Source organism: bacterium (genome assembly GCA_024742285.1).
In the GTDB taxonomy this organism is placed as follows: Bacteria; Myxococcota_A; UBA9160; order UBA9160; family UBA4427; genus UBA4427.
Map to the genome: position 1 here is coordinate 173015 of JANSYR010000011.1, position 57671 is coordinate 230685.

A 57671-nucleotide genomic window follows, 5' to 3' on the forward strand; every position below is an offset into this window, starting at 1 on the left:
GCGCGCACCCCGTCGCCTCGGCGTCGGCGAGTCGTCTAGGCCGAGACCCCCGACGACCGGATCAGCGCCTGGAGGCCGTTCTTGTCGACCTTTCCGGTGGCCATCATCGGGACCTCGTCGAGCGACGTGAGCTGGACCCAGCGCTTCGGGACCTTGAAGGCGCTCAGCCGTTCGCGGGCCAATCGGTCGAGCGCCGCCGCGTCGGACACTTCGCGGCACAGGATCGCAGCGCCGACGACGTCACGATCGGTCTCGGGATCGCGGACGTTGGTGACGAAGACCTGGGCGACGGACGGGTGGCTGCGCAGCGCGGCTTCCACCTCCGAGGGATACACCGTCGCGCCGCTCACCTTGAACATGTCGTCCGCGCGCCCCTTGAAGAAGAGGTAGCCGTCCTCGTCGAGGAGGCCGAGGTCGCCCGTCCGGTAGTAGCCGTCGGGGGTGAACGTGTCCTCCCGCAGCCGACCGACGATTCCCTTCATGAGGTTCGGCCCCCGCACGGCGATCTCGCCCTGCTCGCCCGGGGCGGCGAGCGCTCCGGTCTCGAGGTCGAGGATCCCGACCTCGATTCCGTCGAAGGGGCGACCGCAGCTGCCCCGTGCGTGTTCCGGGAGGTCACGGTCCGCGGCGGCGCCGCAGTAGGGGCCGAAGGTCTCGGTCATACCGAAGAGATTGGCGCGGGCGCCGGGTCGCGGGCGGCGCGCTTCGGGGAGGATCGCGGGGAGGCTGCCGCCTCCGAGGCTCGACAGGTCGGTCTCGGCGAAGGCCGGGTCGGCCGCGATCCGGGTGGCCTGGTCCGGCCAGCCCCGGAAGAGGGTCACGCGTTCGCGCGCGATCAAGGCGAGGGTGCTCGCCGGCGTCGGGTCGGACTCGCCGAGCAGCGTCGCCTCCGCCACGAGCGCGGTCAGGAGTCCGCCCGCGAGGCCGCCCGTCCAGAAGAAGGGCATGGGGATGTAGAGGCGCTCGCCGCGACCGATGCAGCGGGCTTCCAGGCCGCTGGCGACGGCGCGGATCGCGTTGCCGTGCGTGTGGAGCACGCCCTTGGGCGCGCCGCGGCTGCCCGACGTGAAGAGGATGAGGAAGTCGTGGGAAGGGCGGACCGCCGCCTCGAGGGCCTCGACGATCTCCGGAGGAGCCGTTCGGGTCGGGAGCGCATCGGCCTTCCACACCCGTTGCAGCGCGGGCAGCTCCGGGACGCGCCCCCCGTCCGCCGTCGTCGTCACGACCCCCGGCACGACCGACTCGAGCTCGTCGACGTAGTCGCGTCCGCGGTACGCCGGGGTGGCGATCAGGTGGGTCACGGAGGCCTGCTTCAGCTGGGCGACCAGCTCCGGGGGGCGGAGCAGCGTCGAGAGCGGGACGAGGACGGCCCCGAGCCGTGCCACGCCGTAGGCCGCAACCGCCCAGTCGATCCCGTTCTCGAGGAGCAGGGCGACCCGCGCGTGGGGGCCGACGCCGTCCGCGACGAGCCGCCCGGCGATCTCCCGACTTCGCGCGTCGAGCTCGCGATACGAAATCGACGCGTCGTCGTGGACGATCGCGATCGCGTCGCCCGCCGTGGCGCTCCGCACGGCCAGCAGGGCCGGAAGGGTCGGGCTCTCAATGTCCATCGAAGCACTTCTCCAGCGCCCGCAGGTCGAGCTTTCCGCTCGACATCAGCGGTACGTCGTCCTCGCCGAGTCGCAGGAAGCTGCGGGGCACCTTGTAGGCGGAGAGCCGATCACGGAGCGCCGTCGCGAGCGCGGCGAAGTCGATCTCCTCGTCCGAGACGAGGGCGGCGGCTACGCGCTGGCCCCGTTCGGGGTCGGGCAGGCCGATCACGTGCGCCGTGCAGCCGGTGAGGTCGGCGATCTCCGCCGCGACCTCGAGGGGCGAGACGTTGGCGCCGGCGGTCTTGATCATCGCCCCCGCCCGTCCATGGAAGTAGTGGAGACCGTCGGCGTCGACGTGGAAGAGGTCTCCCGTGCGGAACCACTGGTCGGGCTCGAAGGTCTCGTGGCGCTCACGACCGAGGTAGCCCTGCATCAGGAAGGGACTGCGGAACTGGAGCTCGCCGACGGCGCCCGTGGCGCAGGGTTCCCTCGATTCCGGATCGATGATGCGCGCTTCGAAGCCGACGGCCGGTCGGCCGAAGGAGCCGCGTCGGCTCTCCGGAAGGTCGTTTTCGTCGGGCGCGTCGAGGCAGACGCTGCCCGCCTCGGTCATGCCGAGCATGCCGTGGCGCAGTCCCGGATCCTTCGGCTGGAGGGCCGCGGGCAGGATCGGATAGAGGTTGCCGCGCCGGATGGACGAGAGGTCGCGGGTCGGGAACGTGGGATCCCGGGGCAGGTGGGCGACGGACTGGGCGAAGCCGTTCACCATGGTCGGCCGCTCCTGCTCGAGCAGGTCGAGCACGCGGGCCGGCTCCTCGGCGTTCGAGCAGACGAGTCGCGCGCCCGCGAGGAGCGTTCCGAGGAGGGTGTAGGCGAAGCCGCCGATCCAGAAGAAGGGTGAGTTCGAGAAGAGGATTTCGTCGCGCCCGTAGCGTCGGTTCTCGTTGAGGTTGTCGACGTGACGAATCAGGGCACCGTGCGCGTGGAGCACACCCTTGGGCGTGCTGGTCGAGCCGGAGGTGTGGATCACGACCATCGGATCCGACGGGGCGACGTCGTGCTCGGCGGCGGCGAGGACCTCGTCGGAGACGGACGCCGCGGCGGCGAGCAGGGCGCCACCGGTCCAGTCGGGGTGGGTGTCGGAGGGCGCCGGGTCGAAGTAGATGCGGCGCAGACAAGGGGCGACGGTCGACCAGAGCTCGCCGGCGTGCGCGAGGTCGAGCTCGGGAAACGCCTCGCGAAGCGCCCCGACGAAGTCGTTGCGTCGATAGCCGTCGGCGGCGAGCAGGACGTCGACCGACGCGTTCCGGACGAGCTCGGCGATTTCGCGGGGGCGCGAGAAGGTGCTGAGCGGCACGGCGATCGCGCCGATCCGCAGGACCGCGAGGCACGCCACGACGAAGTCCGCGCCGTTCGGGTAGAGCAGCCCGACGAACGAGCCCTTTCCGACGCCCTTCGCGAGCAGGCCGCGTGCGAGGGGACGGGAGCGTGCCTCCGCCTCCCGATAGCCGAGCCGTTCGTCGTCGACGACGACGAAGTCCCCGGGCTCGTTCGCCCGCGCGGCGAGCAGCGCGGGGAGCGTGAGCGGCAGGTCGTCGCCTGCATCGACGATCGGATGACTCATACCGGTCTCCGGGGATCGACGGCGGGGAGGTCGTCCTGGTTGCTCGCGACCGCGCGCATCGTCGCCGTCGCGCAGAGCGTGTCGCCGTCGAAGAGCCGCGCTTCCGATTGGATGCGGCGGTCCGACTCGACCCGTTCGATCTCGATCCGCAGGTCCGTGAGCAGGGGAGTCGGGGCCTTGTAGCCGACCTCGAGCCGGGTGGTCTTGCCGGTGGCTCCGACGTCGCAGTTGTGTTGCTGGATCGCGAGGTCGAAGAGCACCGCGAGAAAGCCGCCGTGGACGAGGCCCGGGGGCCCCTCGAACGCGACCGGGAAGCGGACGCAGCCTTCGGCCCGGTCGCCGTCGACCTCGAGCGCGAAGACCGGGAAGCACGGGTTGTAGTCCCCGACGTTCCGCGAATGATCGAGGTAGACGCGGCCGTCCTCCTCGAGGTGGGCGCCCACGCGGGGATGGGGGTGGGGCGGGAGCGCGGCCTCGAGCGTCTCCGCGGTCCGCTCGAGCGCGTCCGTCAGATCGGCGAGGGCGTGGGACGGACCCTCCTGCTGGAGCGCGGCGGAGATCACGCGACGCGCCACGGCGGCGAAGCGACCCGTCTCCTCGAGTGCGCCGTTGCCGAAGACCCATTTCGCGCGCGGCGACGTCATCGGCCGCGGGGGAGCCCGAGGATGCGCTCGGCGATCAGGTTCCGCTGGATCTGCGACGTGCCCGCGGCGATCGTGTACTGGAGCGACCAGAGAAACTCGCGCACGACGTCGGAGACGGGCAGGCCCGCGACGTCCTTGCGCGTGAGGATGGGCCGGCCGACCAGACGCAGGGCGAGCGACGCGATCTCCTGGCTGAGCTCGCTGTATCGGAGCTTCACCGCGGAGCCGAACTGTGCGGGTGCGCCGGTCCGTTCGGCCTCCGAGATGCACATCTGTGTCATCCGCCAGAGCGCCTCGATCTGCGCCTCGAGGCGCCCGATCCGCCCGCGGATCTCGTCCGAGCTCCAGCCGGACTCCGCGCTCGCGAGGTCGGACCGTGCGAGCTCGACGAGCCGGCGGACCTGGGTCCGCAGCGTGATGATGTGCTGGGCGAAGGCCGTCCCCCGCTCGAAGCGGAGGGTCACGTTCGTCACGCGCCAGCCGTCGTCTTCGTCTCCCACGCGGTTGGACACCGGGATCCGGACGCGATCGAGGAAGAGCTCGCAGAAGTGGCTCTCCCCGTCGAGGGTCTTCATCGGCCGGACCTCGAGCCCCGGACTCTTCATGTCGAGGATCAGCCAGGTGATACCCTTGTGTTTGGGACCGTCGGGGTTGGTCCGAACGAGCAGCTCGCAGTAGTCGGCGACGTGCGCGCGGGTGCTCCAGATCTTCTGTCCGCTCACGACGTACGCGTCGCCGTCGCGTTCCGCCCGGGTGCGCAGGGAGGCGAGGTCCGAGCCCGCGCCCGGCTCCGAGAATCCCTGGCACCAGACATCGTCGCCGCGCAGGATCCGCGGGAGGTGGGTGCGTCGCTGCTCGTCCGTGCCCTCCGCGATCAGGGTCGGGCCCGCGTGCATCAGACCGACGAAGTTGACGCTGATGTAGGGCGCATCGGCGCGCGCGTACTCCTCGAGATAGACGAGCTGCTGCGTGACCGGGAGACCACGGCCGCCGAAGTCGGCGGGCCAGTGGAGGCCGGCGAGTCCGCCGTCGAAGAGCTTGCGCTGCCAGGCGGTGTCGTAGCGACGTCGCGCCGGCCAGTCGTCCGGCGGCGGAGGCGGACCGTGGGCGGGGACCTCCTTCTCGAGCCAGGCGCGGACGTCCTGGCGAAACGCTTCGTCCGCTTGCGAGTAGCGCAGGTCCATCAGGCGGAGGCTCCGTTCGTTCGGGAAGGCGTCCCGGCCCCGGCGTCGCCTTGCGCGGACGCGTCGAAGAGAGCGGCGACCGCTTGGAGGTCGACCTTGCCGGAGGCGGTTCGCGGCAGGCTCGGCTCGATGCAGATCTCGGACGGCACTTCGTAGGGGGCGAGCTGGGACCCCAGGAAGCCGAGGAGGTCCGCTTCGCGGACGGCGCCCGTCGTGCGGAGCTCGACCGCAGCGACCGGAACCGCGCCGAGGCGGGAGTCGGGACGCCCGACGACGGACGCGCCGCGGACGTCGGGATGACGCTCCAGTGCAGCCTGCACGGTCTCGGGCAGGACCTTGAAGCCCCCGCGGATGATCGCCTGATCCGCTCGGCCGAGGATCCACAGGAAGCCGTCTTCGTCGATTCGCGCGAGGTCCGTGGTGCGTGTCCAGTCGGTGCCGCCGAGCTGCGCGGCCTTCACCTCGAGCAGGCCCGGCTCGTCGGCCCCCTGGATCCGGCCGTCGCTCTCGGAGACGATCCGGAGCTCGCAGCCGGGGTGGGCGCGGCCCACGCTGCCACGCTTCTCCTTCCAGTACGCCGCATGGTCCTTCACGTTCCAGCCGGCGACGCCGCCGCCGAATTCGGTCGCGCCGTAGGAGACGAGCACCGGGATTCCGAAGCGCTCGAAGAAGGCGTCCGCATCTTCGGGGTCGAGGGGCGCCGTGCCGCAGACGATCGACTTGAGGCTCGAGAGGTCGGCGGAATCGATGTCGGCGGCGAGCACCATGCGCAGCGCCGTGGGGACGAGGCTCGACGTACGGGGCCGATGGCGGCGCACGGCGTCCAGCCAGGCGTCGACCCGGAAGCGATCGAGCAGGCAGAACGATCGCCCGTCGAGGACGCACTGGAGCGTCCGGAAGATGCCGCTCACGTGCACGAGAGGCGCGTTGATGATCGCGACGCCCTTGCGTAGCCGCAGGTCGTCGGCCTTGTTGCTTTCGTAGTGTTTGGCGCCCTGGAAGACCCGCTCGAAGAGGGCGTAGTCGAGATCGATCCGCTTCGGCGTGCCGGTCGTTCCGCTCGTCAGCATGCGCACCGCGGTCGCCGGGCGGGGCGTGGCCGGCGGATCGACCGATCGTTCGACACGCACGATCGTCTCGTCGCCGAGGTCGGGGAGCTCGATCCGGGTGCGCGTGTCGGAGCCGGCCTCGACGAGCGCCTCCACGTCCGATTCGAGGCCGAGCAGGACGTCGACGTCCAGGTCGGCGACGTCCGCGCGGGTTCGCTCGACGCCGCGTTCGGGATTGATGGTGACGACGCAGCCGCCGGCGGCGACGACGCCGAGGAGGGCGCCGACGAGGCTCGGGCGATTGCGGAGGAAGACGCCGACCTGGCGGCCGGGCTCCGTCACGACCGGGCCGACCTGGTCGATCGCGTCGGCGACGGCGCCCCAGTCGTGCCAGCGCCCTTCGTACTCGATCGCCGGCGCGTTCGCGTCGATCCGGGGCACGGCGCGGATCCGCTCCGCGAGGGGGTGGGCGCCGAGCGTCATCGACGCTCCCAGGCGCGCCGCGCGGGCGGGTTCTCGGCCACCTCGGCCATCCCGGTCGGATTGCCGAGACGCGTGTAGATCAGTCCCTGCTCCATCGCCGCCCGGTAGGGCCGGTCGAGGGATTCCCAGATGGCGCGAACCGTGCCCTGGGTCGCGACCGAGGGCTTCGCGGCGATCTCGCGCGCGATCTGGTGGGCGCGCTCCCAGAGCGCCTCGCGCTCGACGACCTCGGTGACGAGTCCGATGCGGAGCGCGGTCTCCGCGACCACGCGCTCGTCGTTTCCGCGCAGCGCGATCCGAAGCGTCTCGCCGAGCCCGATCTTGCGCATCAGGCCGATGGGCTCCAGCGCGCAGACGAGGCCGGCCGAGACGTGCGAATCGAAGAAAGTGGCATCGCTCGAGCAGATCACGATGTCGGCTTCGTTCACGAAGTAGAAGGCCCCGGCGGTGCAGATCCCCTGGACCGCGCAGACGACCGGCTTCCAGACCTGCTGCCACTTGGGGCTCAAGAGCTCGCCCGGGTCCTCGTGGTTCCAGATGTCGTCCGGCTGGCCGTAGCTCGACTTGACGTCGAGCCCCGCGCAGAACGCGCGATCCCCGGCCGCCCGGAGCACGACGGCGTTCACCTCGGGGTCGTCCTTGATCCGCTTCCAGGCGACGCGCATCTCCTCGCACATCTGCCGGTTGAAGGCGTTCATGACCTCCGGGCGGTCGAGCGTGATCGTCGCGACGCGATCGTCGGAGACTTCGTAGAGGATCGTCTCGAAATCCTGACTCATGAGCACTTCCAGTTCGGCTCGCGCTTCTCGACGAACGCGGCCGGTCCCTCCTTGGCGTCGTCGGTGCGCACGACGCGCTCGCGGAACGCTTCGGCGAGGATCTCGCCCTCGTGGAGCGGCACGTCGAGGCTCTTGCGGATCGCGAGTCGCGTGCCGCGAACGGCGAGGGGCGCGTTCCGGTTGACCGTCGCGCAGATCTCGACCGCGCGGTCGAAGAGGTCGTCGTGCGGCACGACCTCGGAGACGAGTCCGAGCGCGTAGGCGCGCTCGGCGCTCATGCGCTCGTGCTTGCCCATCAACGCCATGCGCATCGCGACGCCGACCGGCAGCACCCGCGCGAGGCGGACGGACTCGCGGCCGGAGACGAGACCGATGCTCACGTGGGGGTCGAAGAACTCCGCGCGCTCGGAGGCGATCGAGATGTCGCCGGTCGTCAGCAGGTCGAGCCCGGCCCCGCAACAGATCCCGTTCACCGCCGTCACGACCGGCTTCGTCATCGAGCGGAAGGGCGGGGTCGCCTCCTGGGGCGCCTCCCATTGCGGGTAGGTCGAGAGGTAGGGGTCAGGATAGATGACCCGTCCGTCCTCCGGGATCTCCGTCGCGTCGGCGCCCGCGCAGAAGGCGCGTCCGTTGGCCGTGATCAGGAGCGTCCAGACGTCCGCGTCGGCTTCGGCCGCGGCGTAGGCCTGACGGAGCTCCTCGACCATGTGCGGGCTCAGCGCGTTCAGCTGCTTCGGGCGGTTGAAGGTGATGATCGCCGTGCGATCCCGCACCTCGTAGAGGATGTTCTCGTAGTCCATGATCAGCGGCCCTTGAAATCGGGTTCTCGACGCTCGCGGAAGGACGCGAGGCCCTCCCGGAAATCTTCGGTTCGGGAGGAGAGCTCGAGCGCGAAGGCTTCGTCCGCCATCGCTTCGACGAGGGTGCGGTCGAGGGCGCCGTGGATCGACCTCTTCGTGAGTCCGACCGCGACGGTGGCGCTCTCGGCGAGTCGACGGAGGAGCGCTTCGGCTTCGCGCTCGAGGGCGTCGGCGGGAACGCTTCGGAGGATCATGCCCCACTCGGCGGCGCGGGCTCCGTCGATCTTCTCTCCGAGCATCAGCAGGGACCTGGCGCGGGCGACGCCGATCAGGCGGGGGAGCAACCAGGACGCGCCGCTGTCGGGCGTGAAGCCGCGCGGAACGAAGGGCTCCCAGAAGACCGCGTCGTCCGCCGCGATCGTGAAGTCGGCGGCGAGGGCGAGCTGGCAGCCAAGTCCCGCGGCCCAGCCGCGGACGGTGCAGACGACCGGGCGCTGGATCGTCGTGATCATGTCGATCAGGCGGTGGGCCTGCAGCGCGGTGCGGCGCTGGAGGCTGCCGACGGGCGGCCGTTCGCGCTTCTCGGACCCCGCGTTGGCGGCGACCACGTCCGCGCCGGTGCAGAAGTCCGGTCCGCTCGACTCGATCGAGACCACACGGACGGCGTCGTCGGTGGCCGCTTCCTCGAGCGCTTCGACGAGAGTCCGGACGGCGTCGGGCGTGAGGGAGTTCTTCCGCTCGGGGCGGTCGAGGACGAGACGCAGGATCCCTTCGTCGCGGGCGACGCGAACGGGTTCCGCGCTCAAGAGGCTTCCCCTGCGAGGCTCTCGCTGATCGCGAGCGCGTGTCGCTTCGGGCTTCCGAAGTCGTGATCGAGCGCGATCGCGCGTTTCAGGAAGAAGTGAGGTGCCATCTCCCAGGTGAACCCCATGCCGCCCAGGATCTGCACGGCCGCCTTGCCGTTCTCGACGGCCGCCTCGCCCGCCAGCAGCTTCGCGCCGGCGAGGCTGCGGTCGAGATGACCCACCGAGGGATCGTCGAGCACCGCCGCGGCGGCGTAGGCCGCGCTCCGCGCGAGTCCGATGCGGACGTACATGTCCGCCATGATGTGTTTGAGCGCCTGGAAGGAGCCGATCGGCACGCCGAACTGCTCGCGCTCGAGCGAGTACGCGACGGCGACGTCGAGCGCCGACTGGGCGACTCCGAGCTGCAGGGAGGCCGCCAGCATGGTGCCGGTCCGCGCGAGTCGAAGGGCGTCGTCCGCGCCTGCGACGATCTCGCCGTCGGGCAGCGCCGCCAGCAGGGCGGTGGGCGTCAGCGGATCGAGGGGCTCGTCGGCCACGTCCACGTCGATCACTTCGCGTGCGACCCGCACGACCGCGTCGTCGCGCAGCACGAGCACGACGTCCGACGCATGCACGTGTTCGACGCTCCAGGGACCGGCTCCGCGTGCATCGACCCCGGTGGCGATGGACGCCCCGCTGGCCACGTCCGGATCGACGAGACCCGCGAGGACCGACCAGAGCAGGGGGCCCGGGACGAGGTGCCGACCGAGCTGTTCGAAGGCGATGCTGGCCTCGACGCAGCCGAGCCCGAGGCCGCCGTGGGACGGGTCGGCGAGCAGGCCGGGGAGTCCGAGGTCGACGAATTCGTTCCAGGCGTTCCGATCGAAGGCGTCGTGCGGGCGTTCGGCGAGTCCGTCGATCGGCCATCGACTCTCGCAGAACTGGGACACGGTCTCCTGGAGCGCGCTCTGGTCCTCGTCGAGATGGAAGTCCATGGTGGGGGTGCCTGGGCGGTGAAGAGGGAGGGGAGGGCGGTCCGCGATCGGGTCGACTCAGCTCTCGTCGCCCGAGAAGTGGGCGTCTCGCTGCATGAAGGTCGAGGTCGCGTCGGAGCGGCTGCGCTCGCGGACGAAATTGAACTCGTCCTTCTCGAATCGGAGATTCGTCGCGAAGGCGTGGAAGAGCACGCTGGCGGACTCCTCGCCCTGGTAGGCCTGGGTCTGCTCGACGAGCCGGAAGGCCTCCTTCGCGATCACGAGTCCATCCGCTGGCATGCGCGCGATCAAGTGAGCGAGCTCCTCGGCTCGCTCGGCGACGCGATCCGCGGGGACGACGTCGGAGAAGACGTCGGGCTTCGGAAGGTCGGCGACGTGCATGACCTCGCCCGTGAGCAGGAGACGCTTGGCGAGGACGGGACCCAGGCGATGGAAGAAGAGATGGAGATTGCCGATGGCGGGACCGAGGAAGCGCGCGCCCGGCATGCCGATCTTCGTCTCCGGACTCGCGACCGAGACGTCGGAGGCGAGGGCGAGCTCGAAGCCGCCGCCGAGCGCGTAGCTCTCGACCTGCGCGACGGTCGCCTTCGGGAAGCCGATGTAGTCGTGGTAGAAGGAGAAGCTCTCGCGGTCGACGGCGATCTTGCGACGTTGGCTCGGTCGCCGGTCGTCTCCCTTGCTCTCGTACCAGGTGTACGCGTTGCGCATGTCCGCGCCGGTACAGAAGATGCCTTCGGCTCCGCGCAGGAGCAGCACCTTCATGTCGTCGTCCTCGGCCACGTCGCGCATCGCTTCCGCGATCGCGCGCCGCATCGGAGGGTCGTAGCAGTTCTTCTTCTCGGGTTGGTTCAGCGTCAGACGGGCGACGTGCGTCGCCTCGTCCTTGTCGAGAAGCACGCGAGGGTCGGACATGGGGCCCCGGCTGGTGGTGGGCGGCGCCTCGGCGCCGACGTTTGATTCGAATATGATATTTGATATTGTGATCGTAGCAAGCGGCCCGGTCGTGCCGAGGCGCGTGATCCCTCGTCGTGCGACCGCTGGCCGGAGCCACCTCCAGTCCCGGCAAACCCCGAAGCAGAGGGCGCCCCTTGGCCAATCGCGCGATCGACTGTCTGATCAACGTCAACCTGGGCGACCAGAAACCGCCCGATTGGATGGTCCGGGTAAAAGAGGACTATTTCAAGGGCGGCGACTCCTTCTTCAAGAGTCCCGAGCTCGACGAGCTGCTCGACGAGATGGACGAGCACGGCATCGAGCGCGCGATCATGACATCGAAGCTCGGCGTCGAGGACGATCGTGCGATGCGTTATGCGGAGAAGGCGCCGGATCGCCTGTCGCTCGCGGTCGGAGGCCTCGACCTCCTTCGGCCGATGCCTTCCCTCCGCGCGCTCGAGGACGTGGTCCGGAACCACCCGGTCTCGACCGTCGCGGTCGGACCCAGCTTCTGGGGCGATGGCAATTATCCGGCGAGCGACGCGGTCTACTACCCCCTCTATACGAAGTGCTGCGAGCTGGACCTGCCGCTCTGCATGAACACGGGTATCCCCGGGCCACCGCTTCCGGCGGAGGCGCAGAATCCGATCCACCTCGACCGGGTCTGCCAGCGCTTCCCGGAGCTGAAGCTGTGCATGATCCATGGGGCCGAGCCCTGGTGGGATCTCGCGATCCGCTTCATGGGCAAGTACAAGAACCTTCGCCTGATGACCTCGGCGTGGTCGCCGAAGTACCTGCCGGAGTCGCTGCTCCACTTCATGCGGACCCGCGGACGGAATCGGATCATCTACGCGTCCGACTACCCCGTGCTCGGCTGGGAGCGGACGCTCGGCGAAGCCGAGAAGCTCGATCTGCCCGACGACGTTCGGGAGAACTGGTTGCGCGGCAACGCGCGTTCGTTCTTCTTCGGAGAGGACGAAGACTGAAGCGATCCGTCGCGGACGCGCCGGACGCGCGCCGCGCGACGACGGCGGCGCTCCTCGAGGAGCCCCGCCGAGAAGGAGGGTTCCGATGTCGGATTCGGTGGTTTCGCCGGACCTGGACGAGACCGTTCGCGGCTGGCTCGACGAGAACTGGGACCCGGGTCTCAGCGTCGAGGACTGGTGGCAGAAGGTGGGCCGCGCGGGCTGGGCCGCGCCGCACTTCAGCCCGGAGGAGGGCGGGCGCGGAATGCCGCGCAACGCCGACGCACGGGTCCGCTCGATCTTCGCCGAACACGGCGCGCTCCGACCGCCCGGCGGCCTCGGCTTGCTCATGGCGGCGCCGACGATCCTGCGGCACGGGACGGAAGACCAGATCGATCGTCACGTCACGCCGATCCTCGAAGGGCGGACGAACTGGTGCCAGCTCTTCAGCGAGCCCGGCGCCGGCTCCGATCTCGCCGGCCTCTCGACGCGCGCCGAGCGGGACGGGGATCGCTGGATCATCACGGGGCAGAAGGTCTGGAGCAGCATGGCCCACGAGTCCGACTACGGGATGCTCCTCGCTCGGACCGACCCGGATCAGCCGAAGCACGGCGGGATCTCGTGGTTCGCCTTCGCCCTCGACCAGCCCGGGGTGACCGTGCGGCCGCTGCGAGAAATGACGGGCGAGATCATGTTCAACGAGGTCTTCTTCGACGGCGCGATCTGCGAGGACCGGGACCTGATCGGCGGCATGAACAACGGCTGGGCGGTGACCCAGTCGACGCTCTTCTTCGAGCGGACCGGGATCGGTGCGGGCGGCGGGCACGCCGGCTTCCCCAAGCCCGGACCGAAGGGCGGGGCGCTCGGTCGGCTTGCGGGGGATGCGGCCGGGGACGAGCCGGAGGATCGCTACCGGATCGTGGCCTTCCCGCACCTGATCGAGCTCGCGCGACGAACGGGGCGGCACGAGGACCCGATCGTGCGGGACAAGCTCGCGCGACTCTGGAGCTTCATCCAGACCGGCGCCTGGAACGCCCGGCGCGCCAAGGCCGAGGCGCGGCACGGCGGGGGCGGGGCGATCGGCAGCATCAGCAAGATCGCGCAGACGCGGATCGTGAAGCTGTCGGTCGAGATCGCGATGGACCTGATCGGAGCGGAGGGCCTCGTCGCCGAGGGTGAGGAGGCGCGCTTCGTGGATGCGTTCCTGTTCGCCCCGGCCAGCTCGATCTACGGCGGGACCGACGAGATCCAGCGCAACATCTGCGCGGAGCGGATCCTGGGACTGCCGAGGGAGGAGCGCGCGGACAAGGGGCTCACCTTCGCGGAATCGACGCGGCGACAACAGAGCATGCGGGGGGCACGGGCATGAGCGCCGTCTTCGAGTTCAGCGACGAGCAGCGCGAGTTCCGCGACATGGTCCGGCGCTTCCTGGAAACCCACTCGACCGAGACGTCGGTCCGCGAATGGATGGACGACGACGGCGGGTACGACCCCGCCGTCTGGAAGGACATGGCGGGGCAGCTCGGGCTGCAGGGCCTGATCGTCCCCGAGGCGCACGGAGGCCAGGGCTTCGGCCCCGTCGAGCTCGCGATCGTGCTCGAGGAGATGGGGCACTTCCTGTTCGGCTCGCCCTTCCTGGCGAGCGCCGTGCTGGCGGTGAATGCGCTGGTCGAGGCCGGCGACGAGAAGGCCGCTTCGGACGTCCTGCCCGCCATCGCGTCGGGTGAACAGATCGCGACTCTCGCGCTCTGTGAAGCCGAGGGAAGCTGGGACCCGACGTCCGTCACCCTCTCGGCGAAGGGCGGGAACGGCGCGTTCCGGCTGTCCGGCGAGAAGCGCTACGTGCTCTCCGGCCACGTCGCCGACGTCGTCCTGGTCGCGGGGCGTTCGGAGGCCGGCGTGAGTCTCTTCCTCGTGCGAGGGGACGCCCCGGGCCTCGAGCGAAGTCCGGTCCCGGCGCTCGACATGACGCGCAAGCTGGCCACGCTTCGCTTCGACGACGTCGAGGCGACGCTGGTCGGCGAGGAGGGCGGCGCGGCGGCGAGCCTCTCTCGCGCGCTCGATCGGACGACGATCGCGCTAGCGGCGGAGCAGGTCGGGGCGACCCAGCGCTGCCTCGACATGGCGGTCGAGTATGCGAAGGACCGCTTCCAGTTCGGTCGCCCCATCGGCGCGTTCCAGGCGATCAAGCACAAGTGTGCCGACATGCTGCTCGAGCTCGAGTCGGCCCGATCGGCCGCCTACTACGCGAGCTTCGCTGCGGCCGATGCCGCCTCCGGCGACGACCTCGAGGAGATCACGGCGCTCACGAAGGGCTACTGCTCGGAGGCGTTCCTGCAGGTCGCGGCGGAGAACATCCAGATCCACGGCGGGATCGGGTTCACCTGGGAGCACGCGGCCCACCTCTACTACCGCCGGGCGAAGTCGACGGACCTCCTCTTCGGCGACGCCGCGCACCAGCGCGGGCGATTGGCCGGGCGGATCGGCCTCTGATTCCGGCGGTTCGGGAGGCCCGAGCATGATCGACTACGACCCCTTCTCCGACGAAGTCGTCCTGGGGGACCCGCACCCGCTCTACGCGCGACTGCGGGACGAACAGCCGGTCTATCGGGTCGAGAAGTGGGACGCCTACGCGCTCTCGCGATTCGAGGACGTGTGGAACGCCTGCGCCGACCGGAACTTCTCGGTCGCGCGGGGGACGTCGGCGGGACAGCTGCTGACCGGGCTCCAGCCCGTCACGCCGTCCCTGAACCACATGGATCCGCCCGAACACGGACGCCTCCGGTCGCAGCTGCGGACGCTCTTCCTGCCGGGCAGGATGCGGGCCTTCGAGCCCGAGCTCCGCGACTTCGTGGTCGACACCCTCGAGTCGCTCGCGGACCGCGAGGAAGTGGATCTGGTCAGCGAGATCGCCCAGCCCCTCGCCGCGTTCGCGGTGTGTCGGATCGCGGGCTTCCCCGTCGAGGACGCGGATCTGCTCCGGGGGCTGGTGGCGCGGTTCTTCTACCGCGAGCCGGGGCACGCGAGCACGACCGGGGACGGGATCGAGGCGATGAACGAGATCATCGCCTACTTCCGCGACCTGTCGGCCCGGCGACGCGCGAATCCGTCCGCGGAGCCCGATGCGATCGGCGTCTTCCAGGCCTTCGAGGATCGCGAGGGGCGGTCCCCCGACGACGCGGACGTGGCGTCCCACTGTCTGCTCCTGATCCTGGGAGGAACCGACACGCTCCCGAAGGTCCTGGCGAACACGCTGCTCCGGCTCCACGACCATCCCGACCAGCGGGCGCGGGTCGTCGCGGATCCCGACCTCGTCGAAGACGCGTTTCTCGAGGCGCTGCGCGTCGACATGCCGACGCAGTACATGATGCGCACGACGCAGGAGGCGCAGCGCCTGCACGAGGTCGAGATCCCGGCGGGCGCGCCCATCTTCCTGCTCTACGCCTCCGCGAATCGCGATCCGCGCGAGTTCGCCGACCCCGCGGACTACCGGATCGATCGTCGACCCCCGCGTTCCCTGGGCTTCAGCCACGGCACGCACGCGTGTCTCGGGATCCACGCCGCGAAGCGGGAAGCGAGGGTCGCGCTCCGCGAGATCCTTCGACTTCATCCGGAGTACGGGATCGAGTCGGAGCGGATCGAGCACTACGTGACCGATCTCGTCAAGGGATTCGCTTCGATGCCGCTCCGCTGGCGGGCTTGAGCCGCGGCGGAGCCGCTAGGCGGGCGCGAGCAGGGTCTGCAGATTGGTGCTCATGATCCGCTCGCGGTCGGCGTCATCGAAGGGCTCCACCTCCCTCAGATAGTCGAGGGGGGCGGGCAGGCCTTCCGGATGCGGGTAGTCCGAACCGAAGAGGATGCGTTCGACACCGATCAGCTCGGCGAGCGCTTCGAGGGGCTCTTCGTAGAAGGGCGAGACCCAGACGTGCTCCCGGAAGATCTCGATCGGGTGCCGCTGGAACTCTCCGGGCTGCTGGCCCCAGGCCTGCTCGAGGCACTCGAAGAGGTGCTTGACGAAGCGGCCACCGTTCTCGATGCATGCGACGCGCACACCGGGGAACCGGTCGAACACGCCGTGGCAGATCAACGAGGCCATCGCGTCCGAGATCGCGCGATCGAGGAGCGCGAGGCAGGTCTTGAAGGGGGTGTGGACGAAGCTGAGCTGCTCGTTCCGTCCGCCCTCCCACATGCGGACGATCCGGTCGTACCCGGAGTCGGAGGCGTGGAAGGAGACGAAGATGCCCGCCTCTTCGACGCGCGCCCAGAACGGATCGAACTCCGGGGAGCCCGGCGAGCGCCCGCCTCGGTAGCCCGGGACCGGCGCCGGGCGGAGCCCGACGGTTCGCGCGCCGCGTTCGAGGACCCACTCGAGCTCCGCGACCGCCATGTCGACGTCCATCAGGGTGAGGAAGGGAACCGCGAAGATCCGCTCCTCGCGGTGGAAGCCCCACTCGGCATGGAGCCATTCGTTGAGGGAGTGGAGCACCGCGTTCATCAGCTCGTGGTCGTAGCTCATGCGCTCCTCGACCGCCGAAGCCAGGGTCGGGAACATGAGCGTCGCGTGGATCCCCTGCTCGTCGAGCAACGCCAGTCGATCCTGCCCGTTCTGGTAGGCGGGCAGGCACGGGACGGGCTCGCCTGTCAGCTCCCGGAAAGAGAGCCCCTCCGTATTCGCGTTCCGGTACCACTTCTCGTGCGCGCCCGGCGCGGCGAGGACCTCGAACGTCGGATTGGGAATGAAATCGGAGAGCTGGCCGCCGATGGCCAGCTTGGTCCGCCCCTTTACCTGGACGTATTGGAACTCCTTGCGCCATCGCTTCGGGAGGTGCGCCGTCATCGCCTCCTCCGTCTCGTAGAGGTGGTTGTCGGCGTCGTAGATCGGGTAGGGCAGGGGAGAGTCCATCGCGTGTCCTTTCAGGTCGTTCCCGGCGCGGAGCCCGGAGGAGTCTGCTCGTGGCCGGGCGCCGCGCGTCCCGACCGGGGCCTCAGCGTCCGGTGAACTCGGGATCCCGTCGCTCCATGAAGGCACGCATGCCTTCGTGCATGTCTTCGGTCGTGAAGGAGATGTGCTGGCAGCGCGCCTCTTCCTCCGTCGCCTGCTCGAAGGTGTGCGACGTGCTCGAGTCGAGGAGCCGCTTGATCATGCCGATCGCCGTCGTCGGGGCCTTTGCGAGCCGCTGGCCCCACTGGTCGGCCAGCGCGTCGAGCTCCCCGGGCGCGACCACTTCGTTGACGAGGCCGAAGTCGAGGGCCTCCTGTGCGGAGAGCATGTCGCCGAAGAAGGCCATCTGCTTGGCCCTTCGCAATCCGATCACGCGCGGGAGCGACCACGAAGTCCCGCCGTCGAGCGCGAGCCCCCGCTTCACGAAGATCTCGCAGAAGCGCGCGCGATCGGTGGCGATCGCGAGGTCGCACGCCAGCACCAGCCCGAGGGCGACCCCCGCCGCGACGCCGTCGACGACGGCGAGGGTGGGCTTGGGGAGATGGTGCAGGCGGTTGATGAGATCGCCGACGATCCGCATCTCGTGAAGGATCGCCTGGGGCGGGCCCCCGGTCAGGCCCTTCGGCTCGCCGTCGGTCCGGAGGCCTCCGCCGAGGTCGGCGCCCGAGGAGAAGTTGTCGCCAGCGCCCCGGATCAGGAGGGCACGATCCTCCGGGTTCCGCGTGACCTCGGCGAGGACCCGGTCCAGGTCGCTCCAGATCTCCGCGTTGATTGCGTTCTTCCGTTCCGCGCGGTCGAACGTCAACGTGACGAGTCCATCCTTGCGTTCGATGATCGTATCAGCCAATTCCATTCTCCTTGTTTGCGTGGGGCGAGCGGGAGGGGGTCACGTGACCGCGCCCTTCATGCGGAGTGCGATGATCGCCTCCATGTCGAGACCGATCTCTTCGAGGATCTCGTCTCCGTGCTCGTTGAAGTCGGGCGAGCGTCGCGTCGCTGTCGGCTGCTCGTCGAACTGGACGGGGCTCGCGGGGAGCTCGAAGGGCGTTCCGTCGGCGGTCGCCGAGGCCGCGAGGTAGCCCATCGCGCGCGCCTGGGGATCGCTTCCCACCTCGAGCGAATTCTGTACGGGCGCCCACTGGCCGCGGAGCGTCTGGAATCGTTCCGTCCATTCGGCCAGGGTCTTGCCGGCGAGCGCTTCGCGGAAGATCTCGACCGCATGGCCGGCGTTCTCCGCGAGCTTCTCGGCCGTCCCGAAGCGGGGATCGTCGACCAGGTCGGGGCGCTCGATATGCGCGCAGAAGTCCGCGAAGTAGGCGAAGGCCTGCAGCATGACGAGCTGGAGCCAGCGATCGTCCTTCGTGCGGAACGTGCCGACCAGCGGATTCGTGACGGCGGCGTGGTGGCCCAGCGGCGGCGCTGCGAGCGGTTGGCCCGATTGCAGCGACATGGCCATCGCCGGGCCCGCAGCCCAGATGCCCGCGGAGAAGAGCGAGACGTCGACCACGGACGCCTCTCCGGTTCGCTCGCGCTTCAGGAGCGCAGCCGCGATCCCCCCGGCGATGGTCATGCCCCCGATCGAGTCGCCATAGGCGGGGCCGGGCTGGCCGATCACGCCCTCCGCGCCGCTCGGCGTGCAGTTGGCGGCGCTACCCGCGCGCGACCAGAAGGCGGTCGAGTCGTAGCCGCCCTTGCTGGCGTCCGGCCCGCGCGGACCGAAGGCGGTCCCGCGCGTGTAGATGATCCGCGGATTCCGTTCGCGGATGTCGTCGACGCCGATCCGGAGCTTCTCGAGGACCGGGACCGTCTTGTTGGTCAGGAACACGTCCGCCGTCTTCGCGAGGGCATAGAGGACGTCGCGTCCCTCCGGTGTCGAGAGGTCGATCCCGATGCTGCGCTTCCCCCGGTTGCTGTGTTCGTTCAGGACGTGGACGTTCGATCCGAAGGAGACGACTCCGGTCTGGGCGAGGCCGCGCATCGCGTCGCCACGCTCGGCGTGTTCCACCTTGATCACGTCGGCCCCCCAGTCGGCGAGGACGCCGGACGCGGCGGGGACGAACGTGTGCTCCGCGACCTCGAGGACGCGGATTCCCTTCATGATGTCGAGCATGCGCTCCTCCTGCCTCTCGTGCCGAGGCCTCGGGCCGAACGGGCAATCGCCCTCGACCCGCGATTCATTCCGCGCGTCCCGCGCGATTGCGCTCGCCCCAGCCGCCCGGCACGGCGCCTTCGAGCGTGGCCGCCCGCCGGGCGAAGAGCCAGCGGTCGTCGACCCGGCGGTACTCGTCGACGTAGCGGCCCCAATGGTCGAGTCCCGCGTCGGTGAGAACCAGATAGTAGGCGCGGCCTCGAGCACGGTCGGGGTCGAGAAGGTCGATCTGATGCGTCGACGTGAAGTGACGGACGAAGCGCGCCTGTCCGCCGCCCTCCGCGTCGGTGTTCGCGGCGACGCCTTCGAAGAAGGCGCGGATCTCGCCCCGCCCCGTGCATACGCCGGTCGGAATCTCCATCACGGCGTCCTCCGCGAAGAGGGCCAGCATCTCGTCGAAACGACCGCTGTCTCCGCTCGCGTTGTATCGCGCCACGAGATCGCGAATCTGCTCCCGCGCGTCGAGTTGCCATCGCTCCAACCTGGATCTCCTGCTCTTCGGGGACGGACGGCTCCGTCGGGGAGCGTCTACTGCGGGCCGTAGGTGGCGCCGAATGCTTCGATGAAGTCGAGGATCTTCGCCGGGTCGTCCGGCGAATGCGACACGACGGTCCACGTGACGCCCGCTTCGGCGAGGCGGCCGAACGCCTCCCGGTGCCGCTCGACGTCGCGCGTGGGCTGCTGGATCGAAGGGTCGGCGTAGGAGAGGACGAAGTCGAGCTTCACGTCGCGGTCCGCCGCGTCGCGCTCGAGACGGGCGATCGTGGTGCCGATCTCACTCTCGGTCCCTGGATTCGGCGTGCGGGTGGTCGCGTACATCGCGTCCGGACCCACGAGCGGCATCCATCCCTGGCAGCGACGCGCGACGCGGTCGAGGGTGATCTTCGCGTTGCCGCCGAGCCAGATCGGGATCGGATCCTGATGGGGGCGGGGGCGCCCGATGACGTCGCGGGCGCTCCACGTCGCGCCCTCGTAGCTGAAGGGCTCCCCGCTCCAGTGCAACGGGAGGACGTCGAGGGCCTCGTCGAAAAGCGCGTTTCGCGCGTCGATGTCGACGCCGAGTGCGCGGAACTCTCCCTTCAGGTAGCCCGTGCCGGCGCCCAGGATGAAACGTCCCTTGGACAGACGGTCGACGGTGGCGGCGGTCTTCGCGAGCAGGAGCGGATTCCGGTAGGGAAGTACCGCCAGGTAGGTGAGCAGCTTGATCCGCGTGGTGACCGTGGCGGCGCCGGCGAGGGCCACGAAGGGGTCGAGGGTCTGGTGTCCGCCGGCCTCGAGCCATCGCGCACTCGGCGCCGGGTGCTCCGTGAAGGCGAATCCGTCCCAGCCCGCCCGTTCGAGCGCGACCGCCACCTCCGCGACGCCGCCGGAGGACAGCATGTCGTCGTCGACGCCGTGCATCTCGGGATAGGGAAACATGAAGTTCATGGAGCGTCTCTTCTCGTGTTCCGTCGGCGCTCGTCGTGGGCGCCGCCCGATCCTCGGGCCGGTTCCGGGGGAGGGGGCGGACTCATGATTCTCGCAGCGCCTCGAAGTCCAGCTGCGGCTGCGCCTGATGGCAGAGCGCGCCGCCGTCGATGGTCAGCATCGTGCCGGTCACGTTCTTCGACTCGTCCGAGGCGAGGTAGATCGCGCCGTGCGCCACGTCCTCGGACTCGCCGAGTCGGGGAAGCAGCACCAGCCGCTCGAAGGCGGCGCGCCGGGCCGGGTCCGAGAGGATCCGCTCGAAGGTTTCGCTCCCCGTGTTCGTGAAGCCGACGACGATCGTGTTCGCGCGGATGTTCTGCTTGCCGTAGTCGACGGCCAGCTGGCGCGTCAGGGCGTTGATCGCGCCCTTCGACGCCTGATAGGCGGGGCGTCCCGGGATCGCCCCGACGCTCGAGGAGGCGGAGACGTTGATGATCGAGCCGCCGCCTGCTTCGCGCATGGAAGGGATCGCGTACTTGGTGGCCCAGATCGTGCCGTAGAGAGCGGCGCGGACGATCGAGTCGAGGACCTCGAACTCGATCGAGTCCACGTGGTCGTCGCCTCCGCCGCTCACCTCGTCGGTCGCGATCGCGTTGTTCATCAGGGTCGTGATCGGGCCGAAGGCGTCTACGGCCGACGCGATGGCGTTCTCGATCTCGTCCTCGCGTCGGTTGTCGGCGCGGACGAACATCCCGGTCCCGCCGGCCTCGCGAATCCGGTCCTCGACCTCCCGTCCCGCTTCGACCGTGCGGCCCGTGAAGGCGACCTTCGCGCCCTGTGCGGCCATCATGATGGCGGTCGTCCGGCCGATGCCCTTCGTGCCGCCGGTGATCACGGCGACCTTGTTCGCGAGTCTCACGAGGCTTCCCTCCACGCTTGCTGGGACGCTGGGCCGTCGCCTACGCTGGCGCGCCGCGGCGCGAAGCGCGCCGGCTCGGAACCGACGGAGGCGTGCGCTTGCAGATTCTCGAGAAGGTCAGCGAAGTTCGTGCGCTGATGGAGGAGGCCCGCTCGCAGGGTCGCACCATCGGCGTGATGGGGACCAGCGGGCGCATGCACGAGGGACATCTCTCGCTCGTGCGACAGGCGATCGCGGAGAACGACGTCGCCGTGATGTTCTGGCTGGGCGACCTGCGTTTCTCGTGGGCGGGTGGAGAGAAGGTTCCGGGTCTCTACGACCGGGACTGGGAGACGGATCGAGCGCTCTGCGAGTCGACCGGGATCGAGTACGTCTACCTGCCCGACAGCGACGACTACATGCCGCAGCGGCCGGTGACGCTGACCCTCGTCCCGAGCCTCGCGACGGGCTGCCCGCGCATGGAGGAGCCCGCCCACCTCGACGAGGTGACGACGGCGACGGCCAAGCTCTGGGGCATCTTCGGACGCATGCGGTACTACTCCGGTGAGAAGGACTGGCAGCAGCTCGCCATGTTCAAGCGGATGGCCGTCGATCTCTCGACCGAGGTCGAGGTGATCGGCTGCCCCGTCGCTCGGGAGAGCGATGGTCTCGCCATGTCGAGTCGGAACGTCAAGCTCACGCCCGAGGAACGCGAGCGGGCGAGCGGCCTCTATCTGGCGCTTCAGGAGGGCGCGGCCGCGATCGAAGCGGGCGAGCGTTCCCCCGGCGCCGTGGAGGCCTTGATGCAGGATCGGCTCGCGGGGATCGGCGACCCCCTCTACGTCCACTGCGTCGATGCGGAGACACTCCAGCCGATGGAGACGCTCCGGGGGGCGATCCGCTTGATCGCGTCCGTCCAGATCGGCGTCGTGCCGCTCGTCGACAACATCGGCGTCGACGTCGGCGTCGACGTCTGAGGCACGCGCCGGGCCCGGCCGGCCGGCGGCGCGCTTCCCGTTGCGTCGCGGGTCACTCGGCATGGGGAGCCGCCAGCCCGTCGCTCGCCGCGGGCGCCGCGAAGTCGAGGAGCGAGAGGGCGCCCGGGGGCGCCGCGGCCAGACGAGGGACGACGTTGAGCGCGCGCGCCGCGTTCAGCAGATGGCAGGCCTCGCCCGGGTTCGTGCCTTCCGGCCAACCGAAGGTCGAGACGATCGGCGGATCGCCGTCGATCTCGACCCGCCACGCGGGCTCGTCGTACGACTGCCGCCAGTCGGGGCCGAGGTCGAGCATCGTCGACTGCTCGTTCACGATCCGGAAGAACTCGCGCCCGCCCGCGCGGGCGGCGAGGGTCCAGCGGATGCCCGCAGAGGTGCCTTGTTCGATTCGAAGACCACTCGGCTCGAGGGTGATCGTCCGCGGCGCGGGGGCGTACTCCACGCGCTCGAGCGCGATGTTCTCCCACGAGACCCCGAGGCCGCGAGCGATCATCCGGCTCGACTGCTCCATCGCCCGCGTCCAGCCCTGGTCGATCAGCGCCGCGTGCGGGCCGCCGCCGGGCGGGAGACCGATGCCGAGCGACTGGATCTGCACGGCGGACGGTCCCGTGGACATGTCGTTCTTCTGCCAGGCCCGGATCTGCCGGATGCGCCCCGTGTAGCCGGACAGGAAGAGCGGGAGCACGTCACTGATCAGGCCGGGGATGTTGCCCCCGGCGCAGAGCGAGGCGCCTCCACGCGCGGCGGCGCCTCGGAGGCGGGCCTCTTCCGGCTGACCTTCGAGGAAGTAGGCGCCGATCCCGTTGTAGAGGTCGATGCCCGCCTCGAGGATGCGCTCGAACGCGTCGACGTCGTACGTCGCGCCGCTCCAGATCAGCGCGTCGGGCCGGAGCGCGAGGATCTCGTCCAGGGAATCGGTCGTGACGATTCCGTTCGGCGGCCCGCCGACGAGCTCGCCCGCGTCGCGACCGACCTTCTCCGGGTAGTGCACGAGCACGCCGACCAGCTCCATCACGGGATGGTCGTGGAGGCGCCGGACGATCTCGGCGCCGACGGGACCCGTATAACACTGCGCTACGCGGAGCCTGGACACGCTGGGGGCTTCCTTCGAGCGGGCTTCATCGGGTGCCCGCCTCATCCGCGCGTGCTCGCGTCCGCTGGAACCGGCGATCGTCGGTCGGGCCGAGGAGGGGCGCGCCGGACGGCGGGGTGGCAAGCTCGGGCCGGGCTCGGAACCGGGCCGGAAGGAGGAGCGGCGAATGGATCTCGGACTCGAAGGCGCGGCGGTCTGCGTGCAGGGCGGGAGCAAGGGCATGGGCCGTGCCGCGGCGGAGGCCTTCGCGCGCGATGGCGCCCGGGTCGCCGTCCTGGCGCGAGGGCGAGAAGCCTTGGACGACACGGTCGAGCGTCTTCGATCGCTCGGGAGCCCGGACGCGTTCGGCGTGTCCGTCGACCTGGTCGACGCCGCCGCGATCGACGCGGCGTTCGCCGAGATCGGTGAGCGCTTCGGTGGCCGGTTGAACACGCTCGTGAACGCGGCGGGGCCGGGCGGTGGCTCCCAGGTCCCGTTCTACGACCTGCCCGACGCGGAGTGGGCGGAGGCCTTCGAGATCGGTGCGCTCTCCGCGGTGCGGTGCACGCGCGCCGCGCTCCCGATGTTGCGTGCCGCCGAATGGGCGCGCGTCGTGAACGTCTCCGCGCACTCGACGAAGCGGCAGACGGCGATCCTCGCTGCCTATTCCGCGGCGAAGAGCGCGATGACGAGCGTCAGCAAGAACATGTCCCTCGCGCTCGGGCCGGAGGAGATCCTCGTGAACACGATCTCTCCGGGCTCCTTCGCCTCGGAAGGCTTCAAGTCGGCGATGGCCCTGCTGCCGCCCGAACGCGGGCTCGACCCGTCCGACCTCTACGACTGCATGCGCTGGATCAGCGAGGATTTCGGTCACCCCGCACACCTGCCCCGGGCGGGCGACCCGGCGGAGATCGGCGCCGTGATCGCGTTCGTCGGCTCGCGCGCGAACTCCTACATGACCGGCGCGAACATCAACGTCGACGGCGGCTCGGACTTCACGTAGCCGAGGGGTCGGCGCGGTGCGCGCGGCGCGGTGCGCGACGTGTTCGCCTGCGGAGGAGGGGAGGGGCGGCACGGTCAGGATTCCGGCGGGAGGTCGTAGAATCGCTGCGCCCACTCCCGGAACGCGATGTAGCCCTCCGCGTCGACGGGGGAGTAGGCCGGCTTCTCTACCCATTTCTGGTTGCGCCAGATGCGGAGATCGTCGTCCACGGTCGTCAGGAACTGCTGGTCGACGGCTTCCCGCGCGCCGGGCGGAAGCGTGTCCCCCGTGTCGCCCGGCTCCCGCGGCCACCAGATCGTGTAGAACATGTCCGACGCGCCGTTCTCGACCGGGGTCGTCGTGAAGGTCATGCGGTGGTTCCGGCGGCCATCGAAGATCGAGATCGCGCCGCCGAGACCGAAGAGCTTGCTGTAGAGCTTCATCCGCATCGCGTCGGGATCGTCGCTTCGTGTGTCGGGGTAGCCGGCGACGAAGTCCCAGAGGTGCTCGTCGTAGGACCAGTGGAGCAGGCGGGGTGTCACCGTCGCGTGGTGGACGAATTCGAAGTGCGCGCTGTCCGCGGAGTTCTCGAGCACGATCTGCGGGTGGACGGGCTCGTTCGGGTTCCGCTTGGTGATGGGTGGATAGTAGTCGTCCGGCGGTGCGGTGAACTCGGGATAGCAGCCGAAGATGTTGGGCATCTCCCAGGCCGGCGGCTTCCCGTCCGGGTCGTGCCAGAGAAACGCGAGGCCGTGCTGCTCCATCGCGGGCCAGACGCGGAGACGGCGCGATCGATTCGGTCGTGGCTGATCGGGGATCGCGGTGTTCGCGCCGTCGTGTCCCCACTGCCAGCCGTGGAAGGGGCAGCGGATGCAGTCTCCCTCGACCCTTCCGCCGTGTCCCAGGTGCGCACCCATGTGCTTGCAGTGGGCCTCGAGGACGCGGAGCGTGCCGTCCTCGGTTCGGTAGGCGACGAGATCCTCGCCGAAATAGCGGATCGGGACGGCTTCATCGCTCGGGTAGTCCGTCGACCAGCCGATCTGGAACCAACCGGTCGGTTTCCAGGTGAACGGAACCTCCATGGGAAGCCTCCTGCCGGGCGTGGCCTTCGCGAATCTCGGGCGGATCTGCCCCTCCCGCCGCAGACACGGCGGGGCTTGCTCTTGCCGTCAGCCTATCAAATATTATATTTAATCCAAGCGAGCGGGGGCCCAGGAGAAGGTGGTCTCCCTTGGTTCCTGACGGCTGGTCGCCGGTGCGAGTCGCGGATTCGAGCCGGGTTGCGCCGCCGGCCAGGCGAGCGAAGACGGACGCGTTCGCAGGCTTCGGTGTCAGGGCTGGCTGCCGTTGCTACGAGCTCGCCGACCCGACCTCGCGCAGATCGCAATGGGTATGCTGAAACGAACGCGGCGCTGGTTCCGCCCGGGCGGGGCGCGTTCGGCCGACGAAGTCGCTCGCTACTTCACCCACACCATGATCCACGGGACTCGCCGTCGGACCTGAACGTCGCCATTCTCCCGAGAGAGGAGCCCATCATGCGCGTAGAAGACCTGATCCTCGTGAGCATCGACGACCACGTCATCGAGCCCGCCGACATGTTCGAGAAGCACGTCCCGGACCGGTGGAAGGCCGACGCACCCCGGTGCGTCACGGGCGAGGACGGGGTCGACACCTGGTCCTTCCAGGGGATGACCGCGACGTCGGTCGGATTGAACGCGGTCGTGAGCTGGCCGAAAGAGGAATGGGGCCTCGAGCCGACCTCGTTCGCCGAGATGCGTCCCGGCGCCTACGACGTGGACGAACGCGTGCGCGACATGAATCGCAACGGGATCCTGGCTTCGATGTGCTTCCCGTCGTTCGCCGGGTTCAATGCGCGGTTCTTCCACGAGTCCAAGGACCACGATCTCGCGCTGATCATGCTGAAGGCGTACAACGACTGGCACGTCGACGAATGGTGCGCCGCCCACCCGGGTCGTTTCATCCCGCTCGGGATCGGGCCCGTATGGGACTCACGGGGAATCGCCGACGAGGTCCGTCGCCTCTCGAGCAAGGGCTGCAAGGCGATCTCGATGCCCGAGCTGCCCCACCTGATGGGTCTGCCCAGCTACCACGACATGGACTACTGGGGCCCCTTCTTCCAGGCGGCGAGCGAGGAGCAGGTCGCGATGTGCCTGCACATCGGTCAGGGCTTCTCCGCCCTGAAGACCGCGCCGGACGGGCCGCTCGACAACTACATCATCCTCTCGACGCAGGTCTCCGCCATCGCGGCGAACGACCTGCTCTGGGGGCCCGCCATGCGGCGCTATCCGGATCTCCGGATCGTGTGGTCCGAGGCGGGAATCGGCTGGATCCCGTTCTACCTCGACCGCTGCGATCGTCACTACGAGAACCAGGTCTGGCTCGGCAACGATTTCGGCGGGAAGCTCCCGAGCGAGGTCTTCCGCGACCGCTCGCTCGCGTGCTTCGTGACCGATCGCACGGCCCTCAAGGTCCGCCACGACATCGGCATGGACATGATCGCGTGGGAGTGCGACTTCCCGCACTCGGACTGCATCTTCCCGGATGCCGCGGAGCAGCTCCTCGACGAGATGGAGGACGCGGGCTGCACCGAGCAAGAAATGCACCAGATCACGTGGGCCAACACGGCCCGCTTCCTCGATCTCGACCCCTTCGCCGTGATTCCCCGCGAGCAGGCGACCGTGGGTGCGCTGCGCGCGCTCTCGCCGGACGTCGACACGACCATCCGGTCGAAGACCGAGTGGTCGAAGCTCTACGAGGAGCGCAGAAGCGCCTGAGTCGCCCGAAGCGCCCGAAGCGGCGATCAGCGGCCGACCGGTCGGCCGTCCACGATCTGGTCCAGGTACTCCGCCATCCCGAGCGCGGGCTGGCCGTTGCACGTGAACGCCGTCATGCCCTCGGTGATCCGCGTCGTCAGCATCTCGCCGGTCGGGCTCTCGCGACGATTTCGCAGCGGGATCAGCGACAGGACGTCACCGCGGATGGCGAAGTCCCGTCCGGCGGCGCGGGTCCGGAAGTCGAGGCTTCGGACGTGGGTACGTTCGTCCCACTCCGAGACGAGCTCTCCGCCCTCGAGGTCGTGGGTCTCGCCGTCCGCGAAGAAGAAGCCCTTCACGCGGTGGCCCCCTTCGGCGTCGCCCAGCACCGTCGCCATGAACGAACACGCGGGTGAGACGTAGAAGTGGAGCCAGCGGTACCACTGGATGCTCTGCCAGTAGCGCGGGCCCCAGCTCTTGTCGCGGGCGCCGGCCCCGCGAATCTCGTGGCGCGTGCCGTCGATCTCGATGTGGCCCTCCCCGAACATCTGCTGGTCGAAGTGGGCCTTGGCGAACCCCTTCTCGGGGTCGAGCGGCAGGGGGGAGCCGTCGTCCTTCACGACCTCGCCGCCGGGGCAGGGGCCCGCGGCGCGATGCTCGATCTCCATGCGTGCGCGGACGATCGGGTTCTCGCGGAAGGCACGCCGCGGATCGGCCATCTCGTAGGGACGCTCGAGCAGGCACACCTTGCCATCGTAGGTGACGCGGTGGCGTTCGAGCGGCTCGACGATCTCGAAGCGGAGCCCGCCGGCGTCCATGCGTTCGTTGGACGTGATCTCGGGGCGGCTCGCCATGAAGGCGACGCGGCCGTCGGGCAGGTACCAGCAGAAGCTCACTTCCGCGTGTCCCTCGTTGACGCGATTCCCGACCCGGTACCAGCCGCCGGTTCGCTGGTCGGCGTCGAACACGCTGAAGTACATGCTCTCGTTGTAGTTCGACACGTCGTCGGGCGTGTGGTTGAAGTCGTCCTCGGGGCGCAGGACGAGCTTGTATCCGGGCGGGGCGTCGGGCATGGGGGATCTTCTCCGTCCTCGGGGCCGCAATCAGTCCCGGGTGAATTCCAGTGCTTCGTGGGTGAGGTTCCGCGCGGCCTTGCCCATCGCGTCGGCATTGCCACGCGTCGGATCCGCCATGGCTCTCCGGTAGATCCCCTCGACCATGATCGCCAGCTTGAAGGCGGAGAGCGTCAGCCAGTACTGGAGGTCGGGAGCGACGCGGCAGCTCGACGCCTCCCAGCGCGCGACGAGGGCCGGTCGATCGGCTGGCGTGCCCCGGCCGCTCGATTCGTGGAGCCGGACGAAGCTCGCCAGGTCGAGCAGGGGATCGCCGATCGTCGAATTCTCCCAGTCGAGGATCGCCGCGACCCGGGCGGGCGGATCCGGGGCGATGAAGACGTTGGCCTCGTGGTAGTCGCCGTGCATGATGCCCGGGGCCCAGTCGTCGTCCGAGGGTCGGTGGGCATCGAGCCAGGCTCCGACGTCGTGGAGGCCTTCGAGGGAGCGCTCCGCGATCGGTTCGTAGGCCTCGAGCTGCCGGATCCACCTCGCGACCTGCCGATCGTGGAATCCTTCCGGCTTGCCGAAGTCCGACAGGCCGAGGTCCCGCCAATCGACGCGCGCGAGCGTCCCGAGCGCGGACATCGCGGCGAGCGGAATCTCCCGCGCGAGCGCGCGGTCGCTCGCGAAGGGCTCGGGGATGCCGAAGCTCGGAGCGAATCCTTCGACGAAATCCATCAGGTAGGCGACGCCCCCCGCGACGTCGGGATCCTCGCAGAGCGCGACCGGGCGCGGATGGGGGACGTCCGTCGCGTCGAGGGCCGTCAGCAGCCGGAACTCTCGGCGCATGCCGCGATCCGCGCCGTCGAGGGCTCGCTTGGCCGGTCGCCGGAGCACGAAGCGCTGGTCCCCGCGTTCGATGCCGATGCTCTCGTTGGAGACGCCGCCGGAGATTCGGTCGAGTCGGACGGCGGCGCCGGGCGCGATGCCGAGTTCGTCGAGCCAGCGGGCGAGACGTTCGGGGTCGACCAGGCCTTCCAGGTCGCTGGACTTGAGCGAAGTCGCGGCGTGGGACATGGGCGGCTCGCACCTCTCGCAGCCGCCGGGCGGGGTGCCGGTGCGGCTCTCTGGGGCCGAGACGGCCCGGGATCGCACCGATCGTGGCGCGTCGTTCGCGGGTTCGCCAGCGGGGTCGGGGGTCGCCTCGGCGCGGGGGCGTCGATCGCCGCGGCCGCGAGCCGGCCCCGACGACCGGACGACGCGTGTGCGCGGCGCTAGGCGCGCCGGGCGCGCTCGATGTCCGGGACGACCGTGCGAGACGCCCTGAGATAGAAGACCGTGGCGATCACGGGGGCGAGGCTCGCTGCGGCCAGCGCGAACCGGATCGCCTCGCTGCCGTGCTCGGGTCGCAGCCGCTCGATCAGGTCTCCGACGAAGAAGGGGCCCAGGCCCATGCCGACGAAGGTGAAGATCATACTCCAGAGCGCGGCAGAGAAGGCGCGCATGCGGGGCGGCGCGAGGCTCTGCCCCATCGCGAGGATCGCCGGCATCGCGCCCGTCGCGGCGAACGAGAGCAGCACGCCGAAGTAGAAGCCGACGGGAATCCCGGCGAGTCGGTCGCCCTCCGGCCACATCAGGAAGCCGAGCGCGCACGGCACGGAGACCAGGCTCCCGAGCGCCGGGATCCAGAAGTACCATCGCTCGTCCCTTCGGCTCAGCACGTCGGTCAGCCAGCCCCCCGCGAGCGTGCCGAAGGCGGAGGGGACCGGCGAGATCAGGAAGTAGGTGAGCCCGGCCTCGGCGGAGCCCATCGCGTAGACCTCGCGCAGGAAGGTCGGTTCCCAGGCGTTGCGTCCGACGCTCACGATCCCCGCCGCCGAGACGCCCGCGAGCATCCACGCGTAAGTCGGCGTCCGAAGCAGATGGAGTGCGGCGTCGAGCATCGACTCGCTCGCACCGGTCGCCGCCGACGCGCCGTCGCCGACGCCGCGCGGCGGCTCGCGAAGGGTGAAGAAGACGAGGAGCGACAGCGCGACCCCGGGCACGCCGACCGCGACGAAGGCGGCGCGCCATCCCCAGATCTCGTTGAGGTAGCCGCCGAGCGCCATTCCGAGGCCCATTCCGCAGAGCGCGCCGACCTGGAGCAACGAGAGCGCACGGGCGCGCATCGAGACCGAAGCGTAGTCGGCGAGCAGCGAATGACTCGGCGGCGCGCCCGCCGCCTCGCCGATCCCGACGCCCATGCGCGCGACGAGCAGCTGACCGAAGTTGCGCGCCAGGCCCTGCAGGATCGTGAGGACGCTCCACGCGAAGAGGCCGACGGCGATGATCGAACGCCGCGAGCGGCGATCGGCGAGGCGGGCGATCGGGATGCCCGCCAGGATGTGCACGACCGCGAAGGCCGGTCCCATCAGAATGCCGATCTGGCGGTCGCTCAGCTCGAGATCGGCGCGGATCTCGGGCACGAGCACCGACATGATCGTGCGGTCGCACACGTTGAAGACGGCGACCAGGAAGATCAGCCCGAGTGAGTATCGGACGTAGGCGCGGGAGAAGCCGTGCGCGGGCATCGTGTCGTCGTTCACGTCGAGAGGCTGGCAAACCGCCGGGGAGGGGGAAAGGAGTCGAGGCGCCCGGGGTCGCCTTGAAGCCAGAATTATATATGATATTTGATATTGGCCTGGTTCTTGCTTCTATATACAGATCCGTAGACAACCCCTTCGGAGGACGAGCATGCGACTTCAGGACAAGGTGGCCATCGTCACCGGCGGAAGCTCCGGCTTCGGGGCGGCGACCGCGCTGCGTTTCGCCGAAGAGGGCGCGCGCGTCGTGATCGCGGATCTCGACGAGGAATGGGGCAAGCGGAGCGTCGAACGCGTGGAGCAGGCGGGTGCCGAGGGCGCGCTCGTCGTCGGGGACATCGCGACGGCAGAGGGCGCCGAAGCCGCGATCCGCTTCTGTGCCGATCGATTCGGTGGACTCGACGTCCTCGTGAACAACGCGGGCATCGCCCAGGGCGGCCCCGCCGACAGCTGGGACATCTCGGAGGAGCTCTGGGACCGGTTGATCCGGGTCAACCTCAAGAGTGTCTTCCTCTGCTCGAAGTTCGCGATCCCGGAGATGCTCGAACGCGGGGGCGGCTCGATCGTGAACGTGGCCTCGATCGCGGCGTCGTGTTCGGTCGGGGGATCCGCGTACGGCGCCGCCAAGGGCGGGATGCTCAGCTATACGCGCCAGGTCTCCCGTGAGCTCGCGCCGCGGAACGTCCGGATCAACTGCGTCTCGCCGGGATACATGCGCACCCCCATGTCGACCGGAGAGCGACAGGGCGTCTCGCGGGAAGAGCAGGAGCAGGCGATGGCGGAATTCGGCGCGCTGGTGCCGATGGGGCGAACGGGGCGCGACGTCGACATCGCGGAGGCGATCGTCTACCTGGCGAGCGACGAGTCCCAGTACGTCACGGGACAGGAGATCGTCGTCGATGGCGGCTATCTCGTTCGGTGACGACGTGGGGAGACGCGTGCCTCGCCGAAGCGGGGCGCGCCCGCGTCCGGGGGGAACGATTCCGAGATGACGAGTAGGCGCGCCGTGGATCTCTTCGGGAAGGAAGGCACGCCGAACGTCGCGATCGTCGGGGCGGGCTTCGGAGGTATTTCGGCGGGGGTCGCGCTTCGCAAGGCCGGCATCCACACCTTCACGATCTACGAGCACGCCGAGCGCGTCGGCGGCACCTGGTGGTACAACCAGTATCCCGGTGCCGAAGTCGACGTGGAGTCCTACGTCTACTCGTTTCCGTTCAAGCGTCACGACTGGACGCGGACCCACGCCCGACAGCCGGAGCTGCACCGCTACCTGGAAGAGGCCGTCGCCGATTTCGGGCTCCTCCCCCACCTCCGGCTCCGGACCGGGGTGTCCCGCGCCGTCTGGGACGAGACGGAGCACGTCTACCGGCTCGAGCTCAGCACCGGCGAGACGGTCGAGCACCACGTGCTGATCGGGGCGACCGGCTTCCTGAACATCCCACGCCATCCGGATTGGCCGGGCCTCGACAAGTTCCAGCGTCCCGCGTTCCACACGGCCCGCTGGGAGCACGAGCACGACCTCGAGGGCAAGACCGTCGCCATCGTCGGCACGGGCTCGAGCGCTTCCCAGATCGTGCCCGAGATCGCCGACCGGGTGGGGCAGCTCTACGTATTCCAGCGGGAGCCGGGCTGGGTCGTTCCCAAGGGCGATCGCGAGTACACGGAGGCGGAGCGGAAGCAGCTGCGCCATCCGCTCCGCCACTTCCTCGCCCGGGCACGGTGGTTCTGGGACACGGAGAAGCGGCTGTGGGACGCGGGGACCTATCGACCCGGAGCGCCGGCGAACCGCATGGCCGAGCAGGCCGCGCGCGCCTACATCGCGAGCGAGTTCGCCGACCGCCCCGACCTCGCCGAGGCGGTGACGCCGACCTATCCGTTCTGGGGGAAGCGACCCGTCTTCAGCTCCACGTTCTACCCCGCGCTCAAACGCCCGAACGTCGAGCTGGTGCCCCAGGCGGTCGAGTCCTTGACCGAGACGGGGGTCGTGGACGCGAAGGGCGTGGAACGCGAGATCGACGTCCTGGTCATCGCGACCGGCTTCGAGGCGACCCGCTACCTCGATCAGATCGAGGTGGTCGGGCGCGAGGGGCGGAGCCTCCAGGCGTACTGGGAGGGAGAGCCCCGCGCGTTCCTCGGCATCACCGTGCCGACCTTCCCGAACCTCTACATCCTGTACGGACCCGGGACCAACGGGGGCGAGATCGCGTCGAACCTGCGCTTCCAGGCCGCCTACGCCCGTCGCGCGATTCGCAGGATGATTCGCCGGGGCGTGACGGCGATCGAGGTCAAGCGGACCTGGGCCGACCTCTATCACGCCTGGCTGCAGTCGAAGATGCACGACACCGCGTGGGCGGTCAGTCGAAACTACTTTGCGAACGCGTCGGGCAAGATCGTCACGCAGTGGCCCTACAGCGCGCTCGACTATCAGGTCCTGATCCGGCTCTTCGGACGCGCGTCCGAGACCGCCCGTCGGCGAGAAGACGCGCGCTAGTGGCGGACGATCGCGGGGGTGCCTCAGTCGTCTCGCGATCCGGGGACGGTGTTGTGTCGGATCTGACTGAAAGGCAGCTCGCGGTCCGGGGTGGCTTCGCGCGGGAGTCCGAGGTGGCGCTCCGCGATCGCGTTGGCCTGCATCTCGGCGGTGCCGCCGCCGATGCTGTGGAGGGTGACGCGATCGAGGCCGACGTCCCGGAGCGCGACCGGCGTCTCGGCTCCGTCCGCATTCGGGGGAAGGGCGACTCCCAGCGGCCCCGCCAGCTCCGAGAGGAGGGCGAGGCGCCGGCTGCCGACCTTCCCGCTCATCAGCTTGACGATCGCCGCGGCGTGCCCCGCGAGCGCGCGCGACTGCAGCCCGGCAGCGATCCGCTTCGACGTGAGCGGCATCAGTGCGTCGAGCACCCAGAGCTCACCCAGGATCTGACGCACGTGCGGGTCGGAGGCGAGCCCCTCCGAGCGAGCCCAGTCCGCGAGGGCGGGGGAGAGCGTGAGCGTGTCGGTCGCCTCCGCCCGGGCCTTGCCGTAGTCCCAGCCACGCCCGATCGCCGATCGTTCGTGCATGAGCATGTTCGTGGTCACCCGCCAGCCGTCGTCGACGTCTCCGATCGTGTCCCCGACCGGGACGAGGACGTCGTCGAGGTACTCCTGGCAGAAATGAACGCTTCGGTCCGCCAGCTGGAGCGGGAGGATCGTCATTCCGGGCTGCTTCATGTCCACGATGAACATCGTGAGGCCCGCGTGCTTCGGGACGTCGGGATCGGTCCGCGCGAGGCAGGCGCCGTAGTCGGCGTGATTGCCGCCGGTCGTCCAGACCTTCGAGCCGTTGAGTCGCCAGACGTCCCCGTCGCGGGTCGCGGTCGTGAGGAGGCCCGCCAGGTCGGAGCCGCCGCTCGGCTCGGAGAGGAGCTGGCACCAGAGATGGTCGCCGCGGAGCATCGGCGGAATGAAGCGGGCGTTCAGCTCGGGCGACGCATGCGCGAGCATGGGCGGGATGATCACGTTCCGGTTCACGCCGAAGGACCAGGGCATGCGATAGGGGCGTGCCTCTTCGACGAAGACGTCGTCGAAGCGCTGCGGCAGGCCGAGGCCTCCGAACTCCACCGGCAGGGTGATGCCGGCGAACCCGCCGTCCCAGAGCGCGCGCTGGATACGGCGGTCCCGCGCGACGAACGCGTCGTCCTCGAACTGGAAGCTGGGCTCGCCGGGAACGCGCGGCGGCAGATCCGCTCCGGCGAGATGTTCGCGGGCGCGCAGGCGGAAGGCGCGCTCTTCGGGCGTGTCGCGCTCCTCCGTCGTCGGGGAAGGTCCGGGGGGCACGCCGCCGCTCCTTTCCGCAGGCCCGCAATCCGGCAGAGGCGCTCGTGGTGGGCGGCCGGCGTTCCCCAGAGCGCTTCGTTCGAGATCGCGCGCCGCGCGTAGAGGTGGAGATCATGCTCCCAGGTGACGCCGATGCCGCCGTGGATCTGGATGCAGTCCCGCGCGATCTCGCTCGCGGAGCGTCCCACGTGACTCTTGGCGAGGCTGACCGAGAGCGCGGCGTCGGGGGACGGGTCCTCGACGCTCCGCGCGGCGTGATCGGTGAGCGCCTTGGCCCCTTCGAGGGTGGTCACGTGGTCCGCGAGTCGATGCTTGAGCGCCTGATAGGAACCGATCGGGCGACCGAACGCCACGCGCTCCTTCGCGTACTCGATGGTGCTCTCGAGGGCGCGGTCGATCACGCCTACGGTCTCCGCGCATTGAAGGAGCACGGCGAGCTGGAGCTGGCGCTCGACCAGCACCGCGGCGCCGTCGAGCTCGCCGACGACGTGCGCGGACTCGAGCGACACGCCCTCGAAACGAACCGTCGCGAGTCGCCGGCCCAGATCGAGCGCGTCGCACGGCTCGACCGTCACGCCGGTCGTCCGTCGCGGAAGCAGGAACTGCGACAGTCCGCCGCTCGTCGTCGCGGTCACGAGCAGGTGATCCGCGACGTGGGCGTCCTGGACATATCCGCTCGCGCCGTCGAGCTGGATCCGTCCGCCGTGCGAACGTGCGGTTACGCTGCCGGGAAGCGTGCCGTCGGCGGTCCCCGTTCCTGCGAAGCACCACGTCGCGACCCGTCTGCCAGCGACGAGCGGAGCGAGGACCTCCGCCTGCTGCGCGTCCGTTCCGGACTGCGAGAGGGCGAAGGCGACGACGTTGGTCGGAAGGAAGGGGCCCGCGTAGACGACGCGACCGAGCTCCTCCGCGAGGATTGCCGCGTCGACGGCGCCCTCGGCCGCCTCGGCCATCCCGCCGGCTGCCTCGGGAACGAAGAGCGAGACCCAGCCGAGCCCCGCGCCCTGCTGCCACACGGCGGGGTCCCAGCCGTGCGGGTCCTGAAGCCGCGCACGCAGGTCCTCGAGCGTTCGGTGGTCGTCGAGGAAACGCCGGGTCGTGTCTCGCAGGAGCTGCTGATCTTCGCTGGCGTCGTAGCGCATTCGTTTCCCGGTCTCGGTCGGTGGCGGACCCGCGCCGCCCGCATGCGAGCGTACACGCTGCGGCGTGTCGGGCTAGTCCTCGCGTCGGGAACCCGACGGAGCCGCGCGCGACGGACCCGGGCCGGGGCCGGCGGGATGCGTCGAGAGGCGCTAGCAAGGGGTGCGATGCGGGTCGGTTACCAGATCGGACATTGGGGAAAGGACGCGCGGGTCGGTGGCTGCGACCTGCCGCCGCTCGAGGTCGTCGAGCGTCTCCGTGAGGCCGAGTCGTGGGGCTGTGACTCGGTCTGGGCACCGGAGTCCTACTTCGCCGAGGCCTATACGTTCCTGTCCTGGATCGGTGCGCACACCGAGCGGATGAAGCTGGGGACGGCCGTCGCGCCGATCCAGTCGCGGACGCCCGTCAACTTCGCCCAGATGGCGATCACGCTGGACCACCTGACGCAGGGGCGGGTCGTCGTCGGTCTGGGCGTGACGGGGATCAACGTCGCGGAGGGCTGGTTCGGTCAGCGTTTCGACAAGCCGCTCGCGCGTACCCGCGAGTACGTCTCGATCATGCGTGCCGTGCTCGCGGGCGAGCGACCCGAGAACGCGGACGGCGAGTTCTATCCGCTGCCGGTCCCGAACGGGGTCGGGAGTCGCAAGGCGCTCAAGTCGCCCGTCCGTCCCTACCGCAAGGACCTGCCGATCGTGCTCGGTGCGATCGGGCCGAGGAACATGGCGCTCGCAGCCGAGATCGCGGACGGATGGATGCCGGCGGCCTACATGCCTGACCGTGAGGCGGACTACGTCGCGATGCTCGACGAGGGCTTCGCGCGCCCGGGGGCGCGTCGCTCGCGGGAGGACTTCTTCCTGCCCGCCGCGGTGACGGTCGTCGTCGACGACGACCTGGATCGCGCGTCGCGATCGATTCGACAGTCGATCCTCTACCAGATCACGGTGATGGGGCACGGCGATCGGAACTTCCAGTTCGATCTCTTCGCGCGCGCGGGATTCGAGGCCGAGGCCCATACGGCGCGACGGCTCTTCGGGGAAGGGCGGGTCGACGAGGCGACCGGGGCGATCAGCCAGGAGATGGTCGACGCGATCGCGCTCGTCGGGCCCCGGGAACGGGTCCTCGAGCGCTTGCCGCGCTGGACGTCGGGCATCGCGAACTACCTGATCGTGCGCGGCGACTTCGAGGCCCTCCGCACGATCCTCGAGACGGGAGGCTTCGAGCGGCCCGGGGAGGACGGATGAGCGAAGCGAACACGCCGGCCGCCGGGGATCTGGCCGACCTGAAAGGACGGGTCGCGTTGGTGACGGGCGCCGGCCAGGTCGGTGAGGCCCTCGCGGTCTCGCTCGCGCGCCACGGCGCCGGCGCCGTGGCCGTCGTCGACCTCTCCGCGGAGCGCGCCGAGCACGTCGTCGCCGAGGTCGAGCGGTCAGGGACCCGCGGCATCGCGCTCCAGGCGGACCTGACGGATCCCGATGCGGTTGCGGAAATGGCCCGGGAAGCGATTCGCGGGTTCGGTCGGCCGCTGGACATCCTGGTCAACAATGCGGGCATGCCGCCGGGCTTCTTCTCCGATCCCGGGGGCGCGATCCGGCCCTTCGCCGAGCAGTCGCCCGACGATTGGGCGCCGCTGCTGAGGCTGAACCTGGATGCCGTCCTGTCCGTCACGCGCGCCTTCATTGGCGGGATGATCGAGCAGCGCCACGGTCGTGTGATCTCGATCGTCTCCGACTCGGCGCGTACGGGCGACCGCAACATGGCCGTCTATGCCGCGGCCAAGGGCGGCACCGCGGCGTTCATGCGATCGCTCGCGAGCGAGGTGGGTCCACACGGGGTGACGGTCAACTGCGTCTCGTTGAGCACGATCTGGCGAGCGCCCGAACCCCCGGGCGAAGACGAGCTGCGCCGGATGGCGCGGCACTATCCGCTCGGTTTCTACGGCGACGCGAGCGACGTCGCGGGCATGGTGACCTTCCTCGCGAGCGACGCGGCGCGCTGGATCACCGGGCAGGTCTACGGAGTGAACGGGGGCTATGCCTACGGACTTTGATCTCGACCTCGCCACGCCGGCCAAAGGCGGAGACGAATCGTGACGGCGTCTCGACGATCGGTAAGCGCCCCGCTCGATGGCGTGCGCGTGGTCGACGCGACGACGGCCTCGGGCGAGCTCGCCGGGCGCGTGCTCGCCGATCTCGGCGCGGAGGTCGTGAAGGTCGAGCCGCCCGGCGGCGCCGAGTCGCGGAGGCGCGGCCCCTTCGTCCGCGGTCATGAGGGGGATCGAGAGGCCTCGCTCTTCTGGGCGGCGCTGGGGCGGGGGAAGCGCAGCGTCGTGCTCGACGTCCTGACGCCGGAAGGCGCCGCAGGGCTTCGTCCGCTCCTGGCCGAGGCGGACGTGTTCCTCGAGTCGTTTCCGCCCGGTCGGTTGGCGGACGTGGGCCTCGACCCCGCCGCCGTCGCCTCCGAGTTTCCCTCGCTCGTCCACGCCTCGATCACCCCGTTCGGGCAGACGGGACCGCTGGCCGACGCGCCGGCCAGCGATCTCACGATCGAGGCGGCGAGTGGTCTGCTCGGCTTGCAGGGGCCGGGAGACCGTCCCCCGGTTCCGATCGGCTATCCGCAGGCGAGCTTCCACGCCTCGGCGCAGGCCGCGGCCGACGTCTGCTGCGCTCTCTACGAACGGCGTCGAAGCGGGCGCGGTCAACACCTCGACGTGTCGGCGCAGGCCGCGATGCTGTGGACGACGCTGAACGCCAATGGCTACCCGCTCTACGCGGGGGAGGACCCGCCCGGGACCGGGGAGGCGCGCACGCTCGAACGGCCCGAGATCCTGCCCGGCGTCAAGCTGCCGCTTCGCCTGCCTTGCGCGGATGGTCACATGCTGATGTCGCTCCCGGTGCCCGTGATCGGCGAACGCACGCTGCACGTCGTGCTTCGGGAGGCGGAGGCGCACGGCCGGCTGCCGAGCGATCTCGCCGGTCGCGACTGGTCGGCGTTCATCGGCGACTATGTCGGCGGGCGCCTCGACGCTGGACTGCTCCAGCGGGGACTCGACGCCGCGGTCGACTATCTGGCGACCCGGACGAAGCGCGAAGTGCAGGCACTCGCCGTCGCCGAGCGCATCCTGCTCGCGCCCGTCTTCGAGCTCGCCGATCTGGTCGACGATCCCCAGCTCACGGCCCGTGCCTACTGGAAGGAGGTCGGGGGACATCGCCACCCCGGGCCCTTCGCGCGCCTCTCGCGGACCCCGATCCGTGTCTCGCCGGCGGCGCCTCGGCTCGGCGCGGACGACGGGGCGCCGCCTTCGTGGCGTTCGGCACCCCGCTTCTCGAGGAATCGCGACCGCTCGGATCGGGCGGACGACGCGGGGATCTTCGCAGGGCTCAAGGTCGCCGACTTCTCGTGGGCGGCGACGGGGCCGCTGATGGCCAAGGCGCTCGGGGATCACGGCGCGACCGTCGTGCGCGTCGAATCCGCGAGCAAGCTCGATACCGCCCGTTCCGCGCCGCCGTTCCACGAAGGCGAGCGGCACATCGATCGCGCCTTCATGTTCGCGAACTACAACACCTCGAAGCTTGGTCTGACCCTGGATCTCACGACCGACCGGGGCGCCGAGGTGGCCCGGCAGCTCGTCGACTGGGCCGACGTGTACATCGAGAGCTTCACGCCGGGGACCGTCGACCGCTTCGGTCTCGACTGGGAGAGCGTCTCCGCGTCCCGGTCGGACCTGGTGATGGTTTCGACGTCGATGCGCGGCCAGACCGGTCCGGAGCGACGTTATGCGGGTTTCGGATCGCAGGGCGCCGCGTTGACCGGGTTCGAGAGCCTGACCGGCTGGGCCGACCGGGAGCCGTCCCAGGTCTACGGCGCCTACTCCGACTTCATCGCCACGCGCTACGGGCTCGCGACGCTCGCGTCCGCGCTGATGTGTCGGGACGAGACGGGGGAGGGGCAGTGGATCGACCTCGCGCAGGCCGAGGCGGCGATCCACTTCCTCGAGCCGTTGATGCTCGATCTGACCGTGAATGGTTGCAGGGCCGAGCGGGACGGCGCCGGCGCGTTCCATGCCTGCCCCAACGTCGTCGTTCCGTGCGCGGGGGTCGAACGGTATGTCGCGCTCTCGGTGGAGACGAGCGAGCAGTGGCATGCGCTGCTTGGGATCGCCCCCCTCGACGCGTTCGCGGGGGCGAAGTACGACGCGCTCGACGGCCGTCGGGCGGACCGCGCCGCGATCGAGGCCGCGCTCGCGAAATGGTCGTCGGGCTTCGAGCCTTTCGAGCTCGCCGAGCGCTTGCGTCGCGGCGGCGTGCCGGCGCACGCCGTGCTCCGCCCGCTCGACCTGCTCGACGATCCGCAGATCGCGCACCGGGGCCATTTCGTGTCGGTCGAGCACGCTGTCATGGGTCGCGTGCGTCAGGACGGACCGGCGACGCGCTACTCGCGAACTTCGCCGCGGCTGCGCCGCGCCGCGCCGGCGCTGGGCGAGCACACCGAGGCGGTCCTGCGTGACCTGCTCGGGCTGAGCGAAGACGAGATCGCGGACCTGGCGATCGCGGGGGCGCTCTCGTGAGCGCGGGGCGCGTGATCGGGCTCGGGAATCGGAGGAGAAGACCATGAGCGAACACGACCTCGGCGATCGCATCGCGGGGATCCGAGCGGCCTCGCAGCATGTGCCGCCCGCGGAGACCCTCCCGAGAGAGCGACTGGCGTCGGAGCCGCGCTGCCTGACGCAGGTCGCCGCGTGGCACGACGAGGCAGACGTCGTGGTCGTCGGATACGGCGGTGCCGGCGTGTGCGCGGCGCTCGAAGCGGCGCGCGCGGGGGCAGACGTGCTCGCGCTCGAGCGGGCCGGCGGGGGAGGGGGGACGACCGCGATGTCGACGGCTCACGTCTACATGGGCGGAGGGACGCGCGTGCAGAAAGCGGTCGGCCTCGAGGACTCGACGGAGGACATGTTCCGCTTCCTGATGGCCTCCGCGGATCAGCCGGACGAGGAGCGGGTGCGACTCTTCTGCGACGAGAGCGTCGACCACTTCGACTGGCTCGTCGCGCAGGGCGTGCCCTTCAAGGACTCGATCTGGCCCGAGCGGACGCCCGAGCAGCCGAACGACGACTGCCTCCTCTGGTCGGGCAACGAGAAAGCCTGGCCCTTCCGCGACCTCGCGCGCCCCGCGGCACGGGGGCACAAGGTCCAGAACCAGGCGGAGGGCGGCCCCGTTCTCTTCCGGATCCTGTCGGAGCGGGCGCAGGAGGCGGGCGTCCGGCTGCAGGTCGACACCCGCGTCCTCAACCTGGTCCTGCGGCCGGAGGACGGGCGGGTCGCCGGCGTCGTGGTTCTCCAGGACGGTGAGGAGCGCGCCATTCGTGCGCGTCGCGGCGTGATCCTCTGTGCGGGGGGCTTCGCGATGAATCGCGAGATGCTGCAGAATCATCTCCCGATTGCCACGACCGAGAACGTCGCGATGATCGGGAACCCGTACGACGACGGCGCGGGGATCCGGATGGGGCTCTCCGCGAGAGGCACGGCGATCCACATGGATTCGTATTTCCTCTCCGTTCTCTGGTATCCGCCGGCCAGTCTGACCAAGGGGATCCTGGTGAACGGCCAGGGACAGCGCTTCGTGAACGAGGACTCGTACCACGGGCGATGCGGCGAGTACGCCAAGCGCCAGCAGCGCGCCTATCTGATCGCGGACGAGAGCATCTTCGGCTATCCGGAGAGCGGTCTCGAGCTGATCGCCACGGAGGGGTCGATCGGCGATCTCGAGCGCGCCCTCGAGATCCCGGACGGAATGCTCCAGAGCACCGTCGCGGTCTACAACGCGAACGCGGCGCGCGGGGAGGACCCCGTCTTCCACAAGCATCCGGATTGGCTGAAGCCCCTCGACACGCCGCCCTTCGCCGCGATCGAGTGCAGCTTCGGGATCGCGCCCTACGTGTCCTTCACGCTCGGCGGCCTCAAGACCCGTCCGACGGGGGAGGTGCTCACGGAGGACGGACAGGACGTGCCCGGACTCTATGCGGCCGGGCGCACCGCCTGCGGCATCCCCCGTTCCTCGTGGGGCTACTGCAGCGGAACGTCCGTCGCGGATGCGACGTTCTTCGGGCGGATCGCGGGCCGGACGGCCGCGGGACACGCGCCCTGGACGTGAGTGTTCGCTCGGGTGAGCGCTGATCAGGCGTGGAGCTCGCCCGATTCGAAGCGCGCGCGCAGGACGTGCTTGAGGAGCTTCCCCGTCGCCGTTCGCGGAAGGGGCTCGGGCGTGAGCAGGCAGTGCCTGGGCACCTTGTAGTGCGCGAGACTCGTCCGGCACCAGTCGGTCAGGGCCTCGGGCGTGACGTCACTCGCCGGACCGACCGTGACGACGGCGCATACGGCGTCGCCGGTCTGCGCGTCGTCGACGGCGAAGACGGCGGCCTCCAGCACGTCCTCGTGCGCTTCCAGCGCGGCCTCGACCTCGGTCGGTGAGACGTTCTCCGCGCTGACGAGGATCATGTCGCGCGCGCGCGAATCGATGTAGAGCAGGCCGTCCTCGAGGCGCGCGACGTCGCCCATGGCCAGCCATCCGCCCTCCTTGAGCGCGCCGGCCGTGGCCTCCGGGTCGTTCCAGTAGCCCAGCATCAGGTAGGGGCTGCGGACGTGGACCTCGCCGTGCTCGCCTTCGGGCACGGGTTTCCCGTCGGGATCGCGGAGCTCGAGCTGTGTCGTGACCGTCACGCGGCCCGTCGAGGTCGGGTGCGCCTGGAATTCCGGGCCGCCGATGCTCGCGATGACCGCGCCGCCCTCGGTGCTCGTGTAGCCCATGCCCATCGTGCCGTTCGCGGAAGGGAACGACCGACGGAGACCGTCCTGTACGGCGGGGCTGACCGGTGCGCCGCCGACCCCGACGTAGCGGATCGAGGACGTGTCGTAGCGACCGACGGCGTCGCAGGCGGCGAGTCGGGGCCCCGCGCTCCCCAACGCGAGCCAGGTGGTCGCCCGTTCGCGTTCGATCGTCGCGAGGACGCGCTCCGGATCGAAGCGCCCGGGCAGCAGGACGAAGGCCGTGCCGTTCAGGATCGCCAGAAGGACGACGCCGTTCAGCATCGAGGTATGGAAGAGGGGCGAAGTGACCAGCACGACGTCGTCGCCGGCCGGGAGCTCGTCGCCCGCGAGGGGCACGTCGGCGCCCATCCCGACCCGCGCCATCTGCGGCGCGAAGGCGGAGAGCTGGGCGAAGCCGACGAGTGCCCGATGGGGGACCGTGACCGCCTTCGGACGCCCGGTCGTGCCGCTCGTGAAGAAGAGGACGGCCGGGTCGTCTTCCGCGATCTCCGGGTAGTCGGGCTTCTCGCCCGCGTGGGCCTCGGCGCAGCGCGCGACTTCGTCGAGATCGAAGGTCGGGACGCCGAGGCCGCTCGCCGCGACCCGCTCGAGGCGGGGCCCGTCCGCCAGGACGAGCACGGGCTCGACGAGCTGCGTCGCGTGCGCGAACTCGTCCGGCGTCCACCAGCCGTTGAACGCGGCGGGAATGGCGCCGATGCTCACGAGGGCCCAGTAGCAGACCACCCACTCCCAACGGTTGGCGGCGAAGATCGCGACCCGGTCACCGGGACGGATGGCGTGTTCGCGCTGGAACACGGTGGCCATCGCGTCGACCTGCGTCAGGTGGTCCGCGAAGCTCAGGCGGACGTCTCCGTCGACGACGTAGGGTCGATCGCCGAATCGCGCCGACCCTTCGAGCAGCTCGCGGAGGGAACGGGCGCGATGGCGGAAGACGGGCATCCGATGTCCGCGCACGTCTTCTTCGACGACCTCGAAGAGCGCGCCCTCCGCGGTCAGCTTTTCGCGCAGCTGCGCCATGATCGTTGCGACGTCCATGAGCCTCTTCTCCAGGTTGGCGTCCGATGGTCACAAATTCCGGTAGCGCCGGAAAGTGGACACTCGGAGACGAGACGGCCGCCCTTTCGAAGGGTGAATCGCCCGAAGTGAGGGGTGCTTCACAGTGGGCTCATCGACGCTGCGGTTTCCTGTTCTCCATTGGACGAGCCTCGATCGGATGGACGACGTGCGTGACTTCGATCGGCCGCACCCAAGGGAGACAGACGATGGAGAAGATCCTCGGATTCGGACGAGATCGGTTCATGAACGAACGAAGGACGCGTCGGGGGGGCGTTCTGAAGGCCTTCACCGCGATCGCCCTCTTGTGCTCGGTGTTTCCGCTCGCAGGCTGGGATACCGCGAAGGACCGATTCGAGTCCCCGAAGACGTGCGATAGCCCGCGTCCGCTCCCGCTCATGGGAGAGGTCTCGTGGGAGCTCCTGAGCGATGCACGGACGGTCTGGGAGCCCGGTGATTCGGTTCGCTTCGAAGACGGATGGGGTACGCAGATCCGGGACGGCGTCCCGATTCGCGAGTTTGCCGTCGATCGGCTGTCGAGCGAAGGGGAGGGGTTTCGTCTTCTGGACGCGACGATCGGCGACCTGAGCGCGATGGTCAAGGCAGAGCCTCTCCACTGCAATTTCGAGACGCAGGGGTTCTCTTGTCACGTCGGGAACTACTACTGCGCCTGCTACTACGGCGACCCGGACGGCGAAGGGGCCGGGTGTCACTGTGCGCACGACGGATCGAGCGACGACGACTAGGTCCGGCTGAACGCGCGCCATCCGGAGCCGCTCGGCGAGCATCGGCGACAGGCGGCCCGGACGCGACGTCAACCCCGTCAGCTTCATGGCTGGCGGGGTCGTCTCGTTCGAGGAGGAGACGGGCGGATCCGGGTTGGCATTCCGGGGCGCCCCGCGCGATCGTCCGCGGGCACGCAACGAACCCGTCGGCCCCTTCCGACCGCTCACCTCGAAGGAAACGATCTTGCCGTCTTCGCGCGACTACCTCGCTCTACAGCCGGGCTCCGGCGAGCCGGGGAAGAGCTGGCGCCTTCCCCTGGCGCCCCGCTATACGGGCGGGCGTGGTTCGCTCTTCGGCGGCGTGGGGCTGGCCGCCGGGATCGACGCGATGGCGCGGGCGACGGACAAGCCCGTGATCTGGGCGACCGGTCACTATCTCTCGCTGACCCAGACCGGAGAGGTGATCGACCTCGACGTGCAGCTCCCCGCCGTCGGTCGATCCGTGACCCAGGGGCGGGTCGTCGGTCACGTCGGTGAGCGGGAGGTCATCACGGTGATCGGTGCGCTCGGCGCGAAGCCGCAGCATCCGGTGGGCGGAACCTGGGTCGATCATCCGAGAGACGTGCCGCCGCCGGAAGCCTGCGATCTCCTCGAGCGCCCGGAAGACGAAGGCGACTCCCTCGGTCGATACACCGAGATCCGGCTGGCGCGGGGGATGTTCGGCTTCTCGGGGAAGGGCATTCCGAACTCGGAGAGCGGCCGCTCGTTGCTCTGGGTCCGGATGAAAGACATCGATCAGGACGCGGGGGCCCTCGCGGTGATCGCCGACTACGGACCCTCGGTGCTCGGCAACGCCCTGGGGCGGACCATGCACTGCACGAGCCTCGACAACACGATCCGGTACGGCACGCTCGTCGACACGGATTGGGTGCTCTGCGACAACCGGATGGAATACGTGGGGGACGGCTTCGGGTACACGACGATCCACCTGTGGAGCCAGGATCGGACCCTGCTCGCGACCGCGAGCCAGTCGATGGTCGTCCGGATCCCCGAGGATTAGACGCTCGGGCTCTGGTTCCGGCGGTGCTCAGGTCCTGGCGTTCGCGCCGACGGCCTCGTCGAAGACGACTCGCGCGAGCCGGTAGAGCCTCCTCTCCTCGAAATGCCGGCCGACGAGCATCGCGCCGACGGGCAGGCCGGAAGACGTTCCGCAAGGAACCGAGATGGCCGGGTGGCCGGTGACGTCGAACTGTCCGGTGTTCTGCATCCCGTGCCCGATCGCGTCGATCGACTCGAGGACCGAGGCCCCTTCATCACAGAGAGGGGGCGCCACCATGGTCGTCGTCGGCATGAGCAGGGCGTCGTAGCGGGAGAGGACCTCGTCGTAGGTCGCGCGCGCGAACGCTCGCTGCCGCTTGGCCCTGGCGTAGATCGTTGCGGCTCTTCCGCTGCGTTCGATCTCGGCGAAGGCAAGCCACAGGGCCTTCACGTTGGGCGCGAGCTCGCCGCTTCGGGCCGCCACCGAGGCGAACGCCTCGGGAAGTCCGCGGGGAACCCCGCTCAGCTCCTGGCGCGGATAGCCACCGCCGCGAATCGCCGACATTCCGCCGAGGACCAGGAACGGAGAGACCAGGGCAGCGAACGCGAGGTGGGCGGGGATCGAGACTTCCTCGACCGCCGCGCCACTCGAGCGCAGTCGTTCGGAGGCTTCGCCGAGGCGATCGGCGACATCCGGATCGCAGCCCGCGAAACCCTCCTGGACCCATCCGACACGCAGGCCCGCAACGTCTTCGTCGAGGGCTTCCGTATATCGAGCCGGCGCCACGCCCGTCTGACGCGGGTCGCTTCCGTTCGGGCCAGCGATCACCTCGAGCAGGAGCGCGTTGTCCTCGACGGTGCGCGTCATGGGCCCGACGTGATCGATGTGCGCGTCGATCGACAGGATTCCGGTGTAGGGCACGAGGCCCCAGGTCGGCTTCATGCCGACGATGCCGCAGAAGGACGAAGGAACGCGGATCGAACCGCCCTGGTCGCAGCCGAGGGCGAGATCGACTTCCCCCGCGCCGACCAGGGCGCCGCAGCCGGCGGAGGAGCCGCCGGAGGTGTGCCCGTGCCGATGGGGGTTGTGGATGCGGCCGCTGGCGCTCGTATGGCTGCCGCCGCTCGCCGAAAAGTACTCGCAGGCGGCGATCCCCTTCAGCTCCGCGCCCTCCGCCAGGACCCGGGCGACGACGGTGGCGTCCTCGTCCGGAACGAAGTCCTCGATGACCGAGGCGCCGCCCGTCATGGGCAGGCCGGCGACACAGGTGTTGTCCTTGACCGCGATCGTCTTGCCGGCGAGACGGCCCGTCGCGCGCTCGCGGATCGAGCTGACGACGGTCCACGCACCCAGCGGATTCTCTGCGGGCGAGGGCCGGCGATACGACCTGTCGACGGCGGGCGGCGCTTCGGGCTCGGGGAACGTCTCGAGCGCGGCGAACGCACCCAGAAAGCGATTCGTTGCTTCCGCGTACTGCTCGGCGTCCGAAGCGTCGATGGCCAATCCGGAATCCTCGGCCAACCGTTGGATCTGCTTCTCGTCGAGCCGAGGTGTGTCGGACATGCTTCGCCTTCGTGGATTCGTCGGGTAGGTGAGCTGCGAGCATATCGCGTCGCTCGGGCGGACGACGCGCGGGAAGCGACCGGGCTTCCGCTCGAATCCGATTCAGCCCCTCGGCCCCCAGACCCTCGTCAGCCGAGCACGCGCCGCGCGGAAAGCCAGGCCATCAGGCCGAGGAGGGCGCCGCGCCCTGAGCTCCCCATGGAAGGGACCTCGGGCATACCGAGGAAGGGCCCCGTCACCTCGTAGGTCGTCCCGGGATTCCGCTGGCTGCTGAAATAGAGCCGCGTGCCGCTCGGATCGAGGGCCGGCCCCGTGATCTCGGTGCCCGTCTGTCCCGTGACTTCGACGATCGGCACCACGCCGCCGGTCGGCGTGAGGGCGACGATCTGCAGATCGCCGGGATCCTCGGCGACGTAGACATCGCCGTTGGGACCGGCGTAGACGTTGTCGGGATTGCGGAGCTCGCGCATCGACGAGCTCGCGAGCTCGTAGACCAGGGTGATCGTGTCGTTCGGTACGTCGACCTTGTAGACGCGGTGATCGCCTTTGCTCGAGAAGTAGACCTCGCGCTCGTCGTTGATCCAGCAGCCTTCACCCCCGTCGAAGACCGTCGCGTTCGGTGCCTGGTAGCGCGTCGCGCGTGCTTCGATGGGCATGTGGGTCGCGCTGATGATCCCGCCGCCCGCCGGGTTGGGTTCGGGGACGACATGCCAGGCGAGGGGACGCGTCTGACCGGCGGCGATCGGTCCCTGACCACCGGGGTCGAGGATCTCCGCGGCTTCCATCACGCCGGTCGAGAGATCGGGATACGCCGTCGGCGTCATGCGATAGAAGAGCCCGTCGCGGCGATCCTCGGTCAGGTAGACACGCTGGCCGAGATCGTCGACCGCGACGGCCTCGTGATTGAAGGTGCCGAGGCCGGGGACGAGCGTGCCCTGCGAGCCGGGCGAATAGGGGTCGCATTCGTAGACGCGGCCGGCGTTGAATTCCTCGCACGAGAGCCAGGTGTTCCACGGCGTGGGGCCGCCCGCGCAGTTGCGCGTGGTGCCCGTGAGGATCGAGTAGGCGTCGACGATCGTGCCGTCGGCCGCGAATCGGATCGCCCCGACGCCGCCACCCGTGCCGCTGCTCTCGTCGTTCGAGACGTAGATCCAGCCGCCGTCGGGATGCGCGAAGACCGCGCCGCCATCGGGATTCGGATGCCAGACGTGCGACGTGGGGCCGACGGGGCTCCCGGTCGTGGCGACGATCCGGGAGGTGAAGCCCTCCGGGAGGGCCAGGCCGCTGCCGTCGGGGGGCTGCAGCGGTCCGAAGTCGTCCGCGCCGCCCATGGCGCGCGCGAAGCTCGGCGAGATCCAATCGCCGGCCGTCGCAAGGCCGACCGCCGCCATCGTGCGCGCGGTCTGCCCGAGCAGTCTTCGACGTGTGATCACGAGACACTCCCGGTCCGATCCCCGTCCATGATCCCACATCGGCGTGACGAGCGGGTGAACGAAGCGGGAAGAGACGATCGCCTTTCGGCCGGGGCTGGAGTGTCAGAGATGCACGGGATCGGAGGGGCCGAGCACGGGGCTTCCGCTTCCCTGCGACTCGCTGGATCGACCGCCTACGTGCGAGCGACTCCTCCCACGCCCGGACGACGAGAAAGGCCGCCCCACTGCGTGGAACGGCCTCTCTCCTGCGGACCCGATCCGTCCGTTCTTGCTCCGTGTGGGCGTCTAGCGCTGCCCCCCCTCGACCTCCGCGCCGAGGAGCACGTTGCAGCGCTCGTTCTCGTAGCCCCGAACCTCGAACCGCTCCCCGTCGGGACCGACGAGGGTCGCCTGGAGGGACCGCTCGTCGAAGGTCGCCTCGATGTCGTACACGGCCCGCGACGCGGATCCCGTGAGCTGGGCTTCGATCGCGGTCGTCTCGGACGCGCGGGCGGCTCGCGAGCGGCGCTGCGTGTGCCACTCGCCGGCACCGAAGGCCTGGGTCGCGATCGTGCCGTCGTCCCAGAGCGCCAGACAGTCGAAGCGGTAGGGACCGGGATCGAGCCAGGGCAGCTCTGGAACCTCGAAGAGGGTCCACGGCGGATCGATGCGGCCACTCGTGATGCTGACCGTCGCGGTATTCGATTCGTGGGTGCCGTCGGTCGCCCGGTACGTGAAGGTGCGCGTCGCCGCATTCAGGCCGGCCGGCACGAAGGTGAAGCTGCCGTCGGCGTTGACCGTCGCCGAGCCCTGGTTCGGGGCGACGGCCTGGAGCTTCGCGGCGAGCGGGTCGCCGTTCGGGTCCGAGTCGTTCGCCAGCAGGCCGGGCGCGGGCACGGTGATCGGACCGGGGGTCGCCGACTGGTAGTGGTCGTCGATCGCGACCGGCGCCTCCGGGTCGAACTCGAGCTCGTAGGCGCCGAGATCGCAGGCCGCGCCCTGCGGGCGGGCGATCCCGCGCTGGTCTTCGTTCGTGCAGGTCGGCGACGCGTCCTTCGCCGGGCTGCTGTGGGAGATCGGGAAGAAGTGGGTCTGCAGGAACTGCAGCGACCCGAGGAGCGGATTGGTCCCATCGGCCAGATCCGTCGGCGTGGCCGTCCATCCGCAATCCGATCGGTCGTGCACGAGGTTGAAGCCCTCGGACTGGATCGCGCCCCGACAGTCGGGGCCGGTCGGCGCCACGTTGTGCGCGAGGATGCTGTTCTCGACGTGGACCAGGTCGTCGTCGACCACGACCGAGAAGCTGTGAAGCCCGCCGCCGGAGAACCCGGCGTAGTTGCTCGCGATGGTCACGTTCCGGGCGTAGAAGCTCCCCGAGACGGAGATCGCGCCGCCCGACTGGCCGGCCTGGTTCCCCGCGAAGGTCACGTTCTCGAAGTTCCACGCGTGCTCGGGGATGTACCCCGTGTTGGACTGGAATCCGCCGCCGTTCTCTCCGGCCTGGTTTCCGAAGAACGCACTTCTTCGGAAGGTCGCGTCACCCACACCCTTCATGCCGCCACCCCGGACGCCGGCCACGTTCGACCAGAGGACCGAGTCCTCGAAGACGAGGGAGGCGTCGAAGCTCTTCGTGAAGACGCCGCCTCCGTTGCGGAACGCGTCGTTCTGGTGGATTCGGGACTCGAGCACCGTGACGCCGTGGTCGGCCGCGAGGCCGCCACCGTCGTTCGCGTCATTCCGCGTCAGCAGGATCCCGTCGAGGGTGACGTCCTCGCCGAAGGCGCGGATCCCGCCGCCGGCATACTCGTCGTCGTAGGAGAGTTCGAAGAGATCGCCTTCCATCAAGACGAAGCCGTGGCGGATCGTCATGTGCTCGAAGGCGACCGGGCCCGTGCCGGGATGGATGTCGAATACGCGATCGAGATGCTCCGCATCGACGATCGAGGAGGGGATCCCCGCTCCCTGGATCGTGAGGGAGTCCGTGATGTCGAAGTCGCCGGTGGCCCCCGCATCCTCGAACTGGCCCCCGATCCCGATCGAGTAGACCCCGGCGGGGAGCTCGACCACGTCGTGGCCGGGGTTCTGGTTCGCCTGCTGGATCGCTGCGCGCAGCGTGCACGTGCCCGACGACGTCGAGCAGATTCCGTCGGCCGGATTGAGATCGCCGCCGTCCGACGCGTCGTCTACGACGTAGACGGCCGAATAGGCTGAGGGCGCCGCCGCGAAGGCCGCCATCGCCGCGATCAGTCCCGCGCTCTTTCGTCCCCGACTTCCCCGACTTGCCTTACCGCGAGACCGCCCCTGCTGAAATGCCATGTCCTCACTCCTGCTGCGTGCCTGGCATCGCGGCGTGCGATGCGTCCATGTCGTCATTCTTGTGGACGCCACACGGCGGGACTGTCGGGGGGTTCACACAGGGCCCGATTTCAGCGAAGCGCGTCGCGTCGGGCGGGCGCGGGCGGGGTGCGTCCGACCCCGTCGTGGGGGGGGAGCGCGCGCGACTCCATCCCGGAAGCGCTCTCGGCGGTGCGATCGACCATCGGGAGCAGAAAAGAGGCGTCATGCCGCCGAGCATCCTACGCTGGGAGCGCTGCCGGGTTCGCGATTCCGACCCGGCGCGCGGGGGGCGGGATCGTGGGTTTCGAGTGGCCGGGGCCGAGCGGCTCCTCGCGGTCCTCGTGGGCGCTTCGCGGCACGCGTCGAGGGTTGGCCGGTGGGGGAGCGAGCGTCAAGTTCTCGCGGTGACGGGGGTCACCAGCGAACACGCGGGCCTGGCCGATAGACCACGCAGCCGACGCATCCGAATGGATGAATCGAACGGGGAGAGAGAGTCCATGTCTCATCGATGGCCGAAGGATGGCGCCTGGCCGGCGTTGCTCGCGCTTCTGGTCGCGTGTTGTCTGCCTGCCGCAGCTCTTGCGCAGGGGACCTATCCGCCGCCGGAACTCCTCGCGGAGGGGACGACCGTGCCGGGCGGCGCGCCTTATGACCTGACGCCCTACGAAGCGGACATGGTGCTCGCCTTCGACGACAACGGTGTCCAGCGCCCCGAGTGGCCCCGGCCTCCGGTCTATGACGACACCCCCTGCGTGGTCGCGGCGGGGAGTTCGTCTTCGCTGAACTCATGCCTGGACCGCCCCGGCGAGCACATCATCGTTCCGGCGGGCAACTACTCGGGCCCGTTCACGTTCGACCGGTCCGATCAGTGGATCGAGATGGCCGACGGAACCGTCCTGACCGGCGGCGTCACCATGGGCGGTGGGGCCGAGCGCATGAAGGTCACGGGCGGAAACATCGTTCGAGGGCGAGTTCAGAACGCAGGCGTCAACGACCTGCTCATCGACAACGTCAACATGATCCTGATCGATCGCGGGACGCCCAACCGGAACAGCTTCCTGACCTGCGTCACCGGCTTCAACTGTGCACGCATGGCGATCGTGAACTCGACCTGTCATGCGACGACGGCCTGTGGTCTCACCAACCATGCGCCGAGAGGGGGGACGTCGTCGCTCATCGTCGCGAACTTCGACGCCTGGTCCGAGTTCGTCAACGGGACGGGCAATGACGAGTACGTCTGGCGGATGCAGAACACGGACCGTGTGATGATCGTCGACAGTCACTTCAGGGTCTACCCGACCGGCAAGCCCCCACAGCGATACCACTACGGCTCGACGGCCACGCTCCTCGTGAACAACGTCTTCGAGGGGAGCGGGCAGGGCTTCACCAATTTCTGGATCGATACGACGGCGGGTCTGGACGAGCAGGACGACATCGACAACATGTTCATCCTTCGGAACGACTTCTATCAGCATGGGTCGCGGAAGATCGCGGACATCAACATCGACGACTCCGTCGCGGGGAACGGCATCGACGTCGTGCTCGTCCACCTCGAAGGAAACGTCAGCCATCACGCCAGCACGGCCAGCTTCGTGATCGGGGGAAACTGGAACGGCGGCGGGCAGAACTGCGGCGGCCGGAACCCGTGCCTCCGCAACATCAACAACCGGGGCGTGGTCGTCCCGGGTCTGTCGCTGATCCCGTTCACCGGCGGAGCCAGCCATACCCTGCCTCAGTAGGGGGCGTGGTGCGTGTGTAAGGAGGGCCAGCTCAGATCTGGCCGCACTCTCCATCTACGACGAGTACGAAGAGCCCTGTCCGGCGAGCGCCTGGCGGGGCTCTTCTGCGTCAGGCGACCCGCGCCTGGCACGGCTCTGCTGCGTCAGGCGACCCGATAGTCGTCGACCTGGATCTCCGCTCCGTAGTCGGCGAAATCGCCCGCCGAGCGCTGGTCCCGGAAATGCGCCCAGGACACGGGTCGGAAGCGCGGACGCTCGCTCGAGTGGTCCGCCAGGATCGGCTCGCAGACGGTGTCGTACCGGGGGTTGTAGAAGAAGGGCGAGCTGAACCGCTCCTGGTCGCGCCGGGCGAGGACGCGGTGGACCGGCGATCGGTAGCGGTCGTTGCTCCAGACCCGAAGCATGTCGCCGAGGTTCACGGTCAACGCTCCGGGGACGGGTTCCACGAGCTCGAAGCGATTCCCGATCTCGACCTGGAGGCTCGCGACGTGGTCCTGGAACAGGATCGTGAGCGCGCCGGCGTCGCTGTGGGGGTGGACGCCGAGGTGGCCCGAGTCGGGAAGCGGCGGGGCGTCCGGCGAGGCCGGCGCGGCGCAGACCGGGTAGCGGTTCAGGCGGACGAAGCTCGAGTCGCCATCGAAGTAGGCCGCGAGCCGATCCGGCGCGAAGCCGAGGCTCACCGAGAGCGCGCGGAGGAGATGTCGGCCGAGCTGGAGAGCGGCCGCATGATGGGCGACGAGGGCGTCCCGGATCGCGGGCTCGCCGGGCGGCCAGCGATTCGTGCCATCGCTGTGGACGGGCGTCGCTCGATCCGGATCGGGCTCGGCGCCGTAGTCGAAGACTTCCTTCCAGTCGGGCCGATTCTTGGTCAGCTCTTCGTCGTAGTAGCCCCAGGCGTTGTCTCGGGAGCGGCGGATGCTGCGCTTCACCGGCTCCGGAAGCGCGAAAAGGGCGTGCATCGCGGCCTCGAAGCGCGCCAGGTCCGCCTCGCTCCGGTCGTGGCCGACGATGTGGAACATGCCGAGGGAACGACTGGGCGCCTCGACGTCTCGAGCGACGCGGTCGAGCGCACGCTCGTCACCCGACGTCAATCCGGTGATGTCGACGGTCTCAGGAGGCATTCGCGGCAGGTTAGCGTGGCGGTGTGACGCTGCCGAGAGACCGTTCCACCGCCCTTGCTTCCGGGACGCCGTCTGACACATCATGGAGTCGTTGGGGAGGAGGTGTTCGCGTGACGATCCAGTACCCCGCTCAGCTCGACGAGGACTTCGACTACTTCGAGGCGGATCGGCCCGATCTCGTCGACCAGCTGAGGCGCCACCGCGAGACGCGACCCGCGGCCTGGGTGAAGGCCTGGGGGCAGCCGGCGCTGATGTTCACCAGCTACGAGCTGGTGGACGCGGCCTTCCGGGACGAAGAGACATTTCCCTCGGCTGCCTTCTACGGCACGACCGTGACCGACGTTCTGGGCCGCAACATCCAGTGCATGGAAGGCACCGAGCACCGCCGCAACCGCGCCCTGGTCTCTCCCTACTTCCGCGCGAAGAACGTCGCCGAAGTGGTACCGCCCCTGCTCGAGCCGGTCGCCCACGAACTCATCGATCGCTTCGAGGCCGCCGGCAAGACCGATCTGGTCGCTTCCTTCACGAAGGTCTATCCGATCAAGATCATCCTCCGTCTCCTCGGTCTGCCCCTCGAGTCCGAGGACGACGTCGCGCGCTGGGCCATGGGGATGATGGACATCCAGCACAATTTCGAGCTGGCCGTCCAGTGCTCGATGGACTTCCGTGCCTTCGTGACGCCCGTCCTCGAGCGACGTCGGGTCGCGCCCGGAGAGGATCTGCTCTCCCAGCTCGCGAGCGTGGAGATCGAGGGCGAACGGCTCTCGAACGACGAGATCATGAACTTCCTGCTCCTGCTCTTTCCGGCCGGGGCGGATACGACGTTCCTCGGTCTGGGAACGACGCTCTTCGCCTTGCTGACCCACCCGGAACAGCTGGAGTACGTCCGCTCCGTCCTGAACGAGGAGTGCCGCTGGGCCGCGGAGGAGGCGATCCGGTGGGTGCCGCCGGTCTCGTTGCAGCCGCGGAGGAACGCGAAGGACGTGGTCTGGCGCGACATCCCGATTCCGGCCGGCGCGAACCTGATCTTCGCCACCCTAGCGGGCAACCGCGATCCGGCCGCGTACGAAGACCCGGACCGATTCGACGTCCGCCGCCGGCCGAAGGCGACGCTCACGTTCGGGCGCGGACCCCATTTCTGTCTGGGTGCCCACCTTGCCCGCGCCGAGATGGAGGTCGCGGTTCGCGTCCTGCTCGAGCGCCTGCCGCGCCTTCGTCTGGTCGAGGGGAGTGAGGCTCGGATCACGTCCGGGATCGTGCCGGTCTTCCGCGGGCCGAATCGGCTTCCGGTTCGATTCGACTGACGAAGGGCGAGGACTGGACTCTCGGCGGACTCGCGTCTGGCGAATCCGGCTTCGCCGCGCGGGTCGGACGCCATTCGCTCATTCTCTCGGATGGGCTCCGCGATACCCTTGCGCGCGTGAAGACACGAGACTCCGTTCGCGCCGAGATCGAGATCGATGCGCCGATCGAATCCGTCTGGCAAGTGCTAGGCGACCTCGACCGCTACTGCGACTGGAACCCGTTCACGCCGAGGGCCGACTCGGGCCTCTCGATCGGCGATCCGATCTGGTTCCGCGTCCGGCTCTTCGGCGACTGGACGATTCCGTGGCGGGAGCGCGTGACGCGCAACGCGCCCCACACCCTGGGCTGGGAGCTGGTCCTCGGCCACCGGCGCCTGCTTCATGCCGAGCGCGTCCAGGTCCTGACCGAGGTCGACCCGCACCGGACCCACTACATGACCGAGGACCGCTTCAGCGGATGGCTCGCCGGACTCGTCCTCGTTCTCTTCGGGGGCTCGATGGGCAAGGGGTTCGCGGATTGCGCTCACGGCCTGAAGAAGGCCTCGGAGAATCGTCGATGACGACCGCCAATGGCGCTCCGGGCACGCTCCGCGTCCTGCTGACCGGAGGGGCCGGCTTCCTCGGCCGCGCGATCCTGCGCGAGTTCTCGAAGCTGCCGGACGTCGAGGTTCGCGTGCTCGATCGAGCCCCCCTCGACCCCGAGCGCTTCCCGGACGTCGAGTTCCGGGTGGGGGACATCGTCGACTACGAGACCGTGGTCGACGCCTGCCGCGACGTCGACGTCGTGCTGCACGCCGCCTCGCAGGTCGATTGGGGACACACCACGCGGGAAGCCCTCGAAGCCGTGAACGTGGGCGGGACGCGAACGGTGATCGGGGCCTGCCGCGAGGCGGGCGTGGCGGGGCTCGTCTACACGAGCTCGATGGACGTGGTCTGCGGGACCGAGCCGCTCTCCGGTGTCGACGAACGGCACCCGTACCCCGCGCGGTTCACGAACGAGTATTCGCGGACGAAGGCGGTCGCGGAGCAAGAGGTGCTCGCGGCCGACGACGCGACGCTCCGGACGTGTGCGCTTAGGCCGTGCGGTCTCTTCGGCGAAGGCGACCCCTATCACGTGGCGAACGTGCTGGACGTGCTCGAGAAGGACGGCCTGCCGTTCCGGATCGGCGACGGAACGGCTCGCTTTCAGCACGTCTACGTCGGCAACGTGGCGCATGCGCACGTGCTCGCCGCTCGCGCGCTCCTCGCCCCCGAGAGCCCGCTCCGCGGCGAGGCGTATTTCCTGACCGACGACTGCGAAGCGATCAACTTCCTCGACTTCATGGAGCCGATCGTCGAGGCGCTCGGACATCGGCTTCCGCCGAAGTCCAGGCGGATGCCGTATTCGATTCTCTTCGGGGTCGGGGCGCTGATGGAGGCGGCGGCATGGGTCGTTCGCGGCCTCTCGAGATTGGCGCCGGAAGGATCCCGTGTCCGGGAGAAGGTCGCCTTCGCACCGGTGCTCACCCGGTCGAGCGTCCGGTTCCTCTGCCACGACCACGTCTTCGACGGAAGCAAGGCCCGGCGCGATCTCGACTACAAGCCGATCTATGGCGAGGCCGAGGCGCTCGAGCGGACGATCGCCTGGTTCCGCGACGAGAGGTGAGGGCGGGTCCTCGAAGGCGGCGTGATCGATTCGGGCGCTAGGCCTGGCCGCGAAGCGCCCGGCGTGCCTCGAAGCGGAACGTATAGCCGCCCGTGAAGCGCGCGATTCCCAACTCGGGCGGCTCCGGGGCGGGCTCGGCCTTCGTGTCGATCGTGATCTCCCAGGCGAGCTTGGCATCACCGGGCGAAGCCGCGCGGACCCGGGCACGACGGTTGACGTGCTGGACCATCGCTTCGATCCCCGGATGGGGCTCCGGGCCGAGCTGACGGAACCAGCTCAGCTCGGTCTCCTCCTGAAGCGCGGGGCAGTCGCGGATTTCGAGGCGGATCGTGTTCGCATCCGCCAGCTCGACCCGCGCATCGACGTAGCTGCGCGGCTGGAAGTGCGGGTGGAGCTGCAGGACCTTCGCGATCGTCTCGAGGTCGTCGCCTTCGAGCCCGAGGCCCGCGTAGTTCTGGAGGCGCTCCACCGCCGTCTCGGCGTGTCCCACCCACATCCGGTCGCCCATCTGGATCCCCTTCTCCTCGCCGAGCGCCTGGCCGTTGCAGAGGATGAACGACTGCATGAGCAGCAGCGTCTGCACGCAGAACTCCTGACTGATCCCGACGAGGGCGCGGTGGGAGAAGTCCTGGAGCTGGGCGTGCGGGTCGAAGGCATGGGTGTAGTCGGTCCATCCGCCGGGCTCCGCGTCCCCGTCCGGAAGAACGAGGTCGATCGTGGCGAGCTTGCGGTCGGCCATCACCTCGAGGTTCGGGTGATGCGTGAAGGGCTGGCTCTCTTCCGAGAGGTAGACGGCCCAGCGGCAGTGGGGATAGCGCCCGGCGCCGTTCCCGACGACGCCGAGCACGTCGTCGTCGATTCGCGGCGGGCGGTGGATCGGACGCATGACCATGCGCGGGTTCGTCGCGGCGGCGGTGGCGTCGAAGGTGGGGTCCTCGATGTCGTGGCACATGAGCTTCACGGTCTTCTGGTTGCCGGTCTTCTCGATGTCGAGAAGGGCCCCGCAATGACAGAGCCAGAACTCGCCGTACTCGGGCGAGTCGAGGCGGAACTGGAAGTCCATGAACTGCTGGGGTGATCCGACCTCGAGCTGCAATCCCTTGAAGACCGTCTCGACGGTGTCGCCCTCGAAGCCGAGAAAGCGTTGCATGCGCTTGGAGTAGATCGGGCTCGCACCCATCCACTCCTCGATCCCCGATCGTACGAAGCCATCGGTCCCTTGCTCCATCCCGACGAGGGGCTGGCCGCAGCGATCGAGCAGATGACCGATC

The 57671-nt window shown here is 69.4% G+C and carries 47 protein-coding genes and 1 pseudogene (1 of these 48 cut by a window edge); 19 read left to right on the plus strand and 29 right to left on the minus strand.

The window, feature by feature from the left end:
* Positions 1 to 35 precede the first annotated feature (35 nt).
* Genes NXI30_19595 through NXI30_19640 form a run of 10 tightly spaced genes read right to left on the minus strand, consistent with a single transcriptional unit; the run spans position 36 to position 10847 of the window.
* Entirely contained in the window at positions 36 to 1610 is a 1575-nt protein-coding gene (locus tag NXI30_19595; protein MCR9096435.1) for an acyl--CoA ligase, read from the minus strand.
* Positions 1600 to 3216, minus strand: coding sequence for an acyl--CoA ligase (locus NXI30_19600; protein MCR9096436.1), 1617 nt, complete (start codon positions 3214 to 3216; stop codon positions 1600 to 1602). Before NXI30_19600 ends, NXI30_19595 begins: the two co-directional genes overlap by 11 nt.
* Complete coding sequence (locus tag NXI30_19605; GenBank protein ID MCR9096437.1) at positions 3213 to 3860, minus strand: PaaI family thioesterase; 648 nt, start codon at positions 3858 to 3860, stop codon at positions 3213 to 3215. The genes NXI30_19600 and NXI30_19605 overlap by 4 nt, the downstream gene beginning before the upstream one ends.
* On the minus strand, positions 3857 to 5044 hold the full coding sequence (locus NXI30_19610) for an acyl-CoA dehydrogenase family protein (GenBank protein MCR9096438.1): 1188 nt from the start codon (positions 5042 to 5044) through the stop codon (positions 3857 to 3859). Before NXI30_19610 ends, NXI30_19605 begins: the two co-directional genes overlap by 4 nt.
* Positions 5044 to 6576 (minus strand): fatty acid--CoA ligase family protein, encoded by a 1533-nt coding sequence (locus NXI30_19615; protein MCR9096439.1) that lies wholly within the window; start codon positions 6574 to 6576, stop codon positions 5044 to 5046. Before NXI30_19615 ends, NXI30_19610 begins: the two co-directional genes overlap by 1 nt.
* The gene (locus tag NXI30_19620; GenBank protein ID MCR9096440.1) at positions 6573 to 7361 is read right to left on the minus strand and encodes an enoyl-CoA hydratase/isomerase family protein; all 789 of its coding nucleotides are present in this window, start codon (positions 7359 to 7361) and stop codon (positions 6573 to 6575) included. The genes NXI30_19615 and NXI30_19620 overlap by 4 nt, the downstream gene beginning before the upstream one ends.
* Positions 7352 to 8155, minus strand: coding sequence for an enoyl-CoA hydratase/isomerase family protein (locus tag NXI30_19625; GenBank protein MCR9096441.1), 804 nt, complete (start codon positions 8153 to 8155; stop codon positions 7352 to 7354). Before NXI30_19625 ends, NXI30_19620 begins: the two co-directional genes overlap by 10 nt.
* Positions 8156 to 8157: 2 nt before the next feature.
* Positions 8158 to 8961 carry an enoyl-CoA hydratase-related protein gene (locus tag NXI30_19630; GenBank protein ID MCR9096442.1) on the minus strand — a complete coding sequence of 268 codons (804 nt, stop codon included), beginning with the start codon at positions 8959 to 8961 and terminating at the stop codon, positions 8158 to 8160.
* Positions 8958 to 9935, minus strand: coding sequence for an acyl-CoA/acyl-ACP dehydrogenase (locus NXI30_19635; protein ID MCR9096443.1), 978 nt, complete (start codon positions 9933 to 9935; stop codon positions 8958 to 8960). Before NXI30_19635 ends, NXI30_19630 begins: the two co-directional genes overlap by 4 nt.
* Before the next feature lie 57 nt (positions 9936 to 9992).
* A complete protein-coding gene (locus tag NXI30_19640) occupies positions 9993 to 10847 on the minus strand; it encodes an enoyl-CoA hydratase/isomerase family protein (GenBank protein ID MCR9096444.1) in 855 nt (284 codons plus the stop codon).
* A gap of 176 nt (positions 10848 to 11023) precedes the next feature.
* Here NXI30_19640 and NXI30_19645 point away from each other — a divergent pair, with 176 nt between their 5' ends.
* The 4 genes from NXI30_19645 to NXI30_19660 all read left to right on the plus strand — a co-directional run bounded on the left by NXI30_19645 (position 11024) and on the right by NXI30_19660 (position 15536).
* Entirely contained in the window at positions 11024 to 11854 is an 831-nt protein-coding gene (locus NXI30_19645; GenBank protein ID MCR9096445.1) for an amidohydrolase family protein, read from the plus strand.
* Between the two features lie 85 nt (positions 11855 to 11939).
* Complete coding sequence (locus tag NXI30_19650; protein MCR9096446.1) at positions 11940 to 13202, plus strand: acyl-CoA dehydrogenase family protein; 1263 nt, start codon at positions 11940 to 11942, stop codon at positions 13200 to 13202.
* Positions 13199 to 14326 carry an acyl-CoA/acyl-ACP dehydrogenase gene (locus NXI30_19655; GenBank protein MCR9096447.1) on the plus strand — a complete coding sequence of 376 codons (1128 nt, stop codon included), beginning with the start codon at positions 13199 to 13201 and terminating at the stop codon, positions 14324 to 14326. Before NXI30_19650 ends, NXI30_19655 begins: the two co-directional genes overlap by 4 nt.
* A 25-nt stretch (positions 14327 to 14351) precedes the next feature.
* Positions 14352 to 15536, plus strand: a complete 1185-nt coding sequence (locus NXI30_19660; GenBank protein ID MCR9096448.1) for a cytochrome P450 — start codon at positions 14352 to 14354, stop codon at positions 15534 to 15536.
* A 15-nt stretch (positions 15537 to 15551) separates the two neighbouring features.
* Here NXI30_19660 and NXI30_19665 read toward each other — a convergent pair whose 3' ends face one another.
* The 6 genes from NXI30_19665 to NXI30_19690 form a co-directional block, all read right to left on the minus strand.
* Entirely contained in the window at positions 15552 to 16736 is a 1185-nt protein-coding gene (locus tag NXI30_19665; GenBank protein ID MCR9096449.1) for an amidohydrolase, read from the minus strand.
* A gap of 82 nt (positions 16737 to 16818) precedes the next feature.
* Positions 16819 to 17622 (minus strand): enoyl-CoA hydratase-related protein, encoded by an 804-nt coding sequence (locus NXI30_19670; GenBank protein ID MCR9096450.1) that lies wholly within the window; start codon positions 17620 to 17622, stop codon positions 16819 to 16821.
* A gap of 39 nt (positions 17623 to 17661) precedes the next feature.
* Positions 17662 to 18885 carry a CoA transferase gene (locus NXI30_19675; GenBank protein MCR9096451.1) on the minus strand — a complete coding sequence of 408 codons (1224 nt, stop codon included), beginning with the start codon at positions 18883 to 18885 and terminating at the stop codon, positions 17662 to 17664.
* A 64-nt stretch (positions 18886 to 18949) separates the two neighbouring features.
* Entirely contained in the window at positions 18950 to 19405 is a 456-nt protein-coding gene (locus tag NXI30_19680) for a nuclear transport factor 2 family protein (protein MCR9096452.1), read from the minus strand.
* A gap of 47 nt (positions 19406 to 19452) precedes the next feature.
* Positions 19453 to 20352, minus strand: a complete 900-nt coding sequence (locus NXI30_19685) for an LLM class F420-dependent oxidoreductase (GenBank protein MCR9096453.1) — start codon at positions 20350 to 20352, stop codon at positions 19453 to 19455.
* 82 nt (positions 20353 to 20434) lie between these two features.
* Positions 20435 to 21250 (minus strand): SDR family oxidoreductase, encoded by an 816-nt coding sequence (locus NXI30_19690; protein MCR9096454.1) that lies wholly within the window; start codon positions 21248 to 21250, stop codon positions 20435 to 20437.
* A gap of 98 nt (positions 21251 to 21348) precedes the next feature.
* On the opposite strand from NXI30_19690, the gene NXI30_19695 reads away from it, so the two are divergent.
* Positions 21349 to 22206, plus strand: a complete 858-nt coding sequence (locus NXI30_19695) for a pantoate--beta-alanine ligase (protein ID MCR9096455.1) — start codon at positions 21349 to 21351, stop codon at positions 22204 to 22206.
* 52 nt (positions 22207 to 22258) lie between these two features.
* Here the strand turns inward: NXI30_19695 and NXI30_19700 are convergent, their stop codons facing one another.
* The gene (locus NXI30_19700; GenBank protein ID MCR9096456.1) at positions 22259 to 23317 is read right to left on the minus strand and encodes a hypothetical protein; all 1059 of its coding nucleotides are present in this window, start codon (positions 23315 to 23317) and stop codon (positions 22259 to 22261) included.
* Positions 23318 to 23483: 166 nt separating this feature from the next.
* On the opposite strand from NXI30_19700, the gene NXI30_19705 reads away from it, so the two are divergent.
* On the plus strand, positions 23484 to 24299 hold the full coding sequence (locus NXI30_19705) for an SDR family oxidoreductase (protein MCR9096457.1): 816 nt from the start codon (positions 23484 to 23486) through the stop codon (positions 24297 to 24299).
* A 74-nt stretch (positions 24300 to 24373) separates the two neighbouring features.
* On the opposite strand, the gene NXI30_19710 is transcribed toward NXI30_19705, so the two are convergent.
* Positions 24374 to 25360 (minus strand): Rieske 2Fe-2S domain-containing protein, encoded by a 987-nt coding sequence (locus tag NXI30_19710; protein ID MCR9096458.1) that lies wholly within the window; start codon positions 25358 to 25360, stop codon positions 24374 to 24376.
* A 453-nt stretch (positions 25361 to 25813) separates the two neighbouring features.
* On the opposite strand from NXI30_19710, the gene NXI30_19715 reads away from it, so the two are divergent.
* Positions 25814 to 27073 (plus strand): amidohydrolase, encoded by a 1260-nt coding sequence (locus NXI30_19715; protein MCR9096459.1) that lies wholly within the window; start codon positions 25814 to 25816, stop codon positions 27071 to 27073.
* 26 nt (positions 27074 to 27099) lie between these two features.
* Here the strand turns inward: NXI30_19715 and NXI30_19720 are convergent, their stop codons facing one another.
* The 3 genes from NXI30_19720 to NXI30_19730 form a co-directional block, all read right to left on the minus strand.
* A complete protein-coding gene (locus NXI30_19720) occupies positions 27100 to 28125 on the minus strand; it encodes a hypothetical protein (GenBank protein MCR9096460.1) in 1026 nt (341 codons plus the stop codon).
* Between the two features lie 30 nt (positions 28126 to 28155).
* A complete protein-coding gene (locus NXI30_19725) occupies positions 28156 to 29184 on the minus strand; it encodes a phosphotransferase family protein (protein MCR9096461.1) in 1029 nt (342 codons plus the stop codon).
* Between the two features lie 197 nt (positions 29185 to 29381).
* Positions 29382 to 30692, minus strand: a complete 1311-nt coding sequence (locus tag NXI30_19730; protein ID MCR9096462.1) for an MFS transporter — start codon at positions 30690 to 30692, stop codon at positions 29382 to 29384.
* Between the two features lie 148 nt (positions 30693 to 30840).
* On the opposite strand from NXI30_19730, the gene NXI30_19735 reads away from it, so the two are divergent.
* Together NXI30_19735 and NXI30_19740 are read left to right on the plus strand one after the other, a co-directional pair.
* Positions 30841 to 31611, plus strand: a complete 771-nt coding sequence (locus tag NXI30_19735; GenBank protein ID MCR9096463.1) for an SDR family oxidoreductase — start codon at positions 30841 to 30843, stop codon at positions 31609 to 31611.
* 66 nt (positions 31612 to 31677) lie between these two features.
* Positions 31678 to 33180, plus strand: coding sequence for an NAD(P)/FAD-dependent oxidoreductase (locus tag NXI30_19740; GenBank protein MCR9096464.1), 1503 nt, complete (start codon positions 31678 to 31680; stop codon positions 33178 to 33180).
* A 23-nt stretch (positions 33181 to 33203) separates the two neighbouring features.
* Here NXI30_19740 and NXI30_19745 read toward each other — a convergent pair whose 3' ends face one another.
* Both NXI30_19745 and NXI30_19750 read right to left on the minus strand, forming a co-directional pair.
* Positions 33204 to 34502, minus strand: a complete 1299-nt coding sequence (locus NXI30_19745; protein MCR9096465.1) for an acyl-CoA dehydrogenase family protein — start codon at positions 34500 to 34502, stop codon at positions 33204 to 33206.
* A 65-nt stretch (positions 34503 to 34567) separates the two neighbouring features.
* Positions 34568 to 35644 (minus strand): annotated as a pseudogene (locus NXI30_19750) (acyl-CoA dehydrogenase family protein).
* Positions 35645 to 35809: 165 nt separating this feature from the next.
* On the opposite strand from NXI30_19750, the gene NXI30_19755 reads away from it, so the two are divergent.
* From NXI30_19755 to NXI30_19770, 4 genes are read left to right on the plus strand one after another with little or no spacing between them, the layout of a single operon-like run.
* The gene (locus NXI30_19755) at positions 35810 to 36883 is read left to right on the plus strand and encodes an LLM class flavin-dependent oxidoreductase (protein ID MCR9096466.1); all 1074 of its coding nucleotides are present in this window, start codon (positions 35810 to 35812) and stop codon (positions 36881 to 36883) included.
* Positions 36880 to 37689 (plus strand): SDR family oxidoreductase, encoded by an 810-nt coding sequence (locus tag NXI30_19760; GenBank protein MCR9096467.1) that lies wholly within the window; start codon positions 36880 to 36882, stop codon positions 37687 to 37689. Before NXI30_19755 ends, NXI30_19760 begins: the two co-directional genes overlap by 4 nt.
* 39 nt (positions 37690 to 37728) lie before the next feature.
* On the plus strand, positions 37729 to 40206 hold the full coding sequence (locus tag NXI30_19765; GenBank protein ID MCR9096468.1) for a CoA transferase: 2478 nt from the start codon (positions 37729 to 37731) through the stop codon (positions 40204 to 40206).
* A 43-nt stretch (positions 40207 to 40249) separates the two neighbouring features.
* The gene (locus tag NXI30_19770) at positions 40250 to 41788 is read left to right on the plus strand and encodes an FAD-dependent oxidoreductase (GenBank protein MCR9096469.1); all 1539 of its coding nucleotides are present in this window, start codon (positions 40250 to 40252) and stop codon (positions 41786 to 41788) included.
* 23 nt (positions 41789 to 41811) lie between these two features.
* Here the strand turns inward: NXI30_19770 and NXI30_19775 are convergent, their stop codons facing one another.
* The gene (locus NXI30_19775) at positions 41812 to 43497 is read right to left on the minus strand and encodes an acyl--CoA ligase (protein ID MCR9096470.1); all 1686 of its coding nucleotides are present in this window, start codon (positions 43495 to 43497) and stop codon (positions 41812 to 41814) included.
* Positions 43498 to 43724: 227 nt separating this feature from the next.
* Here NXI30_19775 and NXI30_19780 point away from each other — a divergent pair, with 227 nt between their 5' ends.
* Together NXI30_19780 and NXI30_19785 are read left to right on the plus strand one after the other, a co-directional pair.
* Positions 43725 to 44261, plus strand: coding sequence for a hypothetical protein (locus tag NXI30_19780; GenBank protein ID MCR9096471.1), 537 nt, complete (start codon positions 43725 to 43727; stop codon positions 44259 to 44261).
* A 223-nt stretch (positions 44262 to 44484) separates the two neighbouring features.
* Positions 44485 to 45300 carry a thioesterase family protein gene (locus NXI30_19785; GenBank protein ID MCR9096472.1) on the plus strand — a complete coding sequence of 272 codons (816 nt, stop codon included), beginning with the start codon at positions 44485 to 44487 and terminating at the stop codon, positions 45298 to 45300.
* A 27-nt stretch (positions 45301 to 45327) separates the two neighbouring features.
* Here NXI30_19785 and NXI30_19790 read toward each other — a convergent pair whose 3' ends face one another.
* From NXI30_19790 to NXI30_19800, 3 genes are all read right to left on the minus strand, one after another.
* Positions 45328 to 46842, minus strand: a complete 1515-nt coding sequence (locus NXI30_19790; protein MCR9096473.1) for an amidase — start codon at positions 46840 to 46842, stop codon at positions 45328 to 45330.
* 128 nt (positions 46843 to 46970) lie between these two features.
* The gene (locus NXI30_19795; protein ID MCR9096474.1) at positions 46971 to 48275 is read right to left on the minus strand and encodes a PhoX family protein; all 1305 of its coding nucleotides are present in this window, start codon (positions 48273 to 48275) and stop codon (positions 46971 to 46973) included.
* Positions 48276 to 48560: 285 nt separating this feature from the next.
* The gene (locus NXI30_19800; protein MCR9096475.1) at positions 48561 to 50489 is read right to left on the minus strand and encodes an Ig-like domain-containing protein; all 1929 of its coding nucleotides are present in this window, start codon (positions 50487 to 50489) and stop codon (positions 48561 to 48563) included.
* A 599-nt stretch (positions 50490 to 51088) separates the two neighbouring features.
* Between NXI30_19800 and NXI30_19805 the strand changes: the two genes are divergently transcribed.
* Complete coding sequence (locus tag NXI30_19805; protein MCR9096476.1) at positions 51089 to 52330, plus strand: hypothetical protein; 1242 nt, start codon at positions 51089 to 51091, stop codon at positions 52328 to 52330.
* A 143-nt stretch (positions 52331 to 52473) separates the two neighbouring features.
* Here NXI30_19805 and NXI30_19810 read toward each other — a convergent pair whose 3' ends face one another.
* Positions 52474 to 53451 carry a hypothetical protein gene (locus NXI30_19810; GenBank protein MCR9096477.1) on the minus strand — a complete coding sequence of 326 codons (978 nt, stop codon included), beginning with the start codon at positions 53449 to 53451 and terminating at the stop codon, positions 52474 to 52476.
* Between the two features lie 110 nt (positions 53452 to 53561).
* On the opposite strand from NXI30_19810, the gene NXI30_19815 reads away from it, so the two are divergent.
* The 3 genes from NXI30_19815 (at position 53562) to NXI30_19825 (ending at position 56400) form a co-directional block, all read left to right on the plus strand.
* On the plus strand, positions 53562 to 54755 hold the full coding sequence (locus tag NXI30_19815; protein MCR9096478.1) for a cytochrome P450: 1194 nt from the start codon (positions 53562 to 53564) through the stop codon (positions 54753 to 54755).
* 116 nt (positions 54756 to 54871) lie between these two features.
* The gene (locus NXI30_19820; protein MCR9096479.1) at positions 54872 to 55315 is read left to right on the plus strand and encodes an SRPBCC domain-containing protein; all 444 of its coding nucleotides are present in this window, start codon (positions 54872 to 54874) and stop codon (positions 55313 to 55315) included.
* Complete coding sequence (locus tag NXI30_19825; GenBank protein ID MCR9096480.1) at positions 55312 to 56400, plus strand: NAD-dependent epimerase/dehydratase family protein; 1089 nt, start codon at positions 55312 to 55314, stop codon at positions 56398 to 56400. Before NXI30_19820 ends, NXI30_19825 begins: the two co-directional genes overlap by 4 nt.
* 37 nt (positions 56401 to 56437) lie before the next feature.
* On the opposite strand, the gene NXI30_19830 is transcribed toward NXI30_19825, so the two are convergent.
* Positions 56438 to 57671, minus strand: the 3' portion of a protein-coding gene (locus NXI30_19830) for a hypothetical protein (protein ID MCR9096481.1). The gene runs 101 nt beyond the window's last position; the window shows 1234 of its 1335 coding nt (coding positions 102–1335); its start codon lies beyond the right edge, outside the window — the gene reads right to left on this strand; its stop codon occupies positions 56438 to 56440.

Excerpts from the sequence above, each read along its gene's own strand:
- NXI30_19650 (MCR9096446.1), top strand. The coding sequence starts at position 11,940 with ATGTCGGATTCGGTGGTTTCGCCGGACCTGGACGAGACCGTTCGCGGC.
- NXI30_19710 (MCR9096458.1), bottom strand. The coding sequence starts at position 25,360 with ATGGAGGTTCCGTTCACCTGGAAACCGACCGGTTGGTTCCAGATCGGC.
- NXI30_19600 (MCR9096436.1), bottom strand. The coding sequence starts at position 3,216 with ATGAGTCATCCGATCGTCGATGCAGGCGACGACCTGCCGCTCACGCTC.
- NXI30_19775 (MCR9096470.1), bottom strand. The coding sequence starts at position 43,497 with ATGGACGTCGCAACGATCATGGCGCAGCTGCGCGAAAAGCTGACCGCG.
- NXI30_19735 (MCR9096463.1), top strand. The coding sequence starts at position 30,841 with ATGCGACTTCAGGACAAGGTGGCCATCGTCACCGGCGGAAGCTCCGGC.
- NXI30_19825 (MCR9096480.1), top strand. The coding sequence starts at position 55,312 with ATGACGACCGCCAATGGCGCTCCGGGCACGCTCCGCGTCCTGCTGACC.
- NXI30_19655 (MCR9096447.1), top strand. The coding sequence starts at position 13,199 with ATGAGCGCCGTCTTCGAGTTCAGCGACGAGCAGCGCGAGTTCCGCGAC.
- NXI30_19615 (MCR9096439.1), bottom strand. The coding sequence starts at position 6,576 with ATGACGCTCGGCGCCCACCCCCTCGCGGAGCGGATCCGCGCCGTGCCC.
- NXI30_19610 (MCR9096438.1), bottom strand. The coding sequence starts at position 5,044 with ATGGACCTGCGCTACTCGCAAGCGGACGAAGCGTTTCGCCAGGACGTC.
- NXI30_19805 (MCR9096476.1), top strand. The coding sequence starts at position 51,089 with ATGTCTCATCGATGGCCGAAGGATGGCGCCTGGCCGGCGTTGCTCGCG.
- NXI30_19740 (MCR9096464.1), top strand. The coding sequence starts at position 31,678 with ATGACGAGTAGGCGCGCCGTGGATCTCTTCGGGAAGGAAGGCACGCCG.
- NXI30_19665 (MCR9096449.1), bottom strand. The coding sequence starts at position 16,736 with ATGGACTCTCCCCTGCCCTACCCGATCTACGACGCCGACAACCACCTC.
- NXI30_19760 (MCR9096467.1), top strand. The coding sequence starts at position 36,880 with ATGAGCGAAGCGAACACGCCGGCCGCCGGGGATCTGGCCGACCTGAAA.
- NXI30_19705 (MCR9096457.1), top strand. The coding sequence starts at position 23,484 with ATGGATCTCGGACTCGAAGGCGCGGCGGTCTGCGTGCAGGGCGGGAGC.
- NXI30_19720 (MCR9096460.1), bottom strand. The coding sequence starts at position 28,125 with ATGCCCGACGCCCCGCCCGGATACAAGCTCGTCCTGCGCCCCGAGGAC.
- NXI30_19715 (MCR9096459.1), top strand. The coding sequence starts at position 25,814 with ATGCGCGTAGAAGACCTGATCCTCGTGAGCATCGACGACCACGTCATC.
- NXI30_19725 (MCR9096461.1), bottom strand. The coding sequence starts at position 29,184 with ATGTCCCACGCCGCGACTTCGCTCAAGTCCAGCGACCTGGAAGGCCTG.
- NXI30_19595 (MCR9096435.1), bottom strand. The coding sequence starts at position 1,610 with ATGGACATTGAGAGCCCGACCCTTCCGGCCCTGCTGGCCGTGCGGAGC.
- NXI30_19625 (MCR9096441.1), bottom strand. The coding sequence starts at position 8,155 with ATGGACTACGAGAACATCCTCTACGAGGTGCGGGATCGCACGGCGATC.
- NXI30_19800 (MCR9096475.1), bottom strand. The coding sequence starts at position 50,489 with ATGGCGGCCTTCGCGGCGGCGCCCTCAGCCTATTCGGCCGTCTACGTC.
- NXI30_19810 (MCR9096477.1), bottom strand. The coding sequence starts at position 53,451 with ATGCCTCCTGAGACCGTCGACATCACCGGATTGACGTCGGGTGACGAG.
- NXI30_19640 (MCR9096444.1), bottom strand. The coding sequence starts at position 10,847 with ATGTCCGACCCTCGCGTGCTTCTCGACAAGGACGAGGCGACGCACGTC.
- NXI30_19660 (MCR9096448.1), top strand. The coding sequence starts at position 14,352 with ATGATCGACTACGACCCCTTCTCCGACGAAGTCGTCCTGGGGGACCCG.
- NXI30_19635 (MCR9096443.1), bottom strand. The coding sequence starts at position 9,935 with ATGGACTTCCATCTCGACGAGGACCAGAGCGCGCTCCAGGAGACCGTG.
- NXI30_19780 (MCR9096471.1), top strand. The coding sequence starts at position 43,725 with ATGGAGAAGATCCTCGGATTCGGACGAGATCGGTTCATGAACGAACGA.
- NXI30_19755 (MCR9096466.1), top strand. The coding sequence starts at position 35,810 with ATGCGGGTCGGTTACCAGATCGGACATTGGGGAAAGGACGCGCGGGTC.
- NXI30_19790 (MCR9096473.1), bottom strand. The coding sequence starts at position 46,842 with ATGTCCGACACACCTCGGCTCGACGAGAAGCAGATCCAACGGTTGGCC.
- NXI30_19685 (MCR9096453.1), bottom strand. The coding sequence starts at position 20,352 with ATGAACTTCATGTTTCCCTATCCCGAGATGCACGGCGTCGACGACGAC.
- NXI30_19675 (MCR9096451.1), bottom strand. The coding sequence starts at position 18,885 with ATGCTCGACATCATGAAGGGAATCCGCGTCCTCGAGGTCGCGGAGCAC.
- NXI30_19605 (MCR9096437.1), bottom strand. The coding sequence starts at position 3,860 with ATGACGTCGCCGCGCGCGAAATGGGTCTTCGGCAACGGCGCACTCGAG.
- NXI30_19770 (MCR9096469.1), top strand. The coding sequence starts at position 40,250 with ATGAGCGAACACGACCTCGGCGATCGCATCGCGGGGATCCGAGCGGCC.